The 42583-nt window shown below is 42.5% G+C and carries 42 protein-coding genes and 1 pseudogene (1 of these 43 running past the window's edge); 42 read left to right on the top strand and 1 reads right to left on the bottom strand.

The genetic code is table 11. The features are described from left to right. From ACIQ0C_RS15120 to ACIQ0C_RS15160, 9 genes are all read left to right on the top strand, one after another. Positions 1–904 carry the 3' portion of an acetyl-CoA C-acetyltransferase gene (locus ACIQ0C_RS15120; protein WP_403061557.1) on the top strand. Its footprint begins 287 nt before the window's first position, so 904 of the gene's 1191 nt are visible here — the last part of the coding sequence; its start codon lies beyond the left edge, outside the window; its stop codon occupies positions 902–904. 31 nt (positions 905–935) lie between these two features. Then, positions 936–1787, top strand: coding sequence for a 3-hydroxybutyryl-CoA dehydrogenase (locus ACIQ0C_RS15125; protein ID WP_403061332.1), 852 nt, complete (start codon positions 936–938; stop codon positions 1785–1787). A 35-nt stretch (positions 1788–1822) separates the two neighbouring features. Next, positions 1823–2959, top strand: coding sequence for an acyl-CoA dehydrogenase (locus ACIQ0C_RS15130; RefSeq protein ID WP_402835677.1), 1137 nt, complete (start codon positions 1823–1825; stop codon positions 2957–2959). A 26-nt stretch (positions 2960–2985) separates the two neighbouring features. Beyond that, positions 2986–4125 carry an acyl-CoA dehydrogenase gene (locus tag ACIQ0C_RS15135; protein WP_048683536.1) on the top strand — a complete coding sequence of 380 codons (1140 nt, stop codon included), beginning with the start codon at positions 2986–2988 and terminating at the stop codon, positions 4123–4125. 111 nt (positions 4126–4236) lie between these two features. After that, complete coding sequence (locus ACIQ0C_RS15140; RefSeq protein ID WP_402835679.1) at positions 4237–4863, top strand: TetR/AcrR family transcriptional regulator; 627 nt, start codon at positions 4237–4239, stop codon at positions 4861–4863. A gap of 36 nt (positions 4864–4899) precedes the next feature. Continuing rightward, the gene (icmF, locus tag ACIQ0C_RS15145; RefSeq protein WP_403061335.1) at positions 4900–8166 is read left to right on the top strand and encodes a fused isobutyryl-CoA mutase/GTPase IcmF; all 3267 of its coding nucleotides are present in this window, start codon (positions 4900–4902) and stop codon (positions 8164–8166) included. Between the two features lie 137 nt (positions 8167–8303). Then, positions 8304–8474 (top strand): hypothetical protein, encoded by a 171-nt coding sequence (locus ACIQ0C_RS15150; RefSeq protein ID WP_402835683.1) that lies wholly within the window; start codon positions 8304–8306, stop codon positions 8472–8474. A 205-nt stretch (positions 8475–8679) separates the two neighbouring features. After that, on the top strand, positions 8680–9258 hold the full coding sequence (rpoE, locus tag ACIQ0C_RS15155; protein WP_403061338.1) for a DNA-directed RNA polymerase subunit delta: 579 nt from the start codon (positions 8680–8682) through the stop codon (positions 9256–9258). Positions 9259–9670: 412 nt separating this feature from the next. Continuing rightward, positions 9671–11278: a CTP synthase gene (locus ACIQ0C_RS15160; protein WP_403061341.1), complete on the top strand. Its 1608-nt coding sequence runs from the start codon at positions 9671–9673 to the stop codon at positions 11276–11278. 261 nt (positions 11279–11539) lie between these two features. Here the strand turns inward: ACIQ0C_RS15160 and ACIQ0C_RS15165 are convergent, their stop codons facing one another. Next, entirely contained in the window at positions 11540–12070 is a 531-nt protein-coding gene (locus tag ACIQ0C_RS15165; protein WP_402835689.1) for a DUF2529 domain-containing protein, read from the bottom strand. A 315-nt stretch (positions 12071–12385) separates the two neighbouring features. Between ACIQ0C_RS15165 and ACIQ0C_RS15170 the strand changes: the two genes are divergently transcribed. The 33 genes and pseudogenes from ACIQ0C_RS15170 to ACIQ0C_RS15330 form a co-directional block, all read left to right on the top strand. Then, positions 12386–12757 (top strand): response regulator, encoded by a 372-nt coding sequence (locus tag ACIQ0C_RS15170; protein WP_034315860.1) that lies wholly within the window; start codon positions 12386–12388, stop codon positions 12755–12757. A 246-nt stretch (positions 12758–13003) separates the two neighbouring features. After that, positions 13004–13861: a class II fructose-bisphosphate aldolase gene (locus ACIQ0C_RS15175; RefSeq protein WP_403061344.1), complete on the top strand. Its 858-nt coding sequence runs from the start codon at positions 13004–13006 to the stop codon at positions 13859–13861. 162 nt (positions 13862–14023) lie between these two features. Then, positions 14024–14674 carry a fructose-6-phosphate aldolase gene (fsa, locus tag ACIQ0C_RS15180; RefSeq protein ID WP_034315855.1) on the top strand — a complete coding sequence of 217 codons (651 nt, stop codon included), beginning with the start codon at positions 14024–14026 and terminating at the stop codon, positions 14672–14674. 209 nt (positions 14675–14883) lie between these two features. Beyond that, positions 14884–16167, top strand: a complete 1284-nt coding sequence (locus ACIQ0C_RS15185) for a UDP-N-acetylglucosamine 1-carboxyvinyltransferase (protein ID WP_403061347.1) — start codon at positions 14884–14886, stop codon at positions 16165–16167. Positions 16168–16266: 99 nt separating this feature from the next. After that, complete coding sequence (glpX, locus tag ACIQ0C_RS15190) at positions 16267–17229, top strand: class II fructose-bisphosphatase (RefSeq protein WP_402835692.1); 963 nt, start codon at positions 16267–16269, stop codon at positions 17227–17229. Positions 17230–17547: 318 nt separating this feature from the next. Continuing rightward, a complete protein-coding gene (gene rho / locus ACIQ0C_RS15195; RefSeq protein ID WP_034315849.1) occupies positions 17548–18837 on the top strand; it encodes a transcription termination factor Rho in 1290 nt (429 codons plus the stop codon). A 149-nt stretch (positions 18838–18986) separates the two neighbouring features. Then, positions 18987–19187 (top strand): 50S ribosomal protein L31, encoded by a 201-nt coding sequence (rpmE, locus tag ACIQ0C_RS15200; protein WP_034315847.1) that lies wholly within the window; start codon positions 18987–18989, stop codon positions 19185–19187. 138 nt (positions 19188–19325) lie between these two features. Then, the gene (locus ACIQ0C_RS15205) at positions 19326–19931 is read left to right on the top strand and encodes a thymidine kinase (RefSeq protein WP_034315845.1); all 606 of its coding nucleotides are present in this window, start codon (positions 19326–19328) and stop codon (positions 19929–19931) included. Positions 19932–20120: 189 nt separating this feature from the next. Further along, positions 20121–20576 carry a hypothetical protein gene (locus tag ACIQ0C_RS15210; protein WP_403061350.1) on the top strand — a complete coding sequence of 152 codons (456 nt, stop codon included), beginning with the start codon at positions 20121–20123 and terminating at the stop codon, positions 20574–20576. A gap of 164 nt (positions 20577–20740) precedes the next feature. Then, positions 20741–21811 carry a peptide chain release factor 1 gene (gene prfA / locus ACIQ0C_RS15215; RefSeq protein WP_403061354.1) on the top strand — a complete coding sequence of 357 codons (1071 nt, stop codon included), beginning with the start codon at positions 20741–20743 and terminating at the stop codon, positions 21809–21811. Then, entirely contained in the window at positions 21804–22673 is an 870-nt protein-coding gene (gene prmC / locus ACIQ0C_RS15220) for a peptide chain release factor N(5)-glutamine methyltransferase (RefSeq protein ID WP_403061357.1), read from the top strand. The genes prfA and prmC overlap by 8 nt, the downstream gene beginning before the upstream one ends. Positions 22674–22822: 149 nt before the next feature. After that, on the top strand, positions 22823–23710 hold the full coding sequence (gene spoIIR / locus ACIQ0C_RS15225; protein ID WP_403061360.1) for a stage II sporulation protein R: 888 nt from the start codon (positions 22823–22825) through the stop codon (positions 23708–23710). 283 nt (positions 23711–23993) lie between these two features. Then, positions 23994–25043 carry an L-threonylcarbamoyladenylate synthase gene (locus ACIQ0C_RS15230; protein ID WP_403061363.1) on the top strand — a complete coding sequence of 350 codons (1050 nt, stop codon included), beginning with the start codon at positions 23994–23996 and terminating at the stop codon, positions 25041–25043. 74 nt (positions 25044–25117) lie between these two features. After that, positions 25118–25684, top strand: a complete 567-nt coding sequence (locus ACIQ0C_RS15235) for a manganese efflux pump MntP (RefSeq protein ID WP_402835704.1) — start codon at positions 25118–25120, stop codon at positions 25682–25684. 144 nt (positions 25685–25828) lie between these two features. Further along, on the top strand, positions 25829–26272 hold the full coding sequence (locus ACIQ0C_RS15240; protein ID WP_403061366.1) for a low molecular weight protein arginine phosphatase: 444 nt from the start codon (positions 25829–25831) through the stop codon (positions 26270–26272). A 371-nt stretch (positions 26273–26643) separates the two neighbouring features. After that, on the top strand, positions 26644–27090 hold the full coding sequence (gene rpiB, locus ACIQ0C_RS15245; protein ID WP_402835710.1) for a ribose 5-phosphate isomerase B: 447 nt from the start codon (positions 26644–26646) through the stop codon (positions 27088–27090). Positions 27091–27147: 57 nt separating this feature from the next. After that, positions 27148–27741 (top strand): TIGR01440 family protein, encoded by a 594-nt coding sequence (locus ACIQ0C_RS15250; protein WP_403061369.1) that lies wholly within the window; start codon positions 27148–27150, stop codon positions 27739–27741. A 370-nt stretch (positions 27742–28111) separates the two neighbouring features. Continuing rightward, positions 28112–29353, top strand: coding sequence for a serine hydroxymethyltransferase (locus ACIQ0C_RS15255; protein WP_144527450.1), 1242 nt, complete (start codon positions 28112–28114; stop codon positions 29351–29353). A gap of 235 nt (positions 29354–29588) precedes the next feature. Next, on the top strand, positions 29589–30218 hold the full coding sequence (upp, locus tag ACIQ0C_RS15260) for a uracil phosphoribosyltransferase (RefSeq protein ID WP_034315825.1): 630 nt from the start codon (positions 29589–29591) through the stop codon (positions 30216–30218). 23 nt (positions 30219–30241) lie between these two features. After that, positions 30242–31384 (top strand): non-hydrolyzing UDP-N-acetylglucosamine 2-epimerase, encoded by a 1143-nt coding sequence (wecB, locus tag ACIQ0C_RS15265; RefSeq protein WP_403061372.1) that lies wholly within the window; start codon positions 30242–30244, stop codon positions 31382–31384. A gap of 83 nt (positions 31385–31467) precedes the next feature. Continuing rightward, positions 31468–33696 (top strand): S8 family serine peptidase, encoded by a 2229-nt coding sequence (locus tag ACIQ0C_RS15270; RefSeq protein ID WP_403061375.1) that lies wholly within the window; start codon positions 31468–31470, stop codon positions 33694–33696. A gap of 458 nt (positions 33697–34154) precedes the next feature. Then, positions 34155–34523 carry an ATP synthase subunit I gene (locus tag ACIQ0C_RS15275; protein ID WP_048685860.1) on the top strand — a complete coding sequence of 123 codons (369 nt, stop codon included), beginning with the start codon at positions 34155–34157 and terminating at the stop codon, positions 34521–34523. A 22-nt stretch (positions 34524–34545) separates the two neighbouring features. Next, positions 34546–35241, top strand: a complete 696-nt coding sequence (gene atpB, locus ACIQ0C_RS15280; protein ID WP_048685858.1) for a F0F1 ATP synthase subunit A — start codon at positions 34546–34548, stop codon at positions 35239–35241. A 64-nt stretch (positions 35242–35305) separates the two neighbouring features. After that, entirely contained in the window at positions 35306–35530 is a 225-nt protein-coding gene (atpE, locus tag ACIQ0C_RS15285; RefSeq protein WP_048685857.1) for a F0F1 ATP synthase subunit C, read from the top strand. A 164-nt stretch (positions 35531–35694) separates the two neighbouring features. Continuing rightward, a complete protein-coding gene (gene atpF, locus ACIQ0C_RS15290; RefSeq protein WP_048685855.1) occupies positions 35695–36216 on the top strand; it encodes a F0F1 ATP synthase subunit B in 522 nt (173 codons plus the stop codon). Further along, on the top strand, positions 36213–36749 hold the full coding sequence (locus ACIQ0C_RS15295; protein WP_402835721.1) for a F0F1 ATP synthase subunit delta: 537 nt from the start codon (positions 36213–36215) through the stop codon (positions 36747–36749). The genes atpF and ACIQ0C_RS15295 overlap by 4 nt, the downstream gene beginning before the upstream one ends. A gap of 24 nt (positions 36750–36773) precedes the next feature. Further along, complete coding sequence (atpA, locus tag ACIQ0C_RS15300; protein WP_048685849.1) at positions 36774–38282, top strand: F0F1 ATP synthase subunit alpha; 1509 nt, start codon at positions 36774–36776, stop codon at positions 38280–38282. 38 nt (positions 38283–38320) lie between these two features. Then, positions 38321–39181: a F0F1 ATP synthase subunit gamma gene (locus ACIQ0C_RS15305; RefSeq protein WP_095390554.1), complete on the top strand. Its 861-nt coding sequence runs from the start codon at positions 38321–38323 to the stop codon at positions 39179–39181. Between the two features lie 88 nt (positions 39182–39269). Beyond that, positions 39270–40667, top strand: a complete 1398-nt coding sequence (gene atpD / locus ACIQ0C_RS15310; RefSeq protein ID WP_214744208.1) for a F0F1 ATP synthase subunit beta — start codon at positions 39270–39272, stop codon at positions 40665–40667. Positions 40668–40692: 25 nt separating this feature from the next. Next, entirely contained in the window at positions 40693–41094 is a 402-nt protein-coding gene (locus ACIQ0C_RS15315) for a F0F1 ATP synthase subunit epsilon (protein ID WP_048685840.1), read from the top strand. Between the two features lie 343 nt (positions 41095–41437). Next, positions 41438–41812, top strand: a complete 375-nt coding sequence (locus ACIQ0C_RS15320; protein WP_403061378.1) for an NADH-quinone oxidoreductase subunit A — start codon at positions 41438–41440, stop codon at positions 41810–41812. A gap of 26 nt (positions 41813–41838) precedes the next feature. After that, positions 41839–42315 carry a NuoB/complex I 20 kDa subunit family protein gene (locus tag ACIQ0C_RS15325; protein ID WP_170946902.1) on the top strand — a complete coding sequence of 159 codons (477 nt, stop codon included), beginning with the start codon at positions 41839–41841 and terminating at the stop codon, positions 42313–42315. Next, positions 42316–42583 (top strand): annotated as a pseudogene (locus ACIQ0C_RS15330) (NADH-quinone oxidoreductase subunit C); the annotation flags it as partial.

The raw sequence follows: 42583 nt of genomic DNA on the forward strand, positions 1-42583 counted from the left end.
ATTGGCTGATCAGATCATTCGCTTAGGTGAAGAAGAGATCATTGTTGCCGGCGGAATGGAATCGATGAGCAATGCTCCTTATATCCTCCCGAAAGCAAGGTGGGGCCTAAGGATGGGTGATGGAGAACTGAAGGATACGATGATGTCGGATGGTCTTAGCTGCAGTTTTACGGGCGTCCATATGGGGACTTACGGAAACAGTACTGCCGCGGATCTTGAAATCACCCGTGAGGAACAAGATGGCTGGGCTTACGAGAGTCATCAAAAAGCGATAAAAGCAATCGATGGCGGCATTCTTGCAGAAGAAATCATTTCCGTACAGGTGCCGGTCCGAAAAGGCGAACCAATTACCATCGAACATGATGAAGCCCCAAGAAAAGATACATCTGCCGGGAAGCTGGCTAAACTAGGTCCAGCTTTCAATAATGAGGGGACCATTACGGCAGGTAATGCACCGGGTGTAAATGACGGGGCAGGTGCACTCGTATTGATGAGTGAGGAACGTGCGGAAAAAGAAGGGAAAACGCCTTTTGCCTATATTTTAGCTCATGCAGAAGTGGCAGTGGAAGCAAAGGACTTCCCTAAAACGCCAGGTCTGGTCATAAATGAACTTCTGAAGAAGACAGGTAAATCGATAGAGGAAATTGATTTGTTTGAAGTGAACGAAGCATTTGCAGCGGTTGCACTAGCCAGTGGGAAAATTGCCAACATCGAGCCGGGGAAAGTGAATGTAAACGGAGGGGCTGTAGCGTTAGGCCACCCAATCGGGGCGAGTGGTGCCCGCATCATCATTACGCTGATGCATGAACTGAAACGCCGCGGAGGGGGATTGGGCATCGCAGCGATCTGTAGTGGCGGCGGTCAGGGAGATGCCGTTTTAATAGAAGTGCCTAAACAAGGATGATAGTTTCATAGATAAATGAGGAGGGATATTCATGGGCATTCAAAAAGTGATGGTCATTGGTGCGGGACAGATGGGATCTGGCATTGCCCAGGTCTGTGCAATGAGCGGTTATGAAGTTCTTTTACACGATTTAAAAGATGAGTATGTAGAAAAGGGGTTAGGGACTATTGCGAAAAACCTATCCCGGCAGGTAGAAAAAGGGAAACTGGCATCCGAAGAGAAAGATGCAATCCTTTCCCGGTTAACTTCATCAACGAATTTGAAAAATGCAGCTGCGGCACATTTAGTGATTGAAGCGGCAGTGGAAAACATGGAAATAAAAACAAGAATATTCGCCGAGTTGGATGAAATCACGCCCCGGCACGTCATTCTTGCATCCAATACTTCTTCGCTTCCGATTACCGAGATAGCCGCTGCCACGAAAAGGCCGGAAAAGGTAATTGGCATGCACTTTATGAACCCAGTTCCAGTCATGAAGCTGGTTGAGATCATCCGCGGCCTTGCAACATCGGATGAAGTTTATAAAGAAGTTGAAAAGATGGCTGAATCCTTGAATAAGGTGCCGGTGGAAGTCAATGATTTTCCAGGTTTTGTAGCGAATCGGATTTTAATGCCGATGATCAATGAGGCCATCTATACACTTTATGAGGGCGTCGCTACTAAAGAGGCGATCGATGACGTAATGAAACTGGGAATGAACCATCCGATGGGCCCGCTTACGCTAGCTGACTTCATCGGGCTGGATACATGCTTGTATATAATGGAAACCCTTCACCAAGGACTGGGAGACGATAAATACCGACCGTGTCCGCTGTTAAGGAAATATGTAAAAGCTGGGTGGCTAGGCAAGAAATCAGGACGCGGCTTTTATGAATATAACTAATCATAGAAAGATGTGCATCTAGGGAGGGATGAAGGATGGAGTTCAAGTTTACCGAAGAACATGAAATGATGCGGAAAATGGTAAGCGCTTTTGCGGAGAATGAGATCACTCCTCATATCGAGGCAATGGAAACAGGCGTGTTTCCAAAAACGGTTCTGCAAAAAATGGGTGAGCTTGGTTTGATGGGAATTCCGATTTCAGAAGAATACGGTGGCGCGGGTATGGACTTCATGTCTTACATCATTGCCATCAATGAGATTTCCAAAGTCAGTCCCACTCTCGGTGTCATACTATCCGTTCATACTTCTGTTGGCACAAATCCAATCGTTTATTTTGGAACGGAAGAGCAGAAGCGAAAGTATGTGCCTAAGTTAGCCGCTGGTAAAAATCTAGGAGCCTTTTGCTTGACCGAGCAAAGCTCAGGTTCCGATGCTGCGAGTTTGAAATCGAAGGCAGTGGCAGTTAAGGAAGGCGGAGAATATCGAATAAATGGGTCCAAGGTTTTTATCACCAATGGCGGGGAAGCGGATGTGTTTATTGTTTTTGCTTCAACCGATCCTCAAAAGGGAAGCAAGGGAATCTCTGCTTTTGTCGTAGAAAAAGGGACGCCAGGCTTAATCATCGGTAAAGATGAACGTAAAATGGGCCTTCATGGCTCGAGCACCGTGCAAGTAACGTTCGAGGATATGAAAGTCCCTACAGCCAATCTCCTTGGCAAAGAAGGTGAAGGCTTTAAGATCGCCATGGCCAACTTGGATGCTGGAAGGATCGGGATTGCCGCTCAAGCGCTGGGAATTGCTGAGGGTGCCATGAAACATGCTGTCCAATATGCAAAAGGCAGGGAACAATTCGGCAAACCTATTGCAGAACAGCAAGGAATTGGTTTCAAACTGGCCGAAATGGCAACGAGCATAGAAGCTTCAAGGCTATTGGTCTATCGTGCGGCTTATTTACGCTCGCAGGGATTGAATTGCGGTAAAGAGGCTGCAATGGCTAAGCTATTCGCTTCGAGGACGGCCGTCGAGGTGGCCATAGAAGCAGTCCAAGTGTTCGGAGGCTATGGATATACAACGGAATATCCGGTCGAACGCTATTTCAGGGATGCAAAGGTAACTGAAATTTATGAGGGTACCAGCGAAATACAGAGGATGGTCATCAGTAAAAATCTTTAATTACGAGAAATTTAGGAGGCATTGCCATGCAATTTAAACTAACGGAAGAACATGAAATGATCAGGAAAATGGTGCGCGACTTTGCCCAGAATGAAGTGGCTCCGACTGCTGCCGAGAGGGATGAAGAAGAACGATTCGACCGTGAGATCTTCGATAAAATGGCTGAACTTGGATTGACTGGGATTCCGTGGCCTGAGGAATACGGCGGAATTGGAAGTGATTACTTAGCGTATTGCATAGCGATTGAAGAACTTTCCCGCGTTTGCGCTTCAACTGGGGTGACTTTATCAGCCCATACTTCGCTCGCAGGATGGCCAATATATAAGTTTGGCACTGAAGAACAAAAACAAAAATACCTTCGCCCGATGGCACAGGGTGAAAAAATCGGTGCATATGGCCTGACTGAGCCTAGCTCAGGCTCAGACGCCGGCGGTATGAGAACGACTGCAAAGCTTGTGGGTGATGAATATGTTATCAGCGGTTCAAAAATCTTCATTACGAACGGCGGGATTGCAGATACATATGTCGTCTTTGCATTAACAGATCCTGAATCGAAACAAAAAGGAACGAGTGCTTTTATCATTGAAAAGGACTTCCCAGGCTTCAGTGTTGGTAAAAAAGAGAAGAAGCTTGGAATCCGTTCATCACCGACTACGGAAATCATCTTTGATGAGTGCCGTGTTCCTAAAGAAAATCTCCTTGGAAAAGAAGGAGAAGGCTTTAAAATCGCGATGATGACGCTTGATGGCGGCCGTAATGGAATTGCTGCCCAGGCTGTAGGCATAGCTCAAGGTGCATTGGATGCTGCGGTTGATTATGCAAAAGAGCGCGTCCAATTCGGCAAGCCAATTTCTGCACAGCAAGGGATCGGTTTTAAATTGGCGGATATGGCAACGGGTGTTGAGGCTTCAAGGCTATTAACCTATCAGGCTGCCTGGTTGGAATCAGTGGGCCTTCCTTATGGGAAAGAGTCGGCCATGTCCAAACTTTTTGCTGGAGATACAGCAATGAAAGTGACGACGGAGGCAGTGCAGGTTTTCGGGGGTTATGGATATACAAAAGATTATCCAGTGGAGCGGTATATGCGCGATGCGAAAATAACCCAGATTTACGAAGGTACACAGGAAATTCAAAAGCTGGTCATCTCACGGATGGTTACTAAATAGGGTTGAAAATGTGGTTTTCCGATGAGGCACTGCCTTTACCGGAATTCCCTTTTCAATTTCTTCAGAATGTCTTTGAAAAATGATTGATGGGCTTTCAAAAGGAGTTTGAAAATGGAAAAAAGAGAGGTTCTTGCATCTGTAAAGGATGAGCGGCTGGTTGAAAAAAGGCGGACACAAATGATTAAAGGGGCGGTGACCCTTTTTAAGGAAAAGGGATTTCATCGAACGACTACCAGGGAAATTGCCAAAGCGGCAGGCTTTAGCATTGGCACGTTATACGAGTATATCCGGACCAAGGAAGATATATTATATCTCGTTTGTGACTTTATCTATGATGAAGTCCAGGAAAAGCTTCAGAAGGAAATAGAACAGAGTGATGGGACACTTGAAAGTTTGAAGCTGACGATCGCCTATTTTTATAAAGTGATGGATGATATGCAGGACGAAGTGCTTGTCATGTACCAGGAAGTGAAAGCCTTGACGAAAGATGCTTTACCATATGTTCTGAACAAAGAACTTAGGATGGTGGGCATGTTCGAAAAAGTGATAACGAAATGTGTCGAAAATGGGGAGCTATCATTAACGGAAAAACAAATAAGCCTTGTTTCACATAACATTTTCGTACAGGGACAGATGTGGAGTTTTAGAAGATGGGCTTTGCATAAACAGTATACGCTTCAAGAGTATGTTGAACTGCAGACGCAATTATTGATTCAAAATGTATCGGGTTCCAAATAGCACTGATATAAATAAGTTTCAATAAGGAGGAGCTAAATGAGTACAGTTGAGGTGTATAAACCGAAGAACCATATTAGATTCGTTACAGCTTCGAGTTTATTTGATGGACATGATGCATCCATCAATATAATGAGGAGAATCCTACAGTCCAGCGGGGCGGAAGTTATCCACCTAGGTCATAATCGTTCGGTGGAAGAAATCGTGAATGCGGCCATCCAGGAAGATGTCCAAGGCATAGCCATGTCATCTTACCAAGGCGGACATGTGGAATATTTTAAATATATGTATGACCTGCTGAAGGAAAAGGGAGCCGGGCACATTCGGATTTTTGCCGGCGGTGGCGGGGTCATCATCCCAAGGGAAATTAAAGAACTCCATGATTATGGGATTGCCCGTATCTTTTCACCTGATGAAGGGCGGGAATATGGGCTTCAAGGAATGATAAACGTTTTGATGGAGGAGTGTGATTTCTCGACAGTCAAACCATCATTACAGGAACGTTTTGATGAATTGATTGCTGGGGGAACAAATGCCATTGCCCAATTTATTACCTTTGCCGAAAATAGACTCGATGTTTCACAGGAATCGGCGGCAGCGGTGGAGAGTCTTTTTGAGCAGATCAAGACTTCCGAAAAGAAGGTTCCTGTTCTGGGAATCACGGGGACTGGAGGCGCTGGAAAGAGTTCATTGACTGATGAATTGATACGAAGGTTCATTAACGAAATTCCGGATGAGAGAGTTGCCATTCTATCTGTAGACCCGACCAAACAGAAAACGGGCGGTGCCCTGCTTGGTGACAGGATCAGAATGAACTCGATCTTTTCGGAGCGCGTTTATATGCGGAGCCTAGCCACCCGCCATTCAAAAAGTGAGTTGTCTTTGGCGATAAAAGATGCCATTTCCGTCGTGAAGGCAGCTGGCTTCGATTTAATCATCGTTGAAACGAGCGGAATTGGTCAGGGAGATGCAGAAATTGCCGAAATATGCGATGTATCCATGTATGTAATGACGAGTGAATTCGGTGCACCTTCGCAACTTGAAAAAATCGATATGATTGATTATGCAGACTTGATAGTCATTAACAAATACGAGCGCAAAGGTTCCGAGGATGCAAAAAACCAAGTTCAAAAGCAATATCAAAGAAGCCGTACGCTTTTTGATCAAGATCCATCTGAAATGCCAGTGTACGGTACAATCGCTTCCCAATTCAATGACCCAGGCACCAATGCATTATTCGCTGCACTGATTGAAAAGCTTAATGAAAAATCAGGGACGGCTTGGAGTACGGCCTTTTCCAAAGAAGCTGATGTTTATAAGCAAAATGTCATCATTCCCAATGACCGTCGGTATTATTTACGCGAAATCAGTGATACGGTCAGATCGTATCATAAGCGTGCGGCTGAACAAGTGCGTATTGCCCGGAGGCTTTTCCAGCTTGAAGGAGCAATTGATGCAATTAAGGAAAATGACAACGACGGCGATATGGTGGCTTCCCTAGAAAAACTGAAAGAGGAAACCGCTTCGAATTTATCGCCTGAATCTAAAAAAATCCTTTCTGGATGGATGGATTTAAAAGAAAAGTATGCAGGGGAGCAGTTTGTAACGAAAGTCAGGGATAAAGAAATCGTCACAAAGCTGAAAACGAAAAGTTTATCAGGTTTAATGATCCCGAGAGTGGCACTGCCGAAATATGTGGATTATGGAGAGATTTTGGGATGGGTATTCCGTGAGAACGTTCCGGGCTTCTTTCCTTACACAGCGGGAGTCTTTCCATTCAAGCGTGAAGGGGAAGACCCGAAGCGGCAATTTGCCGGTGAAGGATCGCCAGACCGAACCAACAGGCGTTTTCATTATTTATCAAAGGATGATACTGCTAAACGGCTAAGCACGGCTTTCGATTCTGTAACTTTATATGGCGAGGACCCTGATCACCGGCCTGATATCTATGGAAAGGTAGGGGAAAGCGGAGTCAGCATCTGTACGTTGGATGACATGAAAAAGCTGTATGCAGGCTTTGATCTTTGCCACCCCTCAACCTCTGTATCCATGACCATCAATGGACCGGCGCCAATCATTTTGGCCATGTATATGAATACTGCAGTCGATCAGCAGATTCAACGGAAAGAAGAAGAGTTAGGCCGTCCCCTTACAGATGCCGAAGCTGAAGAAGTGCAGGCTTATACGCTTCAGACGGTACGCGGGACTGTTCAAGCGGATATACTGAAAGAGGACCAAGGCCAGAATACATGCATCTTCTCTACGGAATTTGCTTTAAGGTTAATGGGTGACATTCAAGCATACTTCATCGATCGGAAAGTCAGGAATTACTACTCTGTATCCATTTCTGGCTATCACATTGCAGAAGCGGGTGCCAACCCAATTTCACAGCTGGCTTTTACATTAGCGAATGGCTTTACTTACATCGAATATTATTTAAGTCGCGGAATGAATATTGATGACTTTGCCCCGAATTTGTCGTTCTTCTTCTCAAATGGACTCGACCCGGAATATACGGTTATCGGGAGGGTGGCAAGAAGGATTTGGGCGACAGTCATGCGGGATAAATATGGTGCGAACGACCGCAGCCAGAAGCTCAAATATCATATACAGACCTCCGGGCGCTCGCTTCATGCCCAAGAAATTGATTTTAATGATATCAGAACGACACTTCAAGCTTTAATGGCATTACAGGACAACTGTAACTCCCTGCATACTAATGCTTACGATGAAGCCATCACGACACCTACTGAAGAATCCGTGCGCCGGGCAATGGCCATCCAAATGATCATTACGAAGGAGCATGGTCTCTCAAAAAATGAAAACCCGATGCAAGGTGCCTTCATCGTGGAGGAATTGACGGATCTGGTCGAAGAGGCCGTACTGCAAGAGTTCGATCGCATCAATGATCGGGGCGGTGTGCTGGGTGCAATGGAGACACAGTATCAGCGCGGGAAAATTCAGGATGAATCGATGCATTACGAAATGAAAAAGCATACGGGAGAGTTGCCGATCATCGGTGTCAATACGTATTTGAATCCAAATCCTCCTTCCGAAGAAGCAGTGAACAGCATGGAAATTGCCCGTGCAACAAAGGAAGAAAAGGAAGGGCAAATCAAAAATCTCCGGGCATTCCAGGAAAGAAATAAGGAGTTCACGGATGAAGCGTTGACTAAACTGAAATTGGCAGCCATGAATGGGGAAAATATCTTTGCTGAACTCATGAACTGCGTGAGGGTGGCCAGTCTTGGTCAGATAACGAGGGCGTTATATGATGTAGGCGGTCAATATCGAAGGAATATGTAACAAAGAGGGGGGCTCCGAACGTTTAGGGGCCCCTTTTTTTAATAATTTCCGTCTTTTTTAACAAAATGAAGATTTTACCTTATAATTATTTGGAAAAGGGGCAAAAATGAAGAATCAGCCCTATTGGAGTTGAGAAAATGAACCTGAAAATGATTGGATTGATCATAGGTTACATTCTTGCCATCATTTTTTTATTTGAGCTGTATGAGCATCAATTGGGTGCGATTTCTTTTTTTATCCTGACTATTGTCTTTTTTACGTCAGCCTATCGTCAGAAATCGAAAAAGAAAAAAAGGAAGAATCTTTAGCTTTTGGTTTCCTGTGAATGATAGACAATAAGGTAAATCTGTGAAAGTATCATATAGAACTAGCATAAACCCATTTAGATTGTTTATAATGGAGTATATGTCTAGCAGGAATTGTCGTTATTTTATCGAAATACTGTTTTAGATTATTTTTTTATGTAAAAAAACACGGAATTCAGTGTTTGAATAGAGAAGGGAAGTGCGGAATTTGAGTTTAAAACAATACTCAAAAGAGCAATTATTGGAAATGTCCTTAATAGAGATGGCATATGATTTGTTAGTTGAAAGAAATGAACCGATTCCATTTAAAGACTTAATTAGTGAATTAGCTTCGCTGCACCATTTATCCAAAGCGGAAGTGGAAAAGAAAATTGCCCAATTCTATACGGATTTAAATGTAGATGGCCGTTTCACTTCACTAGGAGAAAACCGCTGGGGATTGAAAACATGGTACCCGGTTGACCAAATCGAAGAAGAAGTCGTACATGTTGTAAAACCTAAAAAGAAAAAGAAAGCCAAAAAGGCTGCTGTCGTCATCGATGATTTCGATGAACTTGAAGACGAAGACCTTGACTTTGAAGAAGATATCGATGATCTGGACGAGGATGAAGATGACGACGATGATGATATTCTAGGTTCTCCAGTCATCGACGAAGTGCTTTTGGATGATGACGTGGATGATGACGACGATCTGGAAGAAGAAATAATCGAAGATGATGCATTTGTCCTGGAAGATGATGAGGACGAAGATGACTTGGCTGACTTGGATGAAGAGGATGAGAAATAAATAATCGCCCTTGACTTTTTGAGGCGAAATTTGTAGAATCATTTTTGGGCTCCTTAAAAAAGGACACAATGATTAAATTATATCGCTCCCTTACTTTTATTGTAAGCGGAGCGTTTTTGTTTTTAATGATGGAATGAATAAATGACATCATTTTTTTATTTTTAAAAATGATTTCTCGTAGAATTGTAAAAACTATAGAGAACATATTTATGTTAACTGTCATTTAAGGAAATTTATTCTTGTTCATGTATCCTGCATGACTCTCACTAAAGACCTTTAAGTGATTAATGGTTTGTACTGGTTTACGGTTTCTAGCTTTTAACCGCTCATGTAGCGGAAGATTCGATTCAGGTTCCGATTTAATGATGTGAAGAACTGAATTGGAAGAAGACATTCTATAGGAGGATATAAGATGACAAAATATATTTTTGTGACAGGTGGGGTAGTTTCTTCCTTGGGAAAAGGGATTACGGCCGCTTCTTTAGGCAGATTATTAAAAAATAGGGGATTGAATGTTACAATCCAGAAGTTTGACCCTTATATCAACTTGGATCCTGGTACGATGAGTCCATATCAACATGGTGAAGTGTTTGTAACGGATGATGGTGCTGAAACGGATTTGGATCTGGGGCACTATGAGCGTTTCATCGATATCAACCTTGGTAAACACAGCAATGTGACTACAGGCAGAATTTATTCAACCGTCCTGAGAAAAGAACGCCGTGGCGATTATCTAGGCGGAACGGTTCAGGTCATTCCCCATATCACGAATGAAATCAAAGAACGGGTTTTCCGTTCAGGCAATGAAACGAATGCCGATATAGTCATCACTGAAATTGGCGGTACTGTAGGGGATATCGAGTCTCTTCCATTCCTTGAAGCGATTCGCCAAATCAAGAGTGATATCGGTATCAATAATGTTATGTATATCCACTGTACACTGGTTCCTTACATCAAAGCTGCTGGTGAAATGAAAACAAAACCGACACAGCATAGTGTAAAAGAATTACGCAGTCTTGGCATTCAGCCAAATATCATCGTTGCACGTACAGAAAGCCCGATTTCACAAGATATGAAGGATAAAATCGCTTTATTCTGCGATATCGATAAAAAATCTGTTATCGAATGTCTTGATGCGGATACACTTTACTCCATCCCTCTTGCGCTTCAAGCACAAAATATGGACCAAATCGTTTGTGATCACTTGCAATTGGACTGTGGCGATGCGGATATGGAAGATTGGAAGGAACTAGTCAAAAAGGTTACTTCTTTATCAAAGAAAACGAAAATCGCCTTAGTCGGAAAATATGTTGAATTGCAAGATGCTTATCTTTCTGTAGTGGAAGCACTTAAGCATGCCGGTTACGCATTTGATGCAGATGTTGAAATCGACTGGGTGAATTCCGAAGACGTAACTAAAGAAAATGTTGCAGAACTTCTTCAAGATGCAGATGGAATCCTTGTACCTGGAGGTTTTGGAGATCGTGGAATCGAAGGGAAAATTGCAGCGACCGAATTTGCCCGCACGACAAAAAAACCATTCTTCGGAATTTGCTTAGGCATGCAGTTGGCGTCCATTGAGTATGCACGCAACGTCCTGGGACTTCCAGAAGCACATTCAGCTGAAATTAATGAAAATACTCCTGATCCAATCATCGATCTTCTTCCTGAGCAGAAGGATGTAGAAGATTTGGGCGGAACGCTGCGCCTTGGTCTGTATCCTTGTAAACTTATCGAAGGAACTAAAGCATACGAAGCGTATAATGACGAGGTTGTTTATGAACGTCACCGTCACCGTTATGAATTCAATAACCACTACCGTCAAGCTATGGAAGAGGCAGGATTCGTGTTCTCCGGTACAAGTCCGGATGGTCGTCTAGTCGAAATCGTTGAACTGAAAGATCATCCTTGGTTCGTGGCTTCCCAATTCCATCCGGAATTCACGTCACGTCCTAACCGTCCACAGCCGCTATTCCGCGACTTTGTCGGTATGTCATTAAAGAACGGCAAAAATCTTTAATAAACAAAAAAACAGCCCATGTGGCTGTTTCAGACTGTAGGCAAACTTGAAGAAAATCGAGTTTGCCTACAGTTTTTTTATGGCTTGTACAATTTGTATGTTGATTTCGATTCCAGGCACCGCTTAGACGTGCTTTTCCCGCATGAGTCTCGCAACACCCGCTACAATCAAATTTATATAACGCTTAGATAAGTGGTCAGTTGGTTCGGGAACATCATTTGATGAAAGTATTTTCCGAACCCCTTTTTTTAGCTGAATTTATCATTCTTCATCTTCATATTCTTTTATGATTTCTTCAAGAGTGAATTTAATTCCATGATAAGCGAAAAGAGCGGTAATGAGGGTAGGGAACCCATATCGATTTCCCGTTTCATCGGGAATCAATCCCCGTTGGATACGTAAATCAATATGTACGTCAGCCAACTCCAAAAGAGTATCTTCTTCGGAAGGGACTGATGTAGAAACCGCAACAAATGGGATATCCTTTTCCTTGAGTTGTTTTGCCAGCATCAATGCTTCTGAATCGTCTGAATGGCGGCTGAATATAAGAAATCGATCTTCCCTGGAAATAGTTTCACTTAATTCATAGCTTTTTGCCTTAGGAAAGGGTTCTGCCCCATTCAAAGCCTCGGCAGTGACGCCCTGCATTTCACCAAAACCGTGAATGAACACAGAACCGTCCCCAACTGCAGCCTGAGCCAGCAGGCGTCCGGCATCCTCCATTTCAAAGGCTTCATTTTCAATCAGTTTTTTAAATAAACCGCTTATCTGTGTCGAGAAAATTTTTAACATGATCAGGGACTCCTTTAAAAAATAATATACTTATTATAAAGGACTTTCCTTTACATTGACAGGTTTCAGGGTTTTTGGTCCAAAGGGCTGAATTAACTAAATCGGTCGAAAAAACAAAAAAATTAAAATTCCTTTTAGCCATACAGCAGGAATTTTGTTACAATTATCGAATATGAACATAGAAATCATGAATGGAATAAATGCGTTGGACCTCAAGTGATTTAACGCAATCTATGTAACTACCCTTTTTCGGGTAATATGGCCGAATAGGCTAATATATTTAATTGATGAATCGGGAAGGGGAGAGGTGATAAAATGCCAGGGAAAATATTGATTGTTGATGATCAATTCGGGATTCGTATTTTATTGAACGAGGTTTTACATAAAGAAGGGTATGAAACATTTCAAGCAGCTAATGGCATTCAAGCCTTGGAAGTGCTAAATAATCATTCACCCGATCTTGTATTGCTGGATATGAAGATTCCGGGAATGGATGGCATCGAGATCTTGAAAAGGATGAAAGTCGTCGATCCGGACATCCGGGTCATAATCATGACGGCATATGGTGAACTTGACATGATTCAGGAAGCAAAGGATTTAGGGGCAATGACACACTTTGCAAAGCCGTTTGATATTGATGATATTAGAAAAGCCGTACGTGAATACTTGCCGATTCAATCGAGTTAACGGTCTTGAAAATTTAATATTATTGACGGAGAAATTGCCGCGGCTATCTTGTTTTAGATAGGCCGTGTTTTTTTGGAATAAAATTTGAGGCATGGTTCAGTTGTAATTGTTGCTGTTTTTTTGATGTATTGATATGCTAAAAGAGGAGAGATATTCTGATTTATAAGCGTATGCTACTTTGGTTTTAGGGAATATCTAGAAAGAATTAACTTTAAAAATAAACATCCACTAGTAGGAGGAAATCAAATGCCTTTAGTTTCTATGAAAGATATGCTGAATAAAGCCCTTGATGAAAAATATGCAGTAGGTCAATTCAATATCAATAACCTTGAATGGACTCAAGCCATCCTAGCTGCTGCTGAACAAGAAAAATCCCCAGTCATCCTTGGTGTTTCCGAAGGTGCTGCCCGTCATATGGGTGGTTTCAAAACGACTGTCATGATGGTTCAAGGATTGTTGGAAGACATGAAAATCACTGTTCCTGTGGCCATTCACCTTGACCATGGTTCAAGTTATGATAAATGTAAGGAAGCCATCGAAGCTGGATTCACTTCAGTAATGATCGATGCTTCACATCATCCAATTGAAGAAAATATCGAAACAACCAAGAAGGTTGTCGAATTCGCTCACGCACGCAATGTTTCGGTTGAAGCGGAAGTGGGCACGGTTGGCGGACAAGAAGATGATGTAATCGCTGATGGAGTCGTTTATGCAGACCCTCAAGAATGTGAACAGTTGGTTAAAGAAACGAATGTCGACTGTTTTGCTCCAGCTTTGGGATCCGTTCACGGACCATACAAAGGTGAACCTAACCTAGGCTATAAAGAAATGGAAGAAGTACGGGATTTAACGAAAAAACCTCTTGTTCTTCATGGCGGTACAGGCATCCCTACGAAAGATATCCAAAAAGCGATTTCTCTTGGAACATCAAAAATCAATGTGAATACGGAAAATCAAATTGTGTTCACAAAAGCGGTTCGTGAAATCCTGAAAAACGATTCTGAAGTGTACGATCCTCGTAAATACATGGTTCCTGGCCGTGAAGCTATTAAAGAAACGGTCATCGGCAAAATACGTGAATTCGGTTCAAACGGCAAAGCATAATTTCAAATAGGGTTCCATCCCTTTAAAATGTAAGGCAATATTCCCATTGGGGGGCTCCCCCTAATGGTTTCTTTTAGATGCAGGCTTAATCCGGGCTCTATTTTTCGAACAATTAGAATTCAATAGAGAAATAAAAAATTGATTACATATGGAGGATATTTTATGAAATTCTTTATAGATACAGCAAACATGGAAGAAATCAAACAAGCACACGAACTTGGCGTTTTAGCAGGTGTTACGACAAACCCGTCCCTTGTTGCTAGGGAAAAGGGAGTTTCTTTCCATGACCGGCTAAAAGAAATCACAAGCCTTGTTAAGGAATCCGTTTCTGCTGAAGTCATTGCGCTTGATTTTGAAGGAATGATGGCTGAAGCCAAGGAGCTTGTTGCGATTGCACCTAACATCACGATTAAAGTGCCAATGACCCCAGACGGCTTGAAAGCTGTTTCAGCACTTACAAAACAAGGTGTCAAAACAAATGTCACGCTTATTTTCAGTGCCAACCAAGCATTATTGGCAGCTAGGGCAGGAGCAACTTATGTATCGCCATTTTTAGGACGCTTGGATGACATCGGCCAAAATGGTTTGGATTTAATTTCGGATATTGCTGACATATTTGCGATCCATGATATCAATGCTGAGATCATTGCAGCTTCCATCCGCCATCCGATGCATATTACAGAAGCGGCTCTTAAAGGGGCACATATTGCAACGATCCCTTATAAAGTTTTAATGCAATTATTCCATCACCCATTAACGGATAAAGGGATTGAAGCTTTCTTGAATGATTGGAATTCACGTACTGAAGCATAATGCCTTGCCGCTAAGTCGCTATAGATTGCACTGTTTTAATAAAATTAACATAAATTAGAAATTTTTATCTTTTTTTTACATGAATTTTCTGCTTTTGTGTAAACTAAAGAACTAGATAGTGAATGTTGTCGGATTATGCAATTTTCTTGTGGTAAAATATTACTTTTTGGAAGTAGCTTCTAAGTGCTTAGCGTGGAAGGGAGTTTATTATGGAAAAACTTAAAATTGCCGGTGGCTATCCTCTAAAGGGAAGCATTCGTGTCAGCGGAGCAAAAAATAGTGCGGTTGCCCTTATTCCGGCAACGATTTTAGCGGACTCTCCCGTAACGATTGAAGGCCTGCCTGATATCTCGGATGTACAGATGCTGAAAGAGTTAATGGAGGAAATTGGCGGTGAGGTATCCTTTGATGAAGGACAAATGACAGTCAACCCCAGCAGGATGATTTCAATGCCTCTTCCGAATGGCAGGGTCAAGAAGTTACGTGCCTCTTATTATTTAATGGGGGCAATGCTTGGTAAATTCAAAAAGGCAGTGATAGGCTTGCCTGGAGGCTGCCATTTAGGACCCCGTCCGATAGATCAGCATATTAAGGGGTTCGAAGCACTTGGCGCACAAGTGACGAATGAACAAGGAGCCATTTACCTTAGGGCGGACGAGCTCCGGGGAGCACGTATATATTTGGATGTCGTTAGTGTAGGGGCAACGATCAACATCATGCTTGCCGCCGTTTTGGCCAAAGGCCGCACTGTGATTGAAAACGCTGCGAAAGAACCGGAAATCATCGATGTCGCCACATTGTTGACCAATATGGGAGCGAAAATTAAGGGTGCTGGAACGGATATCATCCGTATTGATGGTGTGGAAAGTTTGCATGGTTGCAAGCATACGATCATACCGGATCGGATTGAAGCCGGTACTTTCATGATTTTAGCCGCTGCTGTCGGTGAAGGGATTCTGATCGATAATGTCATTCCCCAGCATTTGGAGTCATTGACTGCCAAATTGAGGGAAATGGGGATTAATATTGAAGCGGGTGATGACCAGATATTTGTCTCTCCAGGAGAAAATTATAAATCCGTTGATATCAAGACGTTGGTTTATCCTGGTTTCCCAACAGATCTTCAGCAACCTTTCACTTCCCTTTTAACAAAAGCAAGCGGTACTAGCATGGTCACCGATACGATATATGGGGCACGATTTAAGCATATTGATGAGCTGCGACGCATGAATGCTAAGATCAAAGTCGAGGGCAGAGCAGGCATCGTAGATGGTCCTGTCCAACTACATGGGGCAAAAGTGAAGGCAAGCGATTTACGTGCCGGAGCAGCTCTGGTAATTGCCGGTTTAATGGCTGAAGGGATTACAGAAGTGACCGGGCTTGAACATATAGATCGCGGATATAGCCATCTTGTTGAAAAACTTTCAGGTTTGGGAGCGACGATTTGGCGTGAAGAAATGACGCAAGAAGAAGTGGAGCAGCTTAAAAGCTGATCCCTTTTCTTGTTACCTCATTGTGTTACTATATATGATATAATGTGTTATACTAATATATAAATAAATCATGCTAGTGTACATGAGGGGGAACCGGAAATGGAAAGAAGTTTATCGATGGAGCTTGTCCGCGTAACAGAGGCGGCAGCACTAAATTCAGCTCGCTGGATGGGAAGAGGAAAGAAAGACGAAGCGGATGATGCAGCAACAACTGCAATGCGGGATGTTTTCAATACTATTCCCATGCAAGGAACGGTTGTAATCGGTGAAGGGGAAATGGATGAAGCGCCAATGCTTTATATTGGCGAAAAACTTGGTACTGGTCTTGGGCCACTAGTGGATGTGGCGGTTGATCCTTTAGAAGGAACGAACATCGTTGCATCCGGCGGCTGGAATGCATTGGCTGTATTGGCGATAGCCGATAAGGGGAACTTGCTTCATGCCCCGGATATGTATATGGATAAAATAGCTGTCGGACCAGAGGCTGTCGGTCAGATTGATATCAATGCTTCTGTCTTGGACAACCTGAAAGCGGTAGCCAAGGCAAAAAATAAAGATATCCAAGACGTGGTTGCAACAATATTGAACCGCGACCGTCATTCGAAGATCATTCATGAACTTCGTGAGGCAGGGGCCCGTATCAAGTTGATCAACGATGGAGATGTAGCTGGAGCCATAAATACGGCCTTCGATCTTACCGGTGTTGACATCTTATTCGGATCTGGCGGAGCTCCAGAGGGAGTCATTGCAGCCGTTGCCTTGAAATGCCTTGGAGGGGAAATTCAAGGTAAACTCGTTCCTCATAGTGATGAAGAAGTGGAACGCTGTGGAAAAATGGGCCTTGAATTAGGAAAAGTCCTCAGAATGGAAGATCTTGTTCGCGGAGATGACGCAATTTTTGCTGCAACAGGTGTGACTGATGGAGAACTTTTACGCGGTGTACAATTTAAAGGGCATTACGGCGAAACGCAATCCGTAGTCATGCGTGCTAAATCTGGTACCGTTCGATTCATTGATGGGCGTCACAGCCTTAAGATTAAACCGAATGGTTTGATCGACTGATAGCGTTTTTTTTGAAAAATCACTTTTAAAAAGCGAGCGGTTTCATCGCTCGCTTTCTCTTTAAAAAAATTTAAGTTGAATAATTAAAATAAAAAAAGTAAAATAAAGCTTGGTCTACTATTAATAATTTAAAATCTGCCCTTTCACTCCAAACTTCAAGAAGCCTTCAATTAATTTTCTTCTTTACATGTAAAATGTATCATCCTTTCTAAGAAAACTCTGGTCGGGTACATGGATTGCGGTTTTTCTTCCATCTAACAAACCATTTCTTTTTCAGTATGGGTGAAAACGTTTAATTAATAAAAGTGTGGTGTCATAATGAATTTAACTATTTCTAATTTAGAAAACATGAAACTTAAGGATCTCTATGAGCACGCGCGCGAATATAAAGTTTCCTATTACAGCAAACTTTCCAAAAAGGAACTTATTTTCGCTATCCTGAAAGCACAAGCTGAGCAGGATGGCCTCCTATTCATGGAGGGCGTTTTAGAGATCATCCCTTCAGAGGGCTTCGGTTTCCTCCGTCCAATTAATTATTCTCCAAGCTCGGAGGATATTTATATTTCTGCTTCTCAGATCCGCAGATTCGATTTGCGAAATGGAGATAAAGTGTCCGGTAAGGTAAGGCCTCCAAAAGAAAACGAGCGCTATTATGGATTGCTGCATGTTGAAGCAGTCAATGGCGATAATCCGGAATCAGCTAAAGAGCGTGTCCACTTTCCAGGTTTAACACCGCTGTATCCTAACAGGCAAATTAAACTGGAAACGACACCGAAGAACTTATCGACCAGGATTATGGATGTCCTGGCACCGGTCGGTTTTGGGCAGCGTGGTCTGATTGTTGCACCTCCAAAAGCCGGTAAAACGATGCTCATCAAGGAAATTGCCAATGCGATAACCACAAACCATCCCGAATCGGAATTGATTGTGCTGTTGATCGATGAACGCCCGGAAGAAGTGACAGACATTGAACGTTCCGTCGCAGGAGACGTGGTAAGCTCAACTTTCGATGAAGTGCCGGAAAACCATATCAAGGTGGCTGAGCTGGTGTTGGAACGAGCCATGCGCCTTGTGGAGCATAAACGGGATGTCATCATTTTAATGGACAGCATCACCCGCCTTGCCCGTGCTTACAACCTTGTCATTCCGCCGAGCGGGCGTACACTATCAGGGGGTATTGACCCTGCTGCATTCCATCGTCCAAAACGCTTTTTCGGTGCGGCGAGGAATATCGAGGAAGGCGGCAGCCTGACGATCCTTGCTACAGCATTGGTAGATACGGGTTCAAGAATGGACGATGTCATTTATGAAGAATTTAAAGGTACGGGCAATATGGAGCTGCATTTAGATCGTGCCCTTGCCGAAAGACGCATCTTCCCGGCAATCGATATTCGTCGCTCAGGCACTCGTAAAGAAGAATTGCTAATTCCGAAAGATCGCCTGGATAAACTATGGGCCATCAGGAAAACGATGTCAGATTCGCCTGATTTCTCGGAGAAATTCCTTCGCCGTCTAAAACAGACAAAAGGTAATGAAGAATTTTTCAGTAAGCTGGATGAAGAGATGTCAGAAATGAAAAAGGGGCCAGCGAGCGTAAAACGTTCTTAAACCCTGTAAGAAACAAACAGTTGCACAACTAGTCTTAAGTTGTTATAATGAGTTCATGTGTTTTTACAATAAATGTGAGGGTGTTTTTCCCTCAACTTGAAGTATATAACTCTGTTTCGAATGATTCAGGGCATAAGGAGCTGAAAAGAATGAAAACTGGAATTCATCCAAATTATAAGCTTTCAAAAGTAATTTGTTCTTGCGGAAACACTTTTGAAACTGGTTCAGTTAAAGAAGAGATCAAAGTTGAGACTTGTTCAGAGTGCCATCCATTCTATACTGGTCGTCAAAAATTCGCTGAAGCTGGCGGACGTGTTGATCGTTTCAACAAAAAATACGGTATTAAATAAGCCGGACTTTTTAAAAAACAGGCAAGTATTTTTCTTGCCTGTTTTTTCTTTTCCATAAACAAGTAAGAATTTATACAAAGCCAGGTCGACTTCAATAATGGCCAATGGATCGACAGGTGGAAGGGAGTAGCTGTTTCCATGTATGTAATGAAACAAACAGGCTGGATCGAGCTTATTTGCGGAAGCATGTTTTCAGGTAAATCTGAAGAATTGATTAAACGAGTCAGCCGTGCTCAATTTGCTAAAGAGCAAATAGCTGTATTTAAACCAGCTATTGATAATCGCTATGCGGAAGAGGCTGTCGTATCACACAATGGCTCTTCTGTGATGGCAAAGCCGATTGCCCATTCAACGGATATTTTTAAGTATTTGGACAAGCCCCTGGATATCATTGCAATAGATGAAGTGCAATTTTTTGATCATGAAATTATCGGGGTTGCCCAGCATCTTGCGGACAGCGGTTATCGAGTGATTATGGCTGGACTCGATCAAGATTTCAGAGGTGAACCATTCGGTCCTATGCCTGTTCTATTATCGCTTGCAGAATCGGTGACTAAGCTGCAAGCAGTGTGTGAAGTGTGCGGGTCACCTGCGAGCAGGACTCAGCGCTTGATAGATGGGGAGCCGGCCTCCTATGATGAGCCGATCATCCTTGTAGGTGCTTCGGAATCATACGAGCCCCGCTGCCGCCATCATCACGAAGTTCCGGGTAAGCAGGCTGTTGGTATTAAAGAACATATTTGAATGATGGTGCCCTATGATCCAATGAGATCGCAGGGTGCTTTTTTTATGCGGAAAAGTGGACAAACTGTCGCAGTCATTCAGGTGGCATGACCAATACATGGAAGGGAAATAAAAGATAAATATTGCCCCATTTTGGGTAGGCTAACGAGGAAATGTTCTTCTTAACCAGTCAAAATGGAGGGAAAAAATATGAAATCAAAAATGCTTATTATGACGGCCTTTCTGCTTGCTGCACTAACGGCATGCGGTCAAAATGACAATGCGATAAATAATGATTCGGAATATGGCGATCAATCGCGGGATGGCAGGGATTTTGTTGGCAATGGTTTAAATCAAGTATCCAATAATGATTGGGATAATGAAGCGGAACGCCCATCAGATCAGGTCCTTAACACACCGCATCATACATCCAATAATTCCCCATCCATGGGGCAGCAAATTGATGAAATCCGCGGAGTGATTGAATCGGAAACTAATTATGAGGCGGGCTCCGTTTGGTTTAATGGAAATACCATACATGTTACGGTCCATGATGAAGGCAAAATCAAGACGGAAAAAGAAAGAAATAAGGAAATGCAGCGAATACAAGGCATGATAAACAGGGTTGTGCCTCAATATAATGTAGATGTCAAATTAAACAAGTAACGACACGACATTTTTGAATCTCTTTGACGTTGATTATTCACCTATACTATAATTAACCTAGAAGTGAACTGAGCTGGGGCACTGAGCTACTTTTTTATAGTAATAAAAGATGGATTACTTCCAATTCGTTTCAGATGTTTTGGAAAATTTATGAGGTGAATAATTTGTTTGATCGATTGCAAGCAGTAGAAGATAGATATGAAAGATTGAATGAACTATTAAGTGACCCGGAGATCATTAATGACTCTAAGAAGCTTAGGGAATATTCTAAGGAGCAATCCAGCATTCAAGAGACCGCATCGACTTATAAAGAATATAAAGCGGTTCGTGAGCAACTCCAGGAAGCGAAGGCGATGCTGGAGGAGAAACTTGATGCGGACATGCGTGAAATGGTAAAAGAAGAGATCAATGAACTTGATGAGACCATACAAGGACTTGAGGATAAACTGAAAATATTGCTTATTCCTAAAGATCCTAACGATGATAAAAACGTAATCATGGAGATCCGCGGAGCGGCTGGCGGAGATGAGGCGGCCTTATTTGCAGGCAGTCTATACCGGATGTATAGCCGTTTTGCCGAGGTGCAGGGCTGGCGGACTGAAGTCATTGAAGCAAGTCCTACAGGGCTTGGCGGCTACAAGGAAATCATATTCATGATCAATGGTAATGGCGCTTATTCAAAATTGAAGTTCGAAAATGGGGCGCATCGCGTTCAACGAGTACCTGAAACTGAATCAGGCGGACGGATTCATACATCTACAGCCACGGTTGCCGTTTTACCCGAAGCTGAGGAAGTGGAAGTTGAAATCCATGATAAGGATATTCGTGTCGACACCTTTGCATCAAGCGGTCCTGGAGGGCAAAGTGTCAATACGACAATGTCAGCGGTGCGCTTGACTCATATTCCGACTAATACGGTTGTATCCTGTCAAGATGAAAAATCACAAATCAAGAACAAGGAAAAAGCAATGAAGGTTTTGCGTGCCAGGGTGTACGATAAAATCCATCGCGAAGTACAGGCGGAATATGATCAAAATAGGAAGCTTGCCGTTGGTACGGGCGATCGATCCGAAAGGATTCGCACTTATAACTTCCCGCAAAACCGCGTTACTGACCACCGTATTGGTTTAACGATTCAAAAACTGGATCAAATCATGGAAGGTAAACTAGATGAAGTCGTTGATGCATTAATCATGGAAGACCAATCTTCAAGGCTGGAAAATGCAGATGAGTAATTCTGCCGTGAAAGTGTTTGAAGCCCTTAAATGGGCTTCTTCCTTTTTAAAGGAAAATGATCGTGATGCCAATGCTGGGGAAATCCTCTTACGGCACTTTTTAAAACAAACTCGCTCCGAAATGCTGGCCAACCTTCATGAGGAGCTTAGTGAAGCGGATTTTAGGCAATTTAAGGACGCTATTGAGCTGCATGCCGAGGGAACGCCCATCCAATATATAATCGGCAGTGAAGAATTTTATGGACGGACCTTTTTGGTGAATGAAGAAGTGCTCATACCGAGACCGGAAACAGAAGAATTGATTTATTATACATTACGTAAAATCCCGGCCATTTTTATGGAGGGACAGAAGCTCCGGTTAGCTGATATTGGGACCGGCAGCGGCGCAATCGCCATAACGATGAAACTTGAAAAATCAAATCTGATGGTGACGGCCACGGACATAGCGGAACCATCGCTTGAGGTGGCGAGGAAAAATGCCGAATCACTTGGTGCCGAAGTGGAGTTCATGCAAGGTGATTTGCTTTTGCCTTTCATGAACATAAACGAAAAGGTGGACATCCTTTTATCGAATCCGCCATATATACCAGAAGATGATCATAAATCCATGTCAGTAGTCGTGACTGGTCATGAACCACATCGTGCATTATTTGCCGGTATCGATGGGCTGGATTTTTACCGCCGTTTTATGGAGCAGTTACCCCTGATCATGAAAGTGCCTGGGCTGATCGGTTTTGAAGTGGGTGCTGGACAGGGTGAAGCGGTTGCCGATTTATTGAAGCGTACCTTTCCTGCCGCAGAAGTATCCATTATAAATGACATTAATGAAAAAGATCGAATGGTCTTTGCTGAATTAAAATGATCCGTCTCCCTTATGTGAGACGGTTTTTTTAGGGACATCACCCTCATAATCCTTTGGAATCTATATTTCAGCTATCAACTTTTTTTGTTTTTACTAGTTTAAGATAGCTGGAAAATGGTGAGACTAATTCATGTGAGGGGGCGAAGGCGATGAAAACTAAACATTTAGCCATTATTTATCTATTAATCTTAACTATAGGAACGATCGTAAGTATATATATGCCTAAAGCGGAGATAGTTGGTGCAGAAGATACGAAGGTGATCCCGGATGAGGCAATTCGGCTGCGGATACTTGCCAATAGTGATGCAGAAGAGGATCAAGCGGTTAAACGGCTGATTAGGGATGAGGTAAATGAAGATATTACAAAGTGGGTCGAGGAGCTTACTTCATTGGATGAAGCGAGGGATGTGATTACCTCGCATCTGCCTGATATCCAGGCGACGGCTGAGGCAGTTATAAAGGAACAGGGTTTGGAGCAGTCGGTGAAAGTGGATTTTGGACAAGCTGAATTTCCGACAAAACTGTACGGGCAGTATTTATATCCGGCAGGGGATTATGAAGCAGTGATTATCACACTTGGTGAAGGGGAAGGCGCAAATTGGTGGTGTGTGTTATTTCCCCCATTGTGTTTCTTGGATTTTTCAAATGGGACGGCTGTAAGCCAAAGTCCGATTGTCGAGGATGAAAGTGAAGGGTCCCTGACTTCGGAAGGAACGGCTTATGCTGCAACGAATGAAGAAAGTGAACCAGTTGCAGAGGAAGTAGTTGAAGAAGAGGTAATGGAGGAGAGCGTAAAAGAGGAAGTGCCGGAAGAAACGGTAAAAGAAGAGGTTGTAGAGCCAGAGGTAAAAGAAGAAGTGGCAGTAGTAAAAGATAAGGAACAAGTGACAGAGGAAGTGCTTGAAGGGAAAGTTGAAGAAAACAAGGTTGAACTTGCGGCATCCAATGAACAAGGTCAACTATTATATGAAGGGGAAAAGGAGCCTGAGGTGGAAGTGAAGTCATTGTTTGCAGAAATCTTCAATGATCTATTTTAAGAAGGGGGCAGGCATCTTTAAATTCAGATAATTTTAAAAACATATCCACAGGGTTATTAACAAAAAATCAAAAAAGTCTGTCATTAATCATTAATATCCACAAACTTATCCACGGATTCGATGTGGTTATCCCCAATTTGTGGATAACACTTGAATTATGTGTATACTTCTTTTATACTTTCAAAGTATCTTTTAGGTGGAATTAGTACGTTAAATTGAAAATACCGTTCATATTAAAGCGATTTTATAAAATAAGAAATGTTAAAAGGCGATGGTGTTCAAGATGAAAACGAAAATTTGGTCAGTGGATAAAAATGTGGATAATTTACAAAGTTATCCCCAGATTACACAATCAGCTGAATTATTAAAGGCTAATCAAGTGGTTGCTTTTCCTACAGAGACCGTTTATGGACTCGGCGCGAATGCCAAAAATGACGAGGCGGTTAAAAAAGTGTTTGAAGCAAAGGGGCGTCCGAGTGATAATCCTTTAATCGTACATATAGCCTCCGATGACCAGTTGTCTGATATTGTAGAAGAGATTCCGGAACAGGCCCGGAAGCTAATGGCAGAATTTTGGCCGGGTCCATTGACTTTGATCATGAAACGAAAACCGGGCCAGCTATCAAATCTTGTGACAGCTGGATTGGACACGGTAGCTGTCAGGATGCCGGATCATCAGGTTGCCCTTGGCCTTATTCGTGCGAGTGATTTGCCCATTGCGGCTCCAAGTGCAAATACTTCCGGGAAACCAAGCCCCACTTCAGCAAAACATGTTGAAGATGACTTGTTGGGCCGGATTGCAGGTATTGTCGATGGTGGGAATACAGGTGTGGGCGTGGAATCCACAGTACTGGATTGCACTGTGGAAGTCCCTGTTATTTTAAGGCCCGGCGGGGTGACCCTGGAACAGCTGGAAGCGGTAATAGGGGAAGTCAGGCAAGATGTCGCTTTGAAGAATCAGGAAACGGCGCCAAAAGCCCCGGGCATGAAATATACCCACTATGCTCCGAAGGCCCCTCTATTTTTAGTCAAGGGTAATCAAGCTTTCCTTCAGAAGCTTGTGGATGAAAAAAGGACTGACGGGTTAAAGGTGGGCATCATAACGGCTTATGAACATCAACAGGATTTTGAGGCGGATTATGTGGTTGTCCCAGGTTCATTAGCGGATTTACATACTGTTGCGACAGGCTTATATGATGCCTTAAGACAGTTTGACGAGCTGGAGGTCGATGTCATTTTTAGTGAAATGTTTCCTGACCATGGAATAGGCGCTGCGGTCATGAACCGGCTTGAGAAGGCTGCAGGTCATCAAATCATCAAGGAACATGCGTAATAAGGACTGATTTATCCTTCTATTTCTTTTCGGACATGCATAACATGTAGTAGGCACGTCCGAGGGGGATTGGAATGAATACATTTGCTGGGGAAATCATCACCTTATTGCTAATGGCATTCGCGTTGGGAATGGATGCCTTTTCAGTAGGCCTTGGAATGGGAATGTTTAAGCTAAGGTTGAGGCAAATATTTTTTATAGGTTTGACAGTAGGTGTTTTTCATATTTGGATGCCCTTGCTTGGGATGGGGGCAGGCCGTTTCATTTCAGAAAAGTTCGGGACCTTTGCTACCTACGCCGGCGGTCTATTGTTGATCATTCTTGGTATACAGATGTTTATCCCTGGAAAAAGGGATGGAGCTGGTGCCATGGGAAATAAGATGCTGGCTCCTGTCGGGAAAGGCTTAATCATTTTTGCGTTAGGGGTAAGCCTGGATAGCTTCTCGGTAGGGTTAACACTGGGGATTTACGGTGCAAAAACGATTTTAACCGTTCTTTGTTTTGGGTTTGCTGCCACCCTATTAACGTGGGCGGGGCTTTTACTGGGTAGAAAAATGCAGGGTTTGCTTGGCGTGTATAGTGAGATTCTTGGCGGAAGCATCCTGTGTGCATTTGGATTGAAATTATTGTTCTCTTTTTGATCCGCTTGAATTCATATCATTCCTTCCTCAACTGTTCCGATTAACGGGGCGGTTTTTATTTTTCTTCGGACAACAATGACAGTGATTTTTTGACTATAATAAACGGGCGATAGCTTATAATGAATAAAAAAGGAGGCGTTAAAAATGATCCGAGTATTATTTGTATGTACAGGTAACACATGCAGAAGCCCGATGGCAGAAGCGATATTGAAAAATAAGGATATTGCGGGTGTTGAAGTGAAGTCCGCAGGCGTGTATGCTTCATCAGGCCAGGATGCTTCGATGCATGCTAAAAATGTATTGTTTGAAAATGGCATAGTGCATAATCATCATTCAACGCCTTTATCCGCGAAGGAAATGGAGTGGGCAACTCATATCTTCACCATGACGGAAGGGCATAAATCGGCCATTACCCGTTCATACCCCCAAATGATCGATAAGACCTTTACCTTAAAAGAATTCATTATCGGCGATGAATATGATAGAGACATAATAGATCCGTTTGGCGGTTCTGAAGGCATTTATCGGGAAACGTTCAGGGAGCTGCAGGAATTAATAGAAGAGTTAGTAAAAAAGCTTAAAGAATAAACTGGGTACATAATGTGGCCGCTGCAGTAAAAAAATATTACTAAGCTTGTTGACCGTCAATGCAAAGGGTAAGATCAAGGCAGTCCCTTTTGAAGTGGCTGCTATTGCAGAATAAGCATCTGCTGGAGCGGAAGAAGTGACGGCTGTGACAAGCGAAAAAAGCGATAGTCATGGAAAATGTCGGAAAATCGGCAATGGTGGAACTTATAGTGGAAGCGGAAAAGTTGAACAGGACCATTACCCTACATTTTACTGCAGGAAACCGGAAACGGTTTCCTGCTTCTTTGTGGGGAAAAAGGATGGACATCCTTTATCTTTTCATAATTTTGTGACACAATAAAATCAATTGAAAAAGCTAGAGGAGGATTAACATGAAAGTTGCGATTGCTTCGGATCATGGTGGTATACATATCCGTGAAGAAATAAAGAATTTATTGAATGAGTTAAAGATTCCATTTGAGGACTTTGGCTGTGAATGCAGTACGTCGGTGGATTATCCTGATTATGCTTTGCCGGTTGCCGAAAAAGTGGCACGGGGTGAGTTCGATCGGGGCATTTTAATCTGTGGAACTGGTATTGGAATGAGCATTGCTGCTAATAAGGTCAAAGGAATCCGTTGTGCATTGGTTCATGATGTCTATAGCGCGAAATTGACCCGTCAGCATAATGATACCAATATGTTAGCGATGGGGGAACGAGTCATTGGCCCGGGTCTTGCCAGGGAAATTGCCCAAACATGGCTGACTTCGGAATTTGAAGGCGGGCGTCATCAAAACAGGATCGGTAAGATTGCGGAGTATGAAGGTAAGCACAGTTAATTCTATGGTTTTGGAGAGTTCCGATAGCAAGTTTTCTTATTGAAAGGATGCGTTTTCATGACAAGTGATGCTACATTTTCAAATGAGCTTGAGATATGGGGAAACCAGTTTCGGGAACTTTTACATGAGTTTCAAGAACAGACAGCTTTAAAAGAGAAACAGCTACTGGTAATCGGCTGCAGTACAAGTGAAGTGATCGGGAAAAGGATCGGTACTGAAGGGACGCTCGATGTTGCGGGGATGATTTTTTCCATAGTGAGGGATTTTCAAGGAAAAACGGGAGTTCAGGTTGCATATCAATGTTGTGAGCATCTAAATAGGGCATTGGTTTTGCAAAGGGAAACCGCGATTCGTTATGAGTATGAAGAAGTTTCGGTCGTACCTGTAAGAACAGCTGGGGGATCGATGGCGACATACGCCTACCAGCAATGGAATGATGCTGTCGTCGTTGAACATATCAAAGCGGATGCAGGGATAGACATTGGGGACACATTCATTGGCATGCATCTGAAGCATGTGGCGGTCCCGATTCGCTCTGCCATTAAAGAAATAGGACATGCACATGTGACCATGGCAAAAACCCGCCCCAAACTGATTGGCGGGGAGCGGGCAGTTTATCAGGACAACTCTGAAAACAAGAGTTGTAATTAATGGGTAAGTGAGACAGCATTTCTCGGATGGGGAATGCTGTTTTTTAATTGAATGCGAGCAAAATCGTAAGGCTCAAGATGAGGTTCACAAGAAAATCCTTTATATTATAGTGCTAATATAATGGTGATTTCACTCATGAAATATAGGGTGAAAGAGCTATTTATCATAATTTCGATGTTAAATACGAACATTTTCAAATGAAAAAACATTTAATGTTCGATAAAAATAGACTATCACTTCTAAATTAGACATGTTAAAATGGAGTAGAATTTTCTAATAAGATTGGTAAGGCTTTTTCATGCTTTTTGAAGGCATGTTGCACATAAATACTAAAAAGCGAATCACGCACAATTTGAGGAGGAATTACGGAATGAATCGTTTAGCAAAACAAGATGAGCAAGTGTTTAACGCAATTCAACTGGAATTAGGGCGTCAAAGAAGTAAAATTGAGCTTATTGCTTCTGAAAACTTCGTGAGTGAAGCTGTCATGGAAGCGCAAGGGTCGGTCTTGACTAATAAGTATGCAGAAGGATACCCTGGAAAACGTTACTATGGCGGATGTGAATATGTAGACATCGTTGAAGATCTAGCACGTGAGCGTGCGAAAGAAATTTTCGGAGGCGAGTATGTGAACGTACAGCCTCACTCTGGAGCTCAAGCCAATATGGCCGTATACTTCACAGTGCTTCAAACTGGCGATACAGTGCTTGGGATGAACCTTTCGCATGGAGGTCACTTAACACATGGAAGTCCAGTAAACTTCAGTGGTGTTAACTACAATTTCGTTGAATATGGTGTAGACGAAAAAGATCACCGTATCGATTACAATGATGTATTGGAAAAAGCGCGTCAACATAAACCGAAATTGATCGTAGCGGGTGCAAGTGCATATCCACGGGAAATTGATTTCAAGCGATTCCGTGAAATTGCAGATGAAGTCGGGGCATATTTAATGGTCGATATGGCGCATATTGCAGGTTTAGTTGCGGCTGGATTACATCAAAGTCCAATTCCTTATGCTGACTTTGTAACGACAACTACTCATAAAACACTTCGCGGGCCACGCGGAGGGATGATCATCTGTAAAGAAGAATTCGGTAAGAAGATCGATAAATCCATCTTCCCTGGAATTCAAGGCGGTCCGTTGATGCATGTTATTTCAGCTAAGGCTGTTGCTTTCGGCGAAGCGCTTCAAGATGAATTTAAAGTATATGCACAACAAATCATCGACAATGCTAAACGTTTGGGCGAAGGTTTGAAGAAAGAAGGATTCACTCTTGTTTCTGATGGCACGGACAATCACTTGATTCTTCTTGATGTACGCTCTACTGGATTAACGGGAAAAATCGCAGAGCATGTTTTGGATGAAATCGGTATTACCGTGAACAAAAATGCGATTCCTTATGACCCGGAAAAACCATTCGTTACCAGCGGTATACGTATTGGGACTGCGGCAGTGACATCACGTGGCTTCGGTTTGGAAGACATGGATGAAATAGCTGCAATCATCGGACTTGTTTTGAAAAATAATGAAGACGCAGCTAAACTTGAAGAAGCAAAACAGCGTGTTGAATCATTAGCGAACAAATTTGAATTATATCCTTCATTGTAATATCGGAGCTGCTCCCTTTTAAAGGGAGCGGTTTTTTTGTACTTATGGACGGTCATTGTGTTAGAAGAATCCGAATAGTGAAAATAGGTCTGACATCTAAACCTTTATTGAAGATTGAAACATTTTTCTGTAAAATAGGTTGAAGTGAATTTTAAAAGACACGAAAATTTTTCTATTCGATTAGGGAAATCATAAAAAAGCGCGAAACTAAGCAATGGAATTGGAGAGATGCTAAATGGGAAAAGTTTATGTTTTCGATCACCCGTTAATTCAACACAAATTAGCCTATATACGTGATATAAATACAGGAACAAAAGAATTCCGTGAACTAGTGGATGAAGTTGCATCATTGATGGCATTTGAAATCACGAGGGATATGCCGCTGGAAGAAGTCGAAATCCAAACACCAGTAAGCACAGCGAAAGTGAAAATGCTTTCTGGTAAAAAAGTGGGGATCGTCCCGATTTTACGTGCAGGCATAGGGATGGTGGACGGAATCATTAAGCTGATTCCTGCTGCAAAGGTCGGACATGTTGGACTTTACCGTGATCCTGAAACATTGAAACCGGTTGAATATTATGCGAAAATGCCAAGTGACCTGGCAGAAAGGGAATGCATTGTAGTTGACCCGATGTTAGCCACTGGCGGATCAGCCATCGAAGCGATCCATTCCATTAAAAAGCGCGGTGCAGTCAATATTAAATTCATGTGTTTGATTGCAGCTCCAGAGGGTGTTGAAGCTTTAAAAGAAGCTCATCCTGATGTTGATATCTATATTGCGGGTCTTGACGAAAAACTGAATGAACATGGTTATATCGTTCCAGGTCTTGGAGACGCAGGAGATCGTTTATTCGGCACAAAATAAGGAAAGAAACTGAGGTGTCACGAATGAACAAACCGATAAAAGTCATGACCATTTTCGGGACGAGACCAGAAGCTGTCAAAATGGCTCCCTTAGTACTCGAATTTCAAAAACACCCAGAATATTTCAAGCCGATCGTTGCTGTTACGGCTCAGCATCGCCAAATGTTAGATCAAGTTCTCGAACTATTTTCCATAAAGCCGGACTATGACTTGGACATAATGAAGGAAAGGCAAACGCTTGCTGACATTACAACAAGAGCATTGAATGGTCTTGATTCCGTAATGAAGGAAGCTAAACCAGATATTGTTCTTGTGCATGGTGATACAACCACGACGTTTGTCGCTAGTCTGGCAGCTTTTTATAATCAAATTGTCATTGGGCATGTAGAAGCGGGGCTGCGCACTTGGAATAAGTATTCCCCCTATCCGGAAGAGATGAATCGACAGCTTACAGGTACGATGGCGGATTTGCATTTTGCGCCGACTTCGAAAGCCGAGGAGAATCTGCTGAACGAAAACAAGAAGGATAATATCTTCGTGACGGGAAATACGGCAACGGATGCTTTAAAAACGACTGTAAGGTCCACATATTCCCATCCGGTTTTAAATGGACTTGGCGAAGACAGGCTCATTTTGCTTACGGCCCATCGCAGGGAAAATCTAGGGGAACCCATGAGGAATATCTTCCGGGCCGTAAAGAGAATCATTGTTGAGCATGATGACGTTCAAGTGGTATATCCTGTCCATTTAAATCCGCTTGTTCAGGAATTGGCAAACGAAGTGCTCGGGAATGATCCGCGGATTCATTTGATAGAACCGCTGGATGTATTGGATTTCCATAACTTCGCTTCAAGAGCCTATCTGATTTTGACTGATTCTGGAGGGATCCAGGAAGAGGCACCTTCACTTGGTGTACCTGTCCTGGTTTTAAGGGATACGACCGAACGTCCTGAGGGGATTGCGGCTGGAACCTTAAGATTGGCTGGTACTGATGAACAATCCATATATGATTTGGCACATGAATTGCTCACCGATCAAGAGGTGCACGAAAAAATGTCCAAAGCTTCAAATCCATATGGGGATGGAAATGCTTCGGTCCGAATAGCTGAAGCCATCCGTTACTATTTTAAGCAAATAAATATGCCGCCAACTAGATTTGACTCATAAAAAGGGAAAAGCCATGCGCTTTTCCTTTTTTTATTTGCATACTCCAAGGTTGTTGAGAAAAGATAACTGCTAAGGGGATGATTATGTTGGCAAAGAAAACGTTCATAGTGTTTGTTTTCCTTTTTATATTTATTTATCAAAATGAAAAGGGATTGGCATCCGTCATTCTGCCGCCATTTCCAAAACTATCTGAATCTAAGGAAGTAACGGTTGTTGTCACGATGGATAAGGCGTTTCAACGAAAAAAGATCGAAAAACTGCTTGAAAAATATCCATCCCTTCAATTACGGAATGTTTATTCGGTTGCCCTGAATGGATTCTCCCTTCATGGGAAAATGAATGAGATAGAACAACTTAAAAAGGAGGATGAAATTCAGGCCGTAACGGAAGTATCCGTTTATCAAGCCGTGTTGGATAAAAGTGTCCCATACATAGGAGGAGACAGGGTCAGGGGTTTCTTTGATAAGGAGAATCACCGGATCACCGGTAAAGGGATAAAAGTAGGAATAATCGATACTGGCATCGATTATACACATCCAGATTTGCAACGTGCTTATAGAGGGGGCAAGGATCTGGTTGATGGTGATGAAGATCCGATGGAAACCAAAAATCAAGGCGACCTGGATACATTGCATGGCACTCATGTGGCAGGCATCATTGCAGCCAATGGAAAAATGAAAGGCGTCGCACCTGAAGCGGAAATTTACGCATATCGAGCTTTGGGACCAGGCGGTGCAGGAGATACGGATCAAGTATTGAAGGCTATTGAGTCAGCCATGAAGGATAAGGTGGATGTATTGAACCTCTCTCTTGGTAATAACGTCAATGGTCCTGATTTACCTATCTCCCTTGCATTGAATAAGGCTGTGGAAAGCGGCATCGTTGCCGTGACATCAAACGGGAATTCCGGTCCGGCTGTATGGACCGTCGGTTCACCCGGTACAGCGGAAAAAGCGATTTCCGTTGGGGCATCGACTCCTCCCTTAAGGGTTCCGTACATGATTTACGGTCTTGGATCGAAAAAGCATCAATCGCATTTAACCTTGTTTCAAGGCTCTAAAAAATGGAACCTGACGTTTTCCGAGAATGTCATATATGGGGGACTGGGTAATGAAAAGGACCTGAAGGATGTTCGGGATAAGATTGTGTTGATGGAACGTGGCACTCTTACCTTTCAGCAGAAAGTATCCAATGCAGAAAAGGCAGGTGCAAAGGGGGTAATTGTTTTTAATAATACGAGCGGGACCTTTACTGGAAGCTTGGAAAAAGAAATGAAAATTCCAGCTGCTTCTATTAATAGAAGAGATGGATTGCAGCTTAAGCAAATCATGGAAAAAGGGCAGAGCAAAACCGTTCAATTTGTTTATAAGAACGAGCAGGATAGGCTAGCGGACTTTAGCTCCAGGGGACCGGTAACCGTATCGTGGGGAATAAAGCCTGACGTATTGGCACCGGGAGTGGAAATTGAAAGCACCATTCCTAAAGGATATATGTCCCTGGATGGAACAAGTATGTCCGCACCGCATGTTGCAGGGGCTTGCGCCTTAATCCTGCAAAAACACCCGGAATGGACTCCTGATCAAGTGAAATCTGCATTGATGAGCACTTCCAAGCCATTGAGGAAAACTGTAAATCAATTGTATCATACATATGAACAGGGGGCTGGACGCATCCAGGTCGACGAAGCATTAAAAGCGGACACGCTCTTGAATCCAAGCTCATTGTCCTTTGGGATGTATACAAAAAAAGAAGGAATTGAAGAGCATCATGAAACGGTAGTCATAGAAAATACCGGAACGGAACTGAGGAAGTACTCATTCATGGTTCCATTAAAAGAGACGGGTCTCACTTGGGAATTGCCGAAATCCCTTACTTTGAAACCGAAGGAAAAGAAACGGATAAAAGTTGGACTGCAGGTCAACCCAGCCGAGCTTAAAAAGGGAGTCTTTGATGGATACCTCATTATAATGGAAGGAACCAAAAGAATATCCCTTCCTTATTTATATGTAAAAGAAGAGCCTGATTATCCAAGGATAATGGGATTTGATTTTGGGCAAGGGGACAAGAAAGGCACATATCGATACGAAATGTATCTTCCGCGCGGGGCAGAAGAATTCGGTATTGCCCTTTATGAGGAAGATAGCTTGAAATTCGCTGGATATTTGGATTGGTCCAGATCGGCTCCTTCCGGTTTGATCAAAAAAGATGTTTTGAAAAAGGAATTGCCGCCTAAAGGAGTGTATAAAGCGATAATCTTTGCGAGAAGGGGCGGAAGGGAAGATCGGATAGAAAAGACGTTACTTATCGAGTGAACAGAGGACAATAAGTAAAATAAAATGGATGTCAATAGTATAAAAAAGATAATTTGTGAACAATTCGTTAATAATTACAAACCTGTGACAAATTTCACTAACCACTCATTGACAATGATTCTAGCCTATTGTATGCTAACAAAGGATGTAAAATGAGAGGGTTTTCAGTAGCCCGGCATGCAGATTTTTACAGCATGAAATGTTTTCTATCCTCCACCAAATTCAACCGCGAGGATGCAACTTGCGTCAAATGATCGCCGTCTAAAATGGCTATGACTTTGATGTCAGCGATTCTTTCTCAAATAGTCGGATCAGTTTTGTTCGGTATCTTCTTTTACTTGTCAGAACCTAAGATTCGAACCGCTGCTATTAGTAATTGGCCTTCTTTGTGGACTTGCTAGGTTTACAAGCAATGCTTCATTCAGTACGAAAATATTTCTCAGGAGATTAAATGAAAAATGCCAGAAATGAAAATCATGTTCAACAGGCAGAGTAAATATATAATTTTTCTTCTGGCGGTTTATGTTGTTGGATGGGGACTTACGAGTTATCAAGCCGTTTTTGCTGGGCTTATACTGGGTACGAGTTTGAGTTTATACAATTTATGGCTGATCAATCAGAAAATGAAAAAGTTCAGTCAGGCGCTCGATGAAGGAAAGAAAACGAAATCTCTTGGGACGATGACACGAATGGCATCCGCAGGTCTAGCGGTACTCATTGCATTGGAATTTCCGGAGCATTTTCATCTGATAAGTGTTGTATGGGGATTAATGACAGCTTATATTGTCATTTTTATAGATTTTTTCATCCAATTAATACGTCGATAGCGGGGAAGAGAGGTGAATATAGTTGAATCATGAAGCACCCTTACAAGAATTTATGGGTCTTACCTTTAACTTGAGTAACGTCCTAATGATTACAGTTGCCAGTCTAGTTGTGTTCATACTTGCTGTGCTTGGTACACGTAAGCTTGCCATGAAGCCAACCGGCATGCAGAATTTCATGGAATGGATTATGGATTTCGTTAAGGGTATTATTAATAGTAACATGGACTGGAGAACAGGTGGTCAGTTTCAACTGCTTGGTATGACTTTGCTAATGTACATTTTTGTGTCCAATATGCTAGGTCTTCCGTTTGCAATTAGTTACGATGGAGTGCTTTGGTGGAAATCACCAACAGCCGACCCAGTTATCACATTGACTCTTGCAGTCATGGTTTTAGGTTTAACGCATTATTATGCTATAAAAATGAAAGGCGCCAAGGGTTACTTTAAAGCTTATAAAAACCCAATGACACTTGTAGAGGAATTTACAAACTCCTTGACACTTGGTCTGCGTCTATATGGTAACATTTATGCTGGTGAAGTTTTGCTGAGTCTATTAGCGGGCACCCTAGCATTTAGTGGAGCTGCCGGATTTATTGGTGCAATTGTGCCTACATTAGTATGGCAAGGCTATAGTATTTTCGTCGGTAGTATCCAAGCGTTTATCTTTGTCACGTTAACAATGGTTTATCTGTCTCATAAAGTCAGTGACGACCATTAATTATAAGTTCATTTAGAACTAAAAAAATAATAAATTTTGATACAATCTAAGGAGGATATTTATAATGACAGGTTCAGTAGGTCTTCTTGCAGCAGCAATTGCAATTGGTTTGGCAGCACTAGGTGCAGGTATTGGTAATGGTCTTATCGTTTCAAGAACAGTAGAAGGTATCGCTCGTCAACCAGAAGCTCGCGGTATGCTTCAAACAACAATGTTCATCGGGGTAGGTTTAGTTGAGGCGATGCCTATCATCGCGGTAGTAATTGCGTTTATGGTATATGGTGGTTAATAGAACCTTCAAAAAGTTCAAAAATGGCGAAGTTCGTTCCATGTGAACCTTCGCCTTTCCTTTATGTCCACAATCCTGTTTTATACAGTTTAAGAGCATAGTTTTCTAAAGTTCATATAATGAACGCTTTAAGAAGTGAAACTCGTGAAGGGAGTGAACCAAGCGTGTTAACAAGCAGCTTTGTACTTGGGTCAACGTCTCATGGCTTTAATGGCGGAGACATGTTATACCAATTAGTAATGTTTATCATTTTGTTAGCGTTGCTGAAGAAATTTGCATGGGGTCCTCTAATGGGCATCATGACTCAACGTGAAGAACATGTTGCAAATGAAATTCAAGCAGCTGAAGCTAGCAGACAAGAAGCACTTAAATATTTAGAAGAACAACGTGAAATCGTAAAACAATCTCGCACTGAAGCGGGACAACTTATAGAAAACGCAAAACTTCAAGGTGAAGCACAGCGTGAAGAGATCGTGAATCAAGCACGTCTTGAAGCTGAACGCGTCAAAGAAACAGCTAAGCGTGAAATCGTACAGGAAAAAGAAAAAGCCATTACGGCATTACGCGAGCAAGTGGCATCTTTATCCGTACTCATTGCTTCTAAAGTAATAGAAAAAGAACTATCCGAAGCAGATCAAGAGCAATTGATTAATGACTACATTCAAGAGGCAGGAGAAGGGAAATGAGCGATATAACAGTAGCAAAGCGTTATGCCGTTGCCCTTTTCCAAATTGCGAAAGAGCAAAACCTCATTAACCAACTTGAAGAAGAGCTTCGCATAGTGAATGAAGTTTTTACAAATGATAATGAGCTATTAAGCTTCCTGGCTCATCCTAAAATGACTAAAGATGCAAAAGGCGCTTTGATTGCAAATGCATTTGCAAGCCTTTCTTCTTCCGTTCAAAACACTGTGATGTTGATGGTGGAGCGTCATCGTACAGATGAAGTGACAGCAATGGCACAAGAGTTCATTGAACTTGCGAATGAAGAAAACTCAGTAGCTGATGCAACGGTCTATACAGTACGTCCATTGACTGAAACGGAAGTGGAAGCTGTGTCTTCATCTTTTGCAGCAAAAATCGGCAAAAGAAATTTACGCATTACTAATATTACGGATAGCAATATCCTTGGCGGCATCAAATTACAAATCGGTAACCGCATATATGACGGGACGATTAGCGGTAAGTTAGAACGCCTTAGCAAACAACTATTAGGTTAATATTCACAGATAGGGGTGAAATTCATGAGCATCAAAGCTGAAGAAATCAGTGCGCTGATTAAAAAGCAGATTGAAAACTATCAGTCGGAAATTAAAGTAAGCGATGTCGGTACGGTTATCACTGTTGGTGATGGTATCGCACGCGTTCATGGTTTAGATAATGCAATGTCTGGGGAGCTCTTAGAATTTTCCAATGGCTCAATGGGATTAGCACAAAACCTTGAGCAAAATAACGTAGGTGTTGTTATTCTTGGACCATTCAGAGACATTAAAGAAGGCAGTGAAGTACGCCGTACTGGCCGTATCATGGAAGTGCCAGTTGGAGAAGAATTAATCGGACGTGTCGTGAATCCGCTTGGACAACCATTAGATGGTCTAGGCCCGATCGCTACGACAAAAACTCGTCCAATCGAAAGCCCTGCTACAGGTGTAATGGACCGTAAATCAGTACATGAACCTTTACAAACAGGTATTAAAGCAATTGATGCATTGGTTCCAATCGGTCGTGGACAACGTGAGTTAATCATCGGTGACCGTCAAACTGGTAAAACATCAGTTGCGATCGATACAATTCTTAACCAAGCTGACCAAGATATGATCTGTATCTATGTCGCTATCGGTCAAAAAGAATCAACGGTTCGTGGAACTGTTGAAACGCTACGTAAAAATGGTGCTTTGGATTACACAATCGTTGTATCTGCATCAGCTTCTCAACCAGCACCACTTTTATACCTAGCTCCATATGCTGGTGTGACAATGGGTGAAGAGTTCATGTTCGCTGGCAAGCACGTTCTTGTGGTTTATGATGATCTTTCTAAACAAGCATCTGCATACCGTGAACTTTCCTTGCTACTTCGCCGTCCTCCAGGTCGTGAAGCATTCCCAGGGGATGTATTCTACTTGCACTCCCGTTTACTTGAGCGTGCAGCAAAATTGAATGACACTTTAGGTGCCGGTTCAATCACTGCGCTTCCATTTGTTGAAACACAAGCAGGCGACATCTCTGCTTATATTCCAACAAACGTAATTTCCATCACTGATGGACAAATCTTCTTGCAATCCGATTTGTTCTTCTCGGGTGTACGTCCTGCGATTAACGCTGGTTTATCCGTATCCCGTGTTGGTGGGTCTGCACAAATTAAAGCGATGAAAAAAGTTGCCGGTACATTACGTCTTGACTTGGCTTCATACCGTGAATTGGAAGCATTCTCTCAATTCGGTTCTGACCTGGATGCTGCAACACAAGCAAAACTTAACCGTGGTGCCCGTACAGTTGAAGTTCTGAAACAAGATCTAAACAAACCGATCAAAGTTGAAAAACAAGTCATGATTTTCTATGCATTGACTAAAGGTCATTTAGATGATATTCCTGTATCGGATATCCTTCGCTTTGAAGAAGAATACTATGTGTTCCTAGATCGTTCTCATCCGGAATTATTAGATCACATTCGCACAACTAAAGGTCTTCCTGAAGATGCTGCTATCGTTGCTGCAATTAACGAATTCAAAAAGAACTTCGTTATTTCTGAATAATAAAGGTCTAACTAATTTATAAAGGGTGGTGAGAATGAATGGCCTCTTTACGCGATATTAAGTCTCGGATTACTTCAACGAAAAAGACGAGTCAAATTACAAAAGCGATGCAGATGGTATCTGCTTCTAAAATGAACCGTGCGGAAGCTAATGCTAAAGCATATGTTCCATATATGGAAAAAATTCAAGAAGTGGTATCCAGTATTGCGAACGGAAGCACGGATGCATCGCATCCAATGCTTACTTCACGTCCAGTTAAGAAAACCGGTTACTTGGTAATCACATCGGACCGTGGATTGGCTGGGGCATACAATAGTAGTATACTTCGCCACGTTCATAAAACCATTCTTGAACGCCATAAATCCAATGATGAGTTCGTCATTATCGCAATCGGAAGGGTTGGCCGTGATTTCTTTGTCAGCCGTAACATGCACGTAGAGCTTGAAGTAACTGGGGTTCCCGATCAGCCGTCTTTCGCTGACATTAGCTCCCTTGCAAAATCAACAGTTAATTTATATCTGAATGAGCTGTGTGATGAGCTTTATATGTACTATAACCATTATGTCAGCCCAATCCAGCAGGAGGTTACGGAAAAGCAAGTCCTTCCGTTAGCTGACTTCAATACTTCCAATGCAACATTGACTTCTTATGAATTTGAACCGAATGCGGAAGAAATCCTTGAGGTATTACTGCCTCAGTACGCAGAAAGTTTGATTTATGGTGCTTTGTTAGATGGTAAAGCAAGTGAGCACTCTGCACGTATGACTGCAATGAAAAGTGCAACCGATAATGCAAAAGAATTGATCGACTCACTTTCATTACAATATAACCGTGCACGTCAGGCAGCTATCACTCAAGAAATTACAGAGATCGTCGGCGGTGCAGCAGCTTTAGAATAAAATCATTTAAGGGGACGGTCGGCCCGGACGAAGCTTGGCCGTTCCATAAACTCGATAGTCGTTATAAGCAACGTTAGGAGGGAAAACGATGAATATAGGACGCGTTACTCAAGTTATGGGTCCGGTTGTTGACGTGAAATTCGAAGACGGACAACTTCCTAAGATCTATAACGCGTTAAGAATCGAAAATACAGCGTCTGGTACAGGACTAACTCTTGAAGTAGCCCTTCAACTAGGTGATAATACAGTTCGTACTGTAGCAATGTCTTCCACTGATGGTTTAACCCGTGGTGCAGAGACTGTTGATACAGGAGCTCCAATTTCCGTTCCTGTAGGTGAAGTTACTCTAGGTCGTGTTTTCAACGTATTAGGGGAAAACATTGACCTATTCGAACCACTTACAGCAGAGGTGCGTCGTGATCCAATTCACAGACAAGCGCCGTCATTCGAGGAATTATCAACATCTGTTGAAATCCTAGAAACAGGTATTAAAGTAGTAGATTTACTTGCCCCTTACATCAAAGGTGGTAAAATCGGTCTCTTCGGTGGAGCCGGTGTTGGTAAAACTGTACTTATCCAAGAACTTATCAATAACATCGCACAAGAGCACGGCGGTATCTCGGTATTCGCTGGTGTAGGTGAGCGTACTCGTGAAGGTAATGACCTTTTCTACGAGATGACTGATTCCGGTGTTATCAAGAAAACGGCAATGGTATTCGGACAAATGAACGAGCCACCGGGTGCACGTATGCGTGTTGCTCTTAGCGGTTTGACAATGGCTGAATATTTCCGTGACGAACAAGGACAAGACGTTCTTTTCTTCATCGATAACATTTTCCGTTTCACACAAGCAGGTTCTGAGGTTTCCGCCCTACTAGGACGTATGCCTTCAGCGGTTGGTTACCAACCAACTCTTGCTACTGAAATGGGCCAATTGCAAGAACGTATCACTTCAACAAATAAAGGTTCAGTTACATCCATTCAAGCGATCTATGTACCTGCCGATGACTATACGGATCCGGCTCCAGCTACAACTTTCGCTCACTTGGACGCAACAACTAACCTTGAGCGTAAACTTTCTGAAATGGGTATCTACCCTGCAGTTGATCCATTGGCATCTTCTTCTCGTGCCCTTAGCCCAGAAATCGTTGGAGCTGAGCACTATAAAGTGGCTCGTCAAGTGCAATCGACTTTACAGAAATATAAAGAACTTCAAGATATTATCGCCATCTTGGGTATGGACGAACTAAGCGAAGACGAAAAAGTAATCGTTGCCCGTGCTCGTAGAATTCAAAACTTCTTGTCACAAAACTTCCACGTGGCTGAACAATTCACTGGTCAAAAGGGATCTTATGTACCAGTTAAAGAAACAGTCCAAGGATTCAAAGATATCCTAGCTGGAAAATATGACGAACTTCCAGAAGATGCTTTCCGTCTAGTTGGCCGCATCGAAGAAGTTATTGCTAAAGCAAAAGAAATGGCTTAATTAAAGGGACCTAGGAGGGAATGAAATGAAGACCATTAAAGTCAATGTTGTTACTCCCGATGGCCCAGTATATGATGCAGAAGTTGAAATGGTAAGCACTAAAGCTAAAAGCGGTGAGCTGGGAATCATGGCTGGACACGTTCCAACTGTAGCCCCGCTTACCATTGGTGCTGTCCGTCTTAAAAATGGAAGCAACACAGACTATGTAGCTGTAAATGGTGGCTTCTTAGAAGTTCGCCCTGATGTGGTAACCATTTTAGCTCAATCTGCTGAAAGAGCTGAAACTATCGATCTTGCACGTGCTCAAGCAGCAAAAGCCCGTGCTGAACAAAGATTGCAGAACAATGATGGATCAAATGATGCCAAAAGAGCTAATTTAGCGCTTAAACGTGCCATTAACCGAATCCAAATTGCAGAAATGCGATAACTTTAATTGATGAAAACACTTGATTCTTCCACTCGTGGTAAGATCAGGTGTTTTTTTTTATCCCGAAGGTTTTTGAGGATTATTGACATGAATTATCGGAATTAGGAAAAAAAGGTCGAATTATAGAGTAAAGTATTTTCCATTTTAATCCTTAACTCGTCGACATGCTTTTATCCTAATGTTATAATGTATACGCTTACAATTATTGCTTCATACCCCCTCCTTTCACGTTGCTTCTAAAAGAATGTTACCCTGCATAATATTTTAAAACAGTATCCAAAAAGAAGACAGGCAAATTTAAATTGTACCCAGTTAACATGATTTATCCATAAAGGAGATGAACATGGAACAGCTGCATATTTACCAAAATAATTATTTAATTGTATTTGTTTTCCTTTGTCTCGGCATTTTATTACCACTGATCGCTTTATTTCTTGGTAGACTGCTAAGGCCTTATAAACCGACAGATATGAAATATACGACTTATGAAAGTGGAATCGATCCTTTTCAGGATTCAAGAGTTCAATTCAATGTCAGGTATTATCTATTCGGATTGATGTTCGTCATATTTGACGTAGAAACGGTTTTTCTTTACCCATGGGCGGTTGCCTATGATGAACTCGGACTTTTTGCATTGATTGAAATGCTGTTTTTTGTCGTGATCCTTATGCTGGGTCTAATCTATGCTTGGAAAAAGAAGGTGTTAAAGTGGAATTGAAGTTGGATGAACTTACCCCTAAAGAAATGGAAGAAATGCGTCACAGTATTTTTTTATCCACACTTGAACAAATAAAAGGCTGGGCTAGAAGTAACTCACTCTGGCCAATGACTTTCGGTTTGGCATGTTGTGCAATTGAAATGATGGGTGTCGGCTCCTCACATTATGATTTGGACCGTTTTGGTTCATTTTTTCGGACATCCCCTAGACAATCGGATGTCATGATTGTTTCAGGAACGGTAACGAAAAAAATGGCTCCAATAATAAGCAGATTATACGAACAAATGCCAGAACCGAAATGGGTTATTGCAATGGGATCCTGTGCAACTGCCGGCGGGCCTTATGTTCACTCTTACTCAGTGGTCAAGGGGGTAGATCAAATTGTACCTGTCGATGTATATATACCGGGCTGTCCCCCAAACCCAGCTGCACTTATTTATGGGATCAATAAATTAAAAGAAAAAATCCGTTACGAGGCGAAAACCGGAAAGCGGGTGATATAGATGAGTGAAAAGGACGACTTAGCGAAGCAAAAGGCGGAGGCCGCGGCCAAGGCCAAGGCAGCGGCATTGGCCAAAAAACAGGCGAAAGCAGAAGCGGCAGAAAAGCCGGAAGGCGAAGTGGATATAGCGAAGCAAAAAGCGGAGGCCGCGGCCAAGGCGAAAGCAGCGGCATTGGCCAAAAAACAGGCGAAAGCAGAAGCGGCAGAAAAGCCGGAAGGCGAAGTGGATATAGCGAAGCAAAAAGCGGAGGCCGCGGCCAAGGCGAAAG

It is taken from the genome of Peribacillus sp. NPDC096448 (genome assembly GCF_044762675.1).
Lineage (GTDB): Bacteria > Bacillota > Bacilli > Bacillales > DSM-1321 > Peribacillus > Peribacillus frigoritolerans_B.

What these genes read in the sequence shown, in the direction of transcription:
- ACIQ0C_RS15140 (WP_402835679.1), top strand. Translation starts at nt 4,237, where the DNA reads ATGGAAAAAAGAGAGGTTCTTGCATCTGTAAAGGATGAGCGGCTGGTT.
- glpX (WP_402835692.1), top strand. Translation starts at nt 16,267, where the DNA reads ATGGAAAGAAGTTTATCGATGGAGCTTGTCCGCGTAACAGAGGCGGCA.
- icmF (WP_403061335.1), top strand. Translation starts at nt 4,900, where the DNA reads ATGAGTACAGTTGAGGTGTATAAACCGAAGAACCATATTAGATTCGTT.
- ACIQ0C_RS15130 (WP_402835677.1), top strand. Translation starts at nt 1,823, where the DNA reads ATGGAGTTCAAGTTTACCGAAGAACATGAAATGATGCGGAAAATGGTA.
- ACIQ0C_RS15295 (WP_402835721.1), top strand. Translation starts at nt 36,213, where the DNA reads ATGAGCGATATAACAGTAGCAAAGCGTTATGCCGTTGCCCTTTTCCAA.
- ACIQ0C_RS15205 (WP_034315845.1), top strand. Translation starts at nt 19,326, where the DNA reads ATGTATGTAATGAAACAAACAGGCTGGATCGAGCTTATTTGCGGAAGC.
- ACIQ0C_RS15135 (WP_048683536.1), top strand. Translation starts at nt 2,986, where the DNA reads ATGCAATTTAAACTAACGGAAGAACATGAAATGATCAGGAAAATGGTG.
- atpE (WP_048685857.1), top strand. Translation starts at nt 35,306, where the DNA reads ATGACAGGTTCAGTAGGTCTTCTTGCAGCAGCAATTGCAATTGGTTTG.
- ACIQ0C_RS15125 (WP_403061332.1), top strand. Translation starts at nt 936, where the DNA reads ATGGGCATTCAAAAAGTGATGGTCATTGGTGCGGGACAGATGGGATCT.
- wecB (WP_403061372.1), top strand. Translation starts at nt 30,242, where the DNA reads ATGAACAAACCGATAAAAGTCATGACCATTTTCGGGACGAGACCAGAA.
- ACIQ0C_RS15315 (WP_048685840.1), top strand. Translation starts at nt 40,693, where the DNA reads ATGAAGACCATTAAAGTCAATGTTGTTACTCCCGATGGCCCAGTATAT.
- upp (WP_034315825.1), top strand. Translation starts at nt 29,589, where the DNA reads ATGGGAAAAGTTTATGTTTTCGATCACCCGTTAATTCAACACAAATTA.
- spoIIR (WP_403061360.1), top strand. Translation starts at nt 22,823, where the DNA reads ATGAAAACTAAACATTTAGCCATTATTTATCTATTAATCTTAACTATA.
- prmC (WP_403061357.1), top strand. Translation starts at nt 21,804, where the DNA reads ATGAGTAATTCTGCCGTGAAAGTGTTTGAAGCCCTTAAATGGGCTTCT.
- ACIQ0C_RS15305 (WP_095390554.1), top strand. Translation starts at nt 38,321, where the DNA reads ATGGCCTCTTTACGCGATATTAAGTCTCGGATTACTTCAACGAAAAAG.
- ACIQ0C_RS15250 (WP_403061369.1), top strand. Translation starts at nt 27,148, where the DNA reads ATGACAAGTGATGCTACATTTTCAAATGAGCTTGAGATATGGGGAAAC.
- ACIQ0C_RS15255 (WP_144527450.1), top strand. Translation starts at nt 28,112, where the DNA reads ATGAATCGTTTAGCAAAACAAGATGAGCAAGTGTTTAACGCAATTCAA.
- ACIQ0C_RS15175 (WP_403061344.1), top strand. Translation starts at nt 13,004, where the DNA reads ATGCCTTTAGTTTCTATGAAAGATATGCTGAATAAAGCCCTTGATGAA.
- ACIQ0C_RS15275 (WP_048685860.1), top strand. Translation starts at nt 34,155, where the DNA reads ATGCCAGAAATGAAAATCATGTTCAACAGGCAGAGTAAATATATAATT.
- ACIQ0C_RS15185 (WP_403061347.1), top strand. Translation starts at nt 14,884, where the DNA reads ATGGAAAAACTTAAAATTGCCGGTGGCTATCCTCTAAAGGGAAGCATT.
- ACIQ0C_RS15160 (WP_403061341.1), top strand. Translation starts at nt 9,671, where the DNA reads ATGACAAAATATATTTTTGTGACAGGTGGGGTAGTTTCTTCCTTGGGA.
- ACIQ0C_RS15210 (WP_403061350.1), top strand. Translation starts at nt 20,121, where the DNA reads ATGAAATCAAAAATGCTTATTATGACGGCCTTTCTGCTTGCTGCACTA.
- ACIQ0C_RS15230 (WP_403061363.1), top strand. Translation starts at nt 23,994, where the DNA reads ATGAAAACGAAAATTTGGTCAGTGGATAAAAATGTGGATAATTTACAA.
- ACIQ0C_RS15165 (WP_402835689.1), bottom strand. Translation starts at nt 12,070, where the DNA reads ATGTTAAAAATTTTCTCGACACAGATAAGCGGTTTATTTAAAAAACTG.
- atpA (WP_048685849.1), top strand. Translation starts at nt 36,774, where the DNA reads ATGAGCATCAAAGCTGAAGAAATCAGTGCGCTGATTAAAAAGCAGATT.
- ACIQ0C_RS15240 (WP_403061366.1), top strand. Translation starts at nt 25,829, where the DNA reads ATGATCCGAGTATTATTTGTATGTACAGGTAACACATGCAGAAGCCCG.
- ACIQ0C_RS15235 (WP_402835704.1), top strand. Translation starts at nt 25,118, where the DNA reads ATGAATACATTTGCTGGGGAAATCATCACCTTATTGCTAATGGCATTC.
- atpD (WP_214744208.1), top strand. Translation starts at nt 39,270, where the DNA reads ATGAATATAGGACGCGTTACTCAAGTTATGGGTCCGGTTGTTGACGTG.
- fsa (WP_034315855.1), top strand. Translation starts at nt 14,024, where the DNA reads ATGAAATTCTTTATAGATACAGCAAACATGGAAGAAATCAAACAAGCA.
- rpiB (WP_402835710.1), top strand. Translation starts at nt 26,644, where the DNA reads ATGAAAGTTGCGATTGCTTCGGATCATGGTGGTATACATATCCGTGAA.
- ACIQ0C_RS15150 (WP_402835683.1), top strand. Translation starts at nt 8,304, where the DNA reads ATGAACCTGAAAATGATTGGATTGATCATAGGTTACATTCTTGCCATC.
- rho (WP_034315849.1), top strand. Translation starts at nt 17,548, where the DNA reads ATGAATTTAACTATTTCTAATTTAGAAAACATGAAACTTAAGGATCTC.
- ACIQ0C_RS15320 (WP_403061378.1), top strand. Translation starts at nt 41,438, where the DNA reads ATGGAACAGCTGCATATTTACCAAAATAATTATTTAATTGTATTTGTT.
- ACIQ0C_RS15325 (WP_170946902.1), top strand. Translation starts at nt 41,839, where the DNA reads ATGGAAGAAATGCGTCACAGTATTTTTTTATCCACACTTGAACAAATA.
- rpmE (WP_034315847.1), top strand. Translation starts at nt 18,987, where the DNA reads ATGAAAACTGGAATTCATCCAAATTATAAGCTTTCAAAAGTAATTTGT.
- ACIQ0C_RS15270 (WP_403061375.1), top strand. Translation starts at nt 31,468, where the DNA reads ATGTTGGCAAAGAAAACGTTCATAGTGTTTGTTTTCCTTTTTATATTT.
- ACIQ0C_RS15170 (WP_034315860.1), top strand. Translation starts at nt 12,386, where the DNA reads ATGCCAGGGAAAATATTGATTGTTGATGATCAATTCGGGATTCGTATT.